We start from the raw sequence: 55,728 nt of genomic DNA, 5'->3' as shown, positions 1-55,728 counted from the left end.
CCGAACCAGGCGAGGTGGTGATCGCCGACTCCACCTCCGTGAACCTGTACAAACTCGCCGCGGCCGCGCTGGACGCCCGGCCGGGACGACGGACCATGCTCGTCGACACCGAGGATTTCCCAACCAACCGGTACATCCTCCAGGGCCTTGCCGATCAGCGGCGGCAACGCCTGGTGACGCTGCGCTCCGATCCGGAAGACGGACTCGCCCTCGACGTGTTGTGCGCGGCCTTGACCGAGGACGTCGCGCTCGTCGTGTTTGTCGTTGATCTCCTAAGCCACGAACACCTGTCCTCGGCAACGCCCAGAGTGACCTGAGAGGGATGACGGTGACCGCAAAGAGCCCTCTGACCAGTGACGGCCTGGTCGGCATCCTGTTCGGCGCAGGCGCGTTCCAACTGCTCAACGCGGGCTGCGAACTCGGTCTGTTCACGCTGCTGGCCCAACGGCCCGGCCTGTCCTCGGCGCGGATCATGGCCGAACTCGGACTTGCCGAGCGGCCGGTGCGGATCCTGCTGCTCGGCACGACCGCGGTCGGCCTCACCGTCCGGACCGATGGCCGCTACCGCAACAGCGACCTGGTCGACGGCCTGTGCCAGGAGGGCACCTGGGCGATCATCGAGGACCTCGTCGAATTCCAGCACCGGATCACCGGGCCGGCGAGCGTCGACTTCGTCGCGTCGCTGCGCGAGAACACCAACGTCGGGCTGAGCCATATTCCCGGCGACCAGCCCGACCTGTACCAGAGACTCGCCGGACATCCGGAGCTGGCGCGGTTGTTCTACCGCTGCATGAAGTCCTGGTCGGCACTGGCCAATCCGATCCTAATCAAGAACGCCGACCTCGCCGGCGTCCACAGTGTGCTCGATGTCGGCGGCGGCGACGCGGTGAACTCGATCGCGCTGGCCAAGCACAATCCCGATGTCCGGTTCACCGTCCTCGATCTGGCCGGCGCCGTGGCCATCGCCCGGGACAAGATCGCCGAGCACGGCCTGGCCGACCGGATCGGCGTCGCCGAGGGCGATATGTTCGCCGACCCGTTCCCCACCGGCCACGACTGCCTGCTGTTCGCCAACCAGCTCGTCATCTGGTCGCCGGAGGACAACCGCCGGCTGCTGCGCAAGGCGTACGAGGTGCTGCCGAACGGCGGGCAGGTGCTCATCTTCAACGCGATGTCGGACGAGGCCGGCGACGGCCCGCTCTACGCCGCGCTGGACAACGTCTACTTCGCGACACTGCCCACGTCGAGCAGCATGATCTACGACTGGGCACAGTACGAGGAATGGCTGTCCGAAGTCGGATTCGCCGGCATCTTCCGGCGGCCCGGTGACACGTGGACACCGCACGGCGTGATCGGAGCGGTGAAGCTTCCACATGCGGAGAGGTGACATGATCAACGTAGGTCTGGGTATCTTTCCCGACGTCGACGAGCGCGAGAAGGGCGCCGCCGAGTACTTCGCCCAGTGCCTCGACTTCGTCGAGCACGGCGACCGGCTCGGCTTTGACCACGTGCGCATCGTCGAGCACTACTTCCGCCGTTACGGCGGGTACTCGCCGAACCCGATCGTGTTCCTGGCCGCGGCTGCCCAGCGCACCCGGCGGATGCGGCTGATCACGGGCGCCGTGCTGCCCGCGTTCAACCATCCGCTCAAGCTCGCCGGCGAGATCGGCATGCTCGACGCGATCTCCGGCGGGCGCGCCGAGATCGGGTTCGCGCGCGCCTTTCTCCCGCACGAATTCCAGCGGTTCGGCGTGGCCATGGACGAGAGCAGGGCCCGGTTCAACGAGGGCGTCACCGTCGTCCGCGACCTGCTCGCGCAGGAAGAAGTGGCGCACGACGGCCGGTTCCACTCGTTCCCGGCGACCACCTCGCTGCCCCGGCCGACGCAGCGCCCGCACCCGCCGTGCTGGGTCGCCGCACTGTCGACCGAGGAGAGCTTCCGGCTCGCGGGCGAACTCGGGTTCGGCATCATGGCCCAGCCGGTCGTGCCCGGCTCGCTGCGCAACAACCTGGACACCTATCGGAAAGCGTGGAAGGACGCGGGCCATCCCGGCGACGGCCGGGTCATGCTCGCCTTCCACATGCTCTGCATGCGCGAGGGAAACGCCGCGCGCTCGCGCGCGCGGGAGCCGATCAACCGGTATCTGCGCATCCTCACCGAGGCCGCAAGCGAATGGACGACCGGTGCGCGGAGCGCCGACTACGTCGGCTACCGGGCGATGATCGAAAAACTGCGCCAGGACGATTTCGACCGGCTGTACGAACGCGGCTCCGCACTGGTCGGTACGCCGGACGAGATCGCCACGATGCTGCTCGACTACCACGAGGCCTGCGGTGGTTTCGACCTCGCCAGCGTGCAGTTCTGTTTCGCCGGCATCGAACCGGCACTCGCACGGGAATCGCTGGAGCTGTTCGCCACCGAGGTCATGCCGAGGCTGAGGAGTTGCTGACGCGATGACGTTCGATCATGGCTCGTCGCGAGCTGTCAGCGACTTCAGGTAGGGGTGTCATGCCAGAGATACGCAGTGACTTCATCACCGACTACGACGGGCTCGCCGACAAATGGTGGGATCCGCGCGGGTCGCTGGCGCCACTGGGCTGGATCGCCCGCGCCCGTGCCACGTTCGTGCCGGAGCCGCGCACCGAAGGGGCCACCCTGCTCGACGTCGCCTGCGGCGGTGGCCTGTTCGGTCCGCACCTTGCCGGCAAAGGGTATCGGGTGGTCGGCGTCGACCTGTCGATCATGTCGTTGAAGCAGGCCGGCCAGCATGGTTTCGACGCGGTCGCCAAGGCCGACATCACCCGGCTCCCGTTCGCGGACGAGTCGATCGAGGTGGTCACCGCGGGTCAGTGCCTTGAACACGTGCGCGACCCGTATGCGGTCGTCGACGAGCTGTGCCGGGTGTTGCGGCCCGGCGGCACGCTCATCGTCGACACGATCGCCGACACCAAGGCCGCCCGGCTGATGGCCATCACGGTCGTGGAGAACCTGCCACTGCCCGGCCGCCCGCCTAAAGGCACCCATGACCACCGGCTGTTCGTGAACCGGGAACGGCTGCTCGCGGTCGCCAGGTCGCACGGAGTCGAACTGAAGCTGCTCGGCCTGCGCCCCAGCTTCAGCGCCGGCCTCGGCTACCTCGCGCGCAAGCGCGACGAGGTGCCCATGGTCCCGACCAGGTCGACGGCCGTGCTGTTCGTCGGCGTGGGAACGAAGTCGTGACCGCCATCTCCCTGGTCAGGTGATTGGATCAATGGACCGTACCGTTGTCGAGTCCGGGTTGCGGGCCACCACGCGCAACTGGCTCGTCGGGGCCCGGCTGAAGACCATGCCGGCCACGTTCGCGCCGGTCGCGGTGGGTACGGCGGTCGCCTACTCGGAGGGCACCGTCATCGCCTGGCGGGCCGCGTTGACCCTGTTGTTCGCATTGTGCTTCGTGATCGGCACGAACTACTTCAACGACTACAGCGACGGCATCCGCGGCACCGACGCGCAACGCGTCGGCCCGGTGCGCCTGGTCGGCTCGGGCCGGGTGTCGTCGCGGCAGGTGCTGCGCGCCGGGATCGCCCTCTACGTGATCGCCGCGGTCACCGGCGTGATCCTCGCGGCGACGGTGTCCTGGTGGCTGCTCGCGCTGACCGTGTTCTGCGCGCTCGGCGGCTGGTTCTACACCGGAGGCTCCCGGCCCTACGGCTACCGCGCGCTCGGTGAGGTCGGCGTGTTCCTGTTCCACGGCATCGTCGCCGTGTGCGGCACCGTGTTCATCCAGCTGGAGCGAATTCCGATGCTCGCGCTCGCCGCGTCCATCCCGGTCGGCCTGATCGTGTGCGCGCTGCTCGTCACGAACAACCTGCGCGACATTCCGACCGACACCGGCGCCGGCAAACGGACCCTTGCGGTGGTCATCGGCGACCGATGGACGCGCGTGCTCTACCTGCTCTGCGTCGGCGTCGCGTTCGCCTCGGCGCTGGCTCTGATCCCGGCGCGGCCCTGGGTGCTGCTCGTGCTCGCCTCGCTGCCGTTCGCCGCCGCGCCGGTGCGCCGTGTCGTCATCGGGATGCACGGTGCCGACCTGGTCGCCGCGCTGGAACAGACCTGTGTGCTGATGCTCGCGTTCGGCGCCCTGCTCACGGTCGGGCTCGCGTGGTGACCGGCCGGGCGGAGGAACCCGATCACGAGGTGCTGGTGATCGGGGCCGGCTTCTCTGGTATCGGCGCCGCGATCGGCCTGCGCAAGGCGGGCATAGCCGACTTCGCGGTCATCGACGAACTCGACGACATCGGCGGATCCTGGCACGTCAACCGGTATCCCGGCATCGCGGTGGACATCGCCGCGTTCTCCTACTGCTACGCGTTCGAGCCGAACGCCTCCTGGTCGCGGGTGTTCCCGTCCGGAGCGGAGGTGAAGGCGTATGCGGACCGCTGCGTCGACAAGTACGGGCTCCGGCCGCACCTGCGGTTGAAGTCCACCGTCACCAGCGCCGAGTACGACGAGTCCGCACACCTGTGGCGGGTCTTCCTCGAAGACGAGAACACGATCACCGCGCGGTTCGTCATCTGCGCCACCGGCTGGCTCACCAAACCGAAGTGGCCCGACATCGAGGGCCTCGACGGGTTCGCCGGCATCGTCGTGCACACCGCCGACTGGGACCCGTCACTCAACCTGACCGGCCAACGCGTCGCCGTCATCGGCACCGGGGCCTCCGCCGTGCAGGTGGTCCCGGCGATCGCACCCCGGGTACGGCAACTGAGTGTCTACCAGCGCACCCCGATCTGGCTGTTTCCCAAACCCGACTTCGTGGTGCCCAAACCGGTGCACCGGTTGTTCCGGATCGCGCCCTGGCTGCAACGCGCGGTCCGCCTGTTCACCGACGCCGGCACCGAACTGAGCTTCGTCATCGCCATGGTGCACAACCGGCAGTTCCCGTTCCTGGTCAGGGCGGGCGAGGCCATTTCCCGGCTCTACCTGCGCCTACAGGTCAAGGGCGACCGCGAGCTGATCGACAAGCTCACGCCCGCCTACGGCCTCGGCTGCAAACGGCCCTCCTTCGCCAAGGGCTACTGGCGCGCCTTCACCCGCCGCAACGTCGACCTCGTCACCGAGCCCATCGAGCGGATGACCGAGACCGGCATCCACACCACGGACGGTGCCGAGCGCGCCTTCGACGTGCTCGTGCTCGCCACCGGCTTCCACGTGCTGGACAACCTGCCGCCGTTCCCGGTGCGGGGCGCCGGCGGCCGGGAGATCCTCGAGTTCTGGCGGACCGAACGGTTCCAGGTGTACGAGGGAAGCTCGGTCAAGGGCTACCCGAACCTGTGGTTCATCGTCGGCCCGTACTCGTTCACCGGCGGGTCCTGGTTCGGCACCATCGACCACCAGGTCACGCACGCGCTGCGGGTGATCACCGAGGCGCGGCGGCGCAACGCGACCGAAGCGGCCGTGCGGCCCGAGTCGCACGACCGCTCGTTCCGGCGGACGCTGCGCCGGCAACGCAACACCGTGTTCTTCAACAACAACTGCGGTGCCTCGAACAGCTACTACTTCGACGAGCGCGGCGACGCGCCCGCGGTTCGTCCGGCATCGACCTACGAGGCCGCGTGGCGGTCCCGCCACTTCGACCTCGACGACTACCGCTACGCGAACCGCGCCGACGAACGCGCAGGAGGCTGATGTGCCGCGATTCCGGGAAACCCAGGGGCGGGACCGGACATTGTGCCTGTGCTACGGGCTGTTCGCGATCGGCGATCTCGTCATCGTCTGCGCCATCGCGATCCGGTACGTGGTCGAGCACAGCAGTCTCGGCGTGCTTGGCGTCATCGGGCACTTCTTCCGCGACGCCCTAACGAACCCGGCCGCCTGGTTCGTCTACACCGACCTCACGCTCGTCTGGATCGTGCTCGCGGTGTACATGATCGTCGAGGCACGCCGGTTCGGTATCCGGTTCGTCTGGCTCTACGTCATCGCCGCTCCGCTGTCCGCGTTGAGCGTGAGTTTCCCGGCCTTCATGTTCGTCCGCCAGCTCAAGATCGCGACCGAGGCAACGCGCGTGGCGCGCTCGCGAGCAGAACTGCCCGCGGAATGACGAGAGGTACGCACTGATGACCACTGACACCACCGAGTTCGCCGCGACCGTCGAGGGGTCCCTTGACGCGGCGGTCGCCGCGCTGCGACGCCGCCAGGACCCGGCGGGCTACTGGAAGGGCGAGTTCGAGACGAGCGTGATCGGCGAGGCTGCCGAGGTCATGCTGCGCCACTTCCTCGGGTTGCCGTGGGAGGAGTCGGCGGCGTCGGCCAAGACGATCCTCAGCGAACAGTCGGCGGCGGGCGGCTGGGCGGCCTACCACAACGGTCCGGACGACCAACTGCTGTCCGTGTTCTGCTACGTCGCGCTGCGCCTGGTCGGCTACCCCCCGGAGGACCCGGTGATGCGCGCCGCCGCCGCCTCGATCCGGGCCAACGGCGGGGTGGAGGCGCTGAACACACCGACGATGCTCGCCTGGCTGGCCATCATCGGGCTGTGGCCGTGGCGTGACATCCCGCTCATCCCACCGGAGATCATCCTGTTGCCGCCCCGAGCGCCCGGCAACATCTACCAGATCGGCGCCGCGGCGCGGGGCATCGTCGTGGCGAGCAGCCTGTTCATGGCCAAGCGCCCGGTCGTGCCCGCCGGGTTCGGCATCGAGGAGCTGTACACCCGGGGCGGACCGGAAGCGCGGCGTTCGCGCGGGCCGGCCGCGCTGGCAACCGCGTTCACCCACTGGTATGCGCGGCATCCCATCGGTTTCCTGCGCAGGCGGGCCGTGACGAAGGCGACCGAGTGGCTGATCCGCACCCAGGAGCGGGACGGCAGTTGGGGCGGGAACTGGCCGCAGACCGCGAACGTCATCGTCGGCCTCGACTCGGTCGGGTACCGCCAGGACCATCCGGTGATCAAGGCGGCCATGGCCGGGCTCGAGAGGTGCGTGGTCACCAGGAACGGGCAGCGCAGACTGGAGATGTGGTCCTCGGTGGTGATGGACACCGCCCTCGGCGTGTCCGCCGCCGCCATGGCCGACCGTGCCGCCATCAGGTCCTCGGCGGATCGCGCGGTGGCGTGGCTGCTCGACCATCAGGTCACCGAACTCGGTGACTGGGCCGTGCTCACCAAGAACCCGGTCGCCGGCGGCTGGCCCTACGAGTTCGCCAACAATGTCAACCCGGACGCCGACGACACCGGCTTCGCGCTCGCCGCTCTCCGGCGGCTCCATCGTCCCGGCACCAACGCGGCCGTCGACTCCGCGTGCGCGAAGGCGAGCCGGTGGCTGGCGTCCCAGCAGTGCGACGACGGCGGCTGGGCAGCGTTCGAACCACTGCGCTGGCGGCTACCCGGACGCGACGCGCTCGCCACCATCGGATTCCTCGAAGCGCCCTCCGCGGACGTCACCGGCCACGTGCTGGAAGGCCTCGCCGGTAACGGCGAGGGCGAGGGACCCGTTGTGCGGCGCGGCATCCGTTGGTTACGCCGGCAACAGCACCAGGACGGTTCGTGGCCGGGCTGGTGGGCCTGCTACCACCTGCACGGCACGAGCGCGGCCGTCACCGGCCTCACCTCCTGCGGCGTGCCGGGCACCGATCCAGCGGTGGAGCGGGCCTGCGCGTGGATCCTCGCGCACCAGGGCGACGACGGCGGCTGGGGCGAGGACATCCGCGCCCTGCACGATCCCGCCTGGATTGGCACCGGCGACAGCACGCCATCGCAGACATCATGGGCGCTGCTGGCGTTGATCGCCGCGGGCCACGCCGACAGCGAACCGGTGCGCAGGGGCCTGGACTTCCTTGTCCGCTCCCAACAGGACGACGGGGACTGGGCCGAACCATGGCACACCTGGGTCGTGCACCACGACGGTCTGTACTGGCGGGACAGCATGTTGCGCCTGATCTATCCCGTCATGGCCATGGCCGGCTACCTGACCAGTGTCGGCGGAGTCGCGCAGCGATGACGAACGTGACAGTGGTCGGCGGCGGGCTCGCCGGAATGACGGCGGCCTGGACCATCCGCAAACTCGGGCTCGGGGTGCGCCTGTTGGAAGCGGCGCCGGAGTTGGGCGGGATGGCCGGGACCAGGGTGATCGACGGCAGGCCCGAGGACCACGGGGTGCACGTCTTCCCGGCCTGGTACCGCAACACGCTCGGGCTTGTCGGGGAACTGGGCCTGCTGGGGAACCTGCGCGAGTGTGACAACTTCTACCAGCTCATGCCTGGAGAGTTCCCGACCTTCCGCACGTTCCGCTCGCTGTTCACCATCGGCGACTTCATCAAGGACATCCGCTCCGGCGTGACCCCGGCCACCGACCGGCTGCTGTTCTACTACGGGCTGATCGACCTCCTTGCCCAGCGGTACGAGGGCCGGGACGAGTCGCTGCGCGACTTCCTGCGCAGCCGTTGGTACCTCACCGAAACCGCGATCGCCGACATCGAGCATCTGTTCGTCGCGTCCAGTGCGGCGGAGAGCTGCCTCGCCTCCGCGGCGAGCTTCCGGGGCAGCATCGTCGCGTTCTCCCGACACCCCGGTCGGGTGCGCATGCCCAAGAGCACCCTGCACGACTCGTTCATCGCCCCGTTCCGGCGACGGCTGGAGACCGACGGCGTCGACGTCCGCACCGGAGTGGAACTGCGCACCGTGTCGGTGACCGCCGGCCGGCTCGACACGATCACCGTCCACGAAACCGGCGCGGTGACCCAGCCCGTCACCGGCCATATCGTGTTTGCCGTCCCACACGGACAGCTCGCCCGCTTCGGCCCCGACGTCTCCGGTGCCCTCTACCCCCGCCACGGCATCGAGGAGCTGACTTCCCGCCCCCTCGGCGCACTGCACGTCTACCTGCGCCGCCGCCTACCCGGCCTGCCCGACGAACACGTGAGGCTGGTCTCGTCGCCGCATGCGATCACCCTCATCGACGTCGGCCAGGTCTGGGAAGGATACGAGAAGAGCCTGCTCAACTGTGTGGTCGGCCGCGTGTCCCTGCTGGCGGGCCTGTCCGAGAGCGAGGCGACCAAGGTCCTCGTCGAGGAGTTGATGACCTACCTGCCCACCATGACCTGGGACGACATCGAGGACGTCTGCTACCAACCACACTTCGCCGAGCCGTTCTTCGTGCCAGGGCCCGGTTCCGACCGCTACCGGCCACTCAGTTCGACTTCGCTGATGAACCTGCATGTCGCCGGCGACTTCTGCGCGGCCCCGGCAGGAGTCGCCGGTATGGAAGGCGCCATCCGCTCCGGCCTTGCCGCCGCTGAATCCGTCCGCCGGGTGCTGTGCCCGGCCACCCCGCCGGTGACGATTCACGACTTCCGTCCCATCAGTCCCGGCGCCGCCCTCGGCCTCCGCGCCACCCTCTCGCCACTCGCCGCGGCCATCCGACTGCTCAAGCGCGGGTCTGCCAAGAAAACGCGGTGAATTATGTTGTACGGCGGATGCGCCTGCCGGCCTTCCTCAACCGCATGGGCTACCTGGAATGTCAGCGATCACGAGAGATTCCGCAGGCCCGCGCTCACAGGTTTTCTCGCCGGGACGACGAGTGGGCGCTCGATGCCCCTGGGGGAACGAGGAGCGGCGCAGGACGACTCATCGTGTTCAGGCAGGTCGACCGTCGCGCACGCCGGAGCCGACGCCGCAGGTCGCACCGCCGGGACGACCGCTAACGCCGATTCTCGCGTAGTGAGTTCGGCCCTAGTTTGATCAGTGGTATTCGTCGCGGAGGCGTCGTCCGCCCCACCAGGGGACGTTGGTGGTGGGGAGGTTGGCTTGGCGGAGGACGGGTGAGCAGGCGCGTCGGTCGAGGCGGACGACGATCTTGTTGTCTCGGTTTTCGATGGTGCCGCCGGTGGTGAGGAATCGGCGTTGCAGGGTGTTGTGGTGGTGTAGCCGGGAATCCGTTGGCGGAGCGCGGCGCAGACGGTGCGGGTGAGTACGGAGAGCGCCACGTCGAGGTCGACGTTGAGTGGGACGGCTCCGGCCGATGGGCGAGGTAGTTTCCCCAGACCAGCCAGGGGTTGCCTGGATTGGCGTCGTTAGGTCGACCACGCCGACGGGTCGCTGGCGATGGAGACCCGGCAGGTGAGCCGTGACACGAGGCTGACCCTGCCGGTGGCCCGCTACGGGCGGGTTCACGCTCCGGCTGTGTCTGGCGACGCCCGGCGCGAACGCCTGTCCATGAGCGACCGGGCACGATCCATTGTGGACAGCGGGCGGCGCCGGTTCGCCAGTTCCGATGCGTGAACAGGGTGTCCGTCCTTTCTTGGGGATGCCGCTCAGCCGCCCGGCGTGACGATGCCGTAGTCGTGGATCTTGCGGTAGATGGTGGCGCGCGAGATGCCGAGGAGTTTCGCGGCGCGGGCCTTGTTGCCGTCGGCGTCTTCGAGGCTGCGCACGATGGCGTCGCGTTCGGCGGTCTCGACGCGGTTCAGGGAGCGGCGGGTGATCGCGCGGTATTCGGCCGGGAGGTCGGCCGGCTGGATCATGCCGGTCCGGCGGCGTTTGATGACGTGCTTCAGCACGCGGTGAAGCTGGGCGACGTTGCCCGGCCAGTCGGCGCGCATGAGCAGGTGCATCGCGGCGGGTGAGCAGGTGAGGTGCCCGCCGCCGGAGAGCCTGTTGAGCAGCAGCGGTACCAGGTCGGCCAGGTCGTCGGCGTGACGTCGCAGCGGTGGGACGGTGACGGTGCGCGGGAAGGGTTCCAGCAGCTGGGGGTCCGTTTCGGCGTCCGGTGACACGGTGATCGCGACCCACGGCGGTTCGGGGCGGGTGCGTGCCTCGCCCAGCATCGCGGTCAGGGTCCGCGTCCCGGCCGCGTCCAGCCGTTCGGCATGGCGGATCACGAGCGCGTCCACCGGATCGTCAAGCAGTTCGCGACGGAGGTCGTCGCGCCAGGTCGTGGGAGTGCGGGTCGCGTCGAGGGTGTGCAGCAGGCCCGCCGGGTTCCGGCGCTGGTGCACGCCCTTCACCAGGGTGTGTTTCCCGGCGCCGGGTTCGCCCGCGAGGACGAGCCATTCCCGGCGGGCGCAGCTGGCGTCGACCTCGTGACAGCATCGCAGCCAGAGCGGGGCCGAGCCGACCACGCCGGGCAGGACCATGGGCAGCATCGGTGCCGGCTTGGCGGTGCTCTCACTGTCGATCTCGAGGAGTTTCACCAACAGCACGCCGCCGACGACGTCGTCTTCGCGGTGCCCGGTGACGCGGCGGCAGTACATGAGCACCTTGCTGCCGCTGGACAACGTGACGGTCGCGGTGGCCCTTCGCGCGTCGGCGAGTTCCTGGTTGGCGCGGGCGAGTAGCACCGACTGGTCGCTGGGCCCGACCAACTGCTGCGCGCTGTCGTTCATCATCACGATGTCGGGGTTGAAGGCCATCACGATTCCGGTGGTGCGCCGGCAGGCCTGCAGGTACGACTGGAACAGCGCCAGTTCGCGCAGGTCGCTGTGGGTGAGCAGGGCTTGCCGCACCTGCTCGGCGGTGGTCCTGGCCAGCGCGATCAGCAGCCTGCCCGCGTCCTTGCGCCAGCAGGTGAGGTCGAGGGCGCCGATCGTCTTGCCGGAGACCGGGTGCCGGATGGGCACCCCCGCGCAGGCGAGGTTTTCCAGGTGCTCCGCGTAGTGCTCGTGGCCGAAGACGTAGGTCGGTCGCCCGTCTTCCAGTGCGGTGCCGATGCCGTTGGTGCCGACGAACCGTTCGTCGTAGCTGTATCCGGGAACCAACTGCACCCGCTCGAGATGCCGGTGCAGGTCGGTGTCGCCGGTGCGCTGGCTGAGCACGACGCCGGTCTGGTCGGTGAGGATCAGGCTGATCGGTTGCCCGGCGAGCTGGTCGCCGAGCCGTTCGAGCACCGGCGCCGCGCAGCGGATCAGCGGGGTGTCGAGGTTCGTTTCGCCCGCGTAGGGCAGGCTGATGCGGTCGGCGGGCACGCGGAATTCCCGGGATCGCCACCACGACGCGAGGATGGCGTCCCGCACCTGGTCGGGGTCGACGGGTTCGAGGGTGAGGAACCGCTCGCGGGTGCGGGCCAGCCCTTCGTCGTCGGGAAGGAGCGCGGCCCGGGCTACGCTGTTCACGCTGACCTCCCGCCACCTCGCCGTGCCGTCTGTGACAGCCTAGGCGCCAAGGTGTCCAGGCCGTGTCTCAAATTGAGACACGCCCACGCCGCAGATCGGGGTCTCATGGCGTTATGCCTGTTCAGGAGACCTACAACCCATGGACCGTGGTGAACCTGGTGTTCCACCATCTGGCCGATCAGGGCCTGCATCCGCGGCTTGGTGACGGCGGTGATCCCGGCGAACCGGCGGCCGCTCTGCTGCGCGCCCTCGGCATCACCCCGGCCGCGGAAGGCGACAACCGGGTGAACGAGGACATGCGGCGTCACCTCGCGGAACTACGGGCCACGCTGGTCGACGACTCCTGACGGAGCTGTCTCATATTGAGACCCGCGTCGCGGCGGCCGGCGCCTGTAATCGGCCATACAGGACGTGCCCAGTTCGCCCACGGGAGTCATCATGAGCCGCCAGAGTGTGGCGAAAGCCCACCAGAAGATCCAGGAACTTTCCTGGGAACCGGCGTATCACCAGCCGGTGTCGCAGTACGGAACCGACTACACCTTCCGCAAGGCCAAGAAGAAGGATCCGCTCAAGCAGGTGCTGCGGTCCTACTTCCCGATGCAGGAAGAAAAGGACCACCGCGTGTACGGGGCCGAGGACGGCGCGATTCGCGGCAACATGTTCCGCCAGGTCCAGGAACGCTGGCTGGAATGGCAGAAGCTGTTCTTGAGCATCATTCCGCTGCCCGAGATCTCGGCCGCACGTGCCATGCCGTTGCTGTTCCGCACGGTGCCCAATCCGGAGTTGCACAACGGCCAGGCGATCCAGATGATCGACGAGGTCCGGCACTCGACGATCCAGCAGAATCTCAAGCGCCTGTACATGAACAACTACATCGACCCGGCCGGGTTCAACTCGAGCCTGCGCAACTTCCACAACGACTACTGCGGCACGATCGGCCGCCAGTTCGCGGAAGGCTTCATCACCGGTGACGCGATCACCGCCGCGAGCATCTACCTGACCATCGTGGCCGAGACCGCGTTCACCAACACCCTGTTCGTGGCCATGCCCGCGGAGGCGGCGGCGAACGGCGACTACCTCCTGCCTACGGTGTTCCACTCGGTGCAGTCCGACGAGTCGCGGCACATCAGCAATGGTTACGCGACGCTGCTGATGGCGCTGTCCGACGAGACCAACCACCAGCTTCTCGAACGGGATCTGCGATACGCGTGGTGGAACAACCACGCGGTGGTGGACGCGGCGATCGGGACGTTCATCGAGTACGGCACGAAGGACCGCCGCAAGGACCGCGAGAGCTACGCGGAGATGTGGCGGCGGTGGATCTACGACGACTACTACCGCAGCTACCTGGTGCCGCTGGAGAAGTACGGCCTCGTCATCCCGCACGACCTCATCGAGGAGGCGTGGAACCGCATCTGGAACAAGGGTTACGTGCACGAGGTGGCCCAGTTCTTCGCGACCGGCTGGCTGGCCAACTACTGGCGCATCGACCCGATGACGGACGAGGATTTCGAGTGGTTCGAGTACAAGTACCCGGGCTGGTACGACAAGTACGGTAAGTGGTGGGAGAACTACGCGCGGCTGAGCAAGCCCAACGGGCACCACCCGATCGTCGCCGAGGACGTCGACTACGTGTACCCGCACCGGTGCTGGACCTGCATGGTGCCGTGCCTGATCCGCGCGGACATGGTCACGGACAAAGTGGACGGACAGTGGCGCACCTACTGCTCGGAAACCTGTCGCTGGACCGACGCCGAGGCCTTCCGGCCCGTCTACCAGGGCCGCAACACCCCGAACATGGGCCAGCTCATCGGCGCGCGCGAGTGGGAGACCCTCTACCACGGCTGGAACTGGGCGGATGTGGTCTCGGACATGGGTTTCGTGCGGGACGACGGCAAGACGATGGTCGCGCAGCCGCATCTGGACCTGGACCCGAAGAAGATGTGGACGCTGGACCACCTGCGCCGGATGCCGCCGGTGCAGAGCCCGAACGTGCTGCTCAACCAGATGACCGACGAGGAACGCGCGGCGTTCAAGGCCGACTACAACCGCCAGGGCCCCGCCGGCCGTCCCTCCCGGTGAGGGAGTCATGGGAGAAAAGCATCGGGTGCGGTTCGAGCCCGTGGGCATCGAGATCGAGGCGGACGAGGAGCAGACGATCCTTCGCGCCGCCGCCGAGCAGGGCGTCATGCTCATGCACGGCTGCAAGGAAGGGCAGTGCGCCTCCTGCAAGTCCTTCATCCTCGACGGCGATGATGTCGAGCACGACCGGTATTCCACGTTCGCGCTGCCCGAGTTCGAAAAGGACGAAGGCTACACGCTGTTGTGCCGGGCGCACGCCTACGAGGACCTGACGATCGAGTTGCTCAACTACGACGAGGAGATGATCCATTCCGGACTGCCGATCCAGCGGGCGGTGGTCGAGGTGGTCTCCAACGACAACGTCACCCACGATCTGCGGCATCTCGTGGTGCGGCTGGTGGAGCCGGAGACGATCAGGTTCTTTCCCGGCCAATACCTGGATTTCGCGGTGCCCGGCACGGGGGAGACGCGGTCGTTCTCGCTGGCCAACACCTCCAGCCGGGAAGGCGGCCGGCTCGAGTTCGTCATCAAGGTGTATCCCGACGGCCTGTTTTCGCGGTTTCTGGACGCCGAACTCGCCGTCGGGGACCGGCTGGAGGTGACCGGCCCGTTCGGGGTCTTCACCCTGCGGGACGCGCCGGAAAAGGATCTGGTCTTCGTCGGCGGCGGTGCCGGGATGGCGCCGATCCTGTCGCTGCTGCGCTCGATGGCCGAGCGCGGGATCGACCGGAAGGCGACCTTCTACTACGGCGCCCGCCGGCGGCGGGATCTGTGCTTCGAGGAGGAACTGCGCGCGCTCGAGGAAAAGCTCGCTGGTTTCCGTTATGTGCCGGCGCTTTCCGAGCCGGGTGACGACGACTGGGACGGCGAGACCGGCCTGATCACCGACGTGCTGCGGCGGTGCGAGCCGGACCTCGCCCGGGCCGACGCGTATGTGTGCGGGCCGCCACCGATGGTGGAGGCGGCCCTGGACCTGCTGCCCGCCCTTGGCGTGGCGGACAAACGCGTCTTCTACGACAAGTTCACAACGACGGGCGAAGGAACACACTGATGACCACGATCGAGCGCAGCGTGCCCAAGCCGGTGTTCACCGACGCCGAAGCGGGCACCAAGGAGTTCCCGGACTCGGGCTCGCGGCATTTCAACTATTTCGTTCCGCAGAAGCGGAAGCAGAGTCACTACGAGGACGTGACGGTCGAAGTCCAGCCCGACCCGCGGCACTACCTGAGCCAGGGCTGGTTGTACGGGTTCGCCGACGGCACAGGCGGCTACCCGCTGGAGTGGACGAGGCTCAAGGCGTGGGGCTCGGACCGGCCGGTGCCCGAACGCGGCCCGGGTTCGGGTGGCCGGGGCTATGACTGGCCGGCGCACGGCTGGCACGAGTTCCGTGACCCCAACGAGGAGTGGGAACTCACCCTCTACCGCTACAACGCCAACGTGGTCCGCCAGTTGAACCAGAACGTCGAGGCCGCCCGCCGGTCCAAGGCCTTCGAACAGTGGAACCGCAACTGGGTGCAGTTCGTGGCGCAGCACGTGGGCGCGTGGATGCACGTGGACCACGGCCTGGGCCTGTACCTGTTCGCCAACGCCAACCGCAGGGCGCCCACGAACATGCACAACACGGCGATCTCGGTGAACAGCATGCACCGCATCCGGGCGGCGCAGGATCTGGCGCTGTACAACCTCACGCTCACCGAGGAGGTCGAGGGTTTCGACGGCACGGCGCACCTGGCGACGTGGGACGAGGACCCGGCGTGGCAGGGCGTGCGCGAGGTCGCCGAGCAGCTGACCGGGGTCTGGGACTGGTGCGAGGCCGTGTTCGCGGCGAACGTGGTGTTCGAGCCGCTGGTGGGCGAGCTGTTCCGGAGCAACCTGGTGCAGCAGGCCGCGCCGGCCAACGGTGACTTCGTCACGCCCACGCTGATCGGCGCCGAGGAGTTCGACTTTTCCGAGCGCGATCTCCGCTACACCACGGCGTTGTTCCGGCCGCTGGTGGACGATCGCGAGTTCGCCGAGCACAACCGGGAGCTGATGCGGCAGTGGCTGGCCGACTGGGTCCCGAAGTGCGTCACCGCGGCGCGGACGCTGCAGCCGTTGTGGTCGCAGCCGGACGCGAAACCGCCGCGTTTCGAAGACGGTCTCGACCGCGCGAAGAGCCGTTTCAGCGGCATCCTGTCCGACCTGGGTCTGGCCGAACCGAAGGAGCTGGCGCAGTGACCGTGTTCAAGACGGCGGAAAGCCCGTTCAAATCAGACAACACCGCGTCCAACCGGTGCGGGTTCACGCTGATGAACAACCAGGTTGGCGCGATCGTGGCGGAGGTGATGGGTGGAAAGGAGAACGTGACCATCACCCCGCTGCCCTCGATGATCCGGGTCGACGCCACGGGCCGGATGGACGTGATCTACGCCGAAATTGACGAGGCCGCGGGTGAGGAGGAGGGTTGGTTCAACGCGGCGGAGTTCGAGGAGAGCATGTCGACCCACTACGGCCGCATGGTCCACCTCGACGACCGCACGATCATGTTCGCCAATCCCGAAGACGCGGCCGAATACCTCGACTTCGACCTCAAACCGGTCTCGTGAAAGGACAACAGCGCGGAGCGGTTCGCGACAGGGCAGGCGACACGTGAGTGCGCTCCGGGCTGAAGGCCGCTCGAACGCGGAGGCGGGCCGGAGCCGTCTCCACGTTCGAGCCAGCGCGTAGATCGCGAAAAAGAAAGGGACGAGGAATGTACACCAAGGACGGAGAAACCTACTTCGTCGTCGACAGCCACGTGCACGCCTGGGACGGCAGTCCCGCGAACCAGGCCAACCGCTACGGCAAGGGCTTCATCGAATGCTTTTACGACTACCACCGCAGCCTCAGCCCGGAAGGCTGGGTCTGGCCGCTGGAAAAGTTCGAGAAGTACTCCGACGAGACGCTGGTCCGGGACCTGTTCGACGAGGGCTATGTGGACAAGGCCATCTTCCAGCCCACGTATCTGACCGACTTCTACGTCAACGGCTTCAACACCACCGAGCAGGACGGCAGGGTGGCGGAGAAATACCCGGGCAAGTTCATCGTCAACGGGTCCTTCGACCCGCGTGACGGCGAGTCCGGGCTCGACGCCCTGGAGATGCTGGCGCACCGGTGGAACCTCAAGGGCGTCAAGCTCTACACCGCGGAATGGAAGGGCATTTCCAAGGGCTGGAAGCTGTCCGACCCGTGGGCATACCGGTACCTGGAGAAGTGCGAAGAACTGGGTATCCGCAACATCCACGTGCACAAGGGCCCGACCATCTATCCGCTCAACCGGGACGCCTTCGACGTGGCCGATGTGGACGACGCGGCGACGGCGTTTCCCGACCTGCGGTTCATCATCGAGCACTGCGGCCTGCCCCGGCTCGAGGACTTCTGCTGGATCGCGACCCAGGAGCCGAATGTCTACGGTGGACTGGCGGTGGCGATGCCGTTCATCCACACCCGGCCGCGCTACTTCGCACAGGTGCTGGGCGAGCTGCTGTACTGGCTGGACGAGAACCGGCTCACCTTCGCCAGCGACTACGCGATCTGGCATCCGAAGTGGCTGGTCGAGAAGTTCGTCGACTTCCAGATCCCCGAGGACATGCAGGCCGAGTACGGCGTGCTGACCCCGGAGATCAAGAAGAAGATCCTCGGGCTGAACGCGGCGAAGCTGTACGATCTCGACGTTCCGGACGCGGCCAAGGTGCGGGAGGAGCCCGCCGACAGCGGTGCCGCGGTCGGGTCGGCCCCGGCGGTTCCGGCATGAGTGGCTTTGCCGGAAGCAGCATGACGACCACCGCCGTCTCCGCGGAGGTCTGGGACGCCCTCGGCAGGGTCCGGGATCCGGAGCTCGACGAGCCGATCACCGACCTCGGGTTCGTGCACGAGCTGACCGTGGCAGGGTCCGAGGTCCGGGCCCGGCTGCGGTTGCCGACCTACTTCTGCGCGCCGAACTTCGCGTACCTGATGGTGGCCGACGCGGTGGACGCGATCCGCGCGGTGCCGGGCGTGGAGACGGTCGAGGTGCGGCTCGAAGACCACTTCGCGGCCGAGGAGATCAACGCCGGGGTGGCGGCCGGGGCCGGTTTCGCCGGATCCTTCCCCGCTGAGGCAGCCGGGGAGCTGGACGAACTGCGGCGCACCTTCCGCCGCAAGGCCCACACGGCCTGCCTCGCCCGGGTGTGCCGGCGGTTGCTGGCGGAGGGCTGGCAGGTGGATGCCCTGGCGGGCCTGCGGCTGGCCGATCTGCCCGAATCGGTGGAACGGGAAAGCCTGGTGCGCCGGCGGGAGGAACTCGGGCTGCCGGCCACTCCGGACGCTCCGCTGGTGGTCGATGACGACGGCAGGCCGGTGGTCCCTGGCAAGGTCGCCGAGCGGCTGCGGTTCGCGCAGGCGGTGCGGGTGAGCATCGACGGCAACGCGGGGTTCTGCCGGGGCCTGCTGAAGACGCGGTACGGAGCTTCGAACAACACGGAGGAGAGGGGATGAAGGCGGTCCGGCTGCATGCCTACCACAAGGACCCAGTCGTCGAGGAGGTGCCGGAGCCGACGGTCCAGGGTCCGTTCGACGTGGTGGTGAAGATCGGCGGCGCCGGGGTGTGCCGCACCGATCTGCACATCATCGAAGGGCAATGGGCCGAGAAGTCCGGCGTGACGCTGCCCTACACGATCGGGCACGAGAACGCGGGCTGGGTGCACGAGACCGGTTCCGCGGTGTCCAATGTGGAGGTCGGGGACACGGTGATCCTGCACCCGACACCCACGTGCGGGCTGTGCCACGCGTGCCGGGCGGGCAACGACATGCACTGCGCGAACGGGTCGTTCCCCGGCATCGACAGTGACGGCGGCATGGCCGAATACCTGCTCACGTCGGCGCGGGCGTGCATCAAACTCGACCCGGCGACCCGGCCCGAGAACGTGGCCGCGCTGGCCGACGCGGGCATCACCGCCTACCACGCGGTGCGCAAGGCGGTGCCGCTGCTGTATCCGGGCACCGTGTGCGTCGTCAACGGTGCGGGCGGCCTCGGCCACATCGGTATCCAGTCGCTGCGGGCGCTGACCGCGACGACGGTCGTGGTGGTGGACCGCAACGCCGAGGCGCTCGATCTTGCCGCGAAGCTGGGCGCGGACCACACCGTGCTCGCCGACGGCAAGCAGGTCGAGGCGGTGCTCGATCTCACCGGCGGGCAGGGCGCGGAGGTCGTGCTCGATTTCGTGGCCGAGCAGGGCGCGCAGCAGGACGCGTTCGCCATGACTCGCCGCAACGGTTCCCATTTCGTGATCGGGTACGGCGGCAACCTCGACATCCCGACGATCGACCTCATCTCCACCGAGCGCAACGTGGTCGGCAACCTGGTGGGCACCTACAACGACCTGGCCGAGCTGATGGTGCTGGCGCAGGCCGGCAAGGTCACCCTGCACACCAGGAAATACCCGCTCGACGCGGCGCCGGACGCGCTGGCCGATCTCGACGCCGGCCGGGTCCGGGGCCGAGCCATTCTCACGCCGTAAGGGAGTATCCACGATGGCCAAGGAACTGCGCTTCGGCGCGCAGGCGCGCGAGCTACTGCTGTCCGGAGTGGACAAGCTCGCGGACGCGGTGAAGTCCACGCTGGGCCCCAAGGGCCGCAACGTGATCATCGAGAAGATCACCGGGTCACCGGTGGTGACCAACGACGGGGTCACCATCGCGCGGGAGATCCATCTGAAGGACCAGTTCGAGAACATGGGCGCACAGCTGGTCAAGGAAGCGGCGATCAAGACCAACGACGTGGTGGGCGACGGCACGACCACCGCGACGGTGCTCGCGCAGGCCATCGTGCGTGAGGGTATGAAGGCCATCGGCGAGGGCGGGAACCCGGTGCTGGTCAAGCGCGGGATCGACCACGCGGTCGCCCGGCTGGTGGAGCATCTGGAGAAGTCGGCGCATCCGGTGCTGACCGAGCAGGACTACGCGCGGGTCGCCGCGATCTCCGCCAACGACGACGACGCGGTCGGCTCGGTGATCGCGAAGGCGCTGCACACGGTGGGCGAGGACGGGGTGGTCACCGTGGAGGAGTCGCCGCGGATCGGGATGTCCGTCGAGTTCGTGGAGGGGTTCGAATTCGACAACGGCTACCTTTCGCCTTACCTGGTCACCGATCCCGGGCGGCTGGAAGCGGTCCTCGACGACCCCTACATCCTGATGTGCGCGGAGAAGGTGACGTCGGTTCAGCAACTGATGCCCGTGCTGGACAAGATCATGCGCGCGCCGCGCCCGCTGGTGCTGATCGCGGAGACGGTGGAGGGTTCCGCGCTGAGCATGCTGGTGCACAACCAGGTCAACGGCACCTTCCAGTCGGTGGCGGTGCGGGCGCCGGGCTTCGGTGACCGGCGGCTGCACAAGCTGGAAGACCTCGCGGCGGTGGTCGGCGGCTCGGTGCTGTCCCGGCAATCCGGGTTCACGATGGAGACGATGACGCTGGAGCACCTCGGCCGGGCGAAGCAGGTCCGGGTCACCGAGAACACGACCACGATCGTCGGCGGTGGCGGGTCGTCCGCCGACGTGGAGTTCCGCGTCAACCAGCTTCGCGCCGAACTCGAACGCGCCCGGTTCGGCGTCGACGAGGACGTGCTGACCGAGCGGATCGGCGCGTTGACCGGGAAGGTGGCGATGATCCGGGTCGGCGCGGCGACTCCGGCGGAGCTGAAGGAGTTACAGCACCGCGTGGAGGACGCGCTTTCGGCGACCCGCGCGGCGATGGCCGAGGGCATCGTGGCGGGCGGCGGCGCCGCGCTGCTGCACGCCGAGAAGGTGCTGTTCGATCTCGACCTCGAGGGCGACTACGCGACGGGCGCCGACATCGTCCGCCGCGCCCTGAGCGAGCCCGCCCACCTGATCGCGGCCAACGCGGGATACCCGGCCCGTCAGGTCATCGAGCGGACCCGGGAACTCGGCGGCGACGACGGCTTCGACGCGTTGCTGGACCGGTACGGGAACATGATCGACATGGGCATCATCGACCCGCTCCGCGTGTGCCGGTCGGCGTTGCGGAACGGCGCCTCGGTGGCGGGGTTGCTGCTCACGACGAACTCCCTGATCGCCGAGGAACAGACGCCCTGGGGCGGCAGCCCGGCGTTGATGACCGAGTACGGCCCGCTCGACGAGGGCCTGCGCCAGCCATCGCCCGACGCCAGCACGCCCCAGTCGCTGGGCATGGGGCCGTCCGTAGGCTGAGCGGTATCCTCGCCGCGCTTACCGCTCGCGGGGATGTGAAAGAGGGAAACGATCGGATAGCCGGCCACGACGACCGGGGCGAGGACATTCGGCCCCGGTACCCGGCGGATCGCTGACCGACCTGCCTCAGGCCCGGATCGCGGCTGCGCAACGGCGAGCGAGGATTTCGACCGGGCGTGTACGCCACCCGCCCGCAGACACTCGCGCCAACGGGCGCCGACTCGCCCGCGGGCATGCTGGCGTGGGTCCTGGATGTGGTGAACACCTTCAAGGACCCCACCAAGGCCACGCCCTCCGACGCGATCGACCGCGACATGCTGCTCACCAACCTCTCGATCCTGTGGTTCACCAACACCGCCGGCTCGTCCATGCGGTTGGACAAGGAATCCCAGCAGTGGGGCGTGGAGCTCCGCGATTCCGGTGGGCACACCGGAATCGCGGTCTTCCCGGGAAACAACACGATTCGCGGCATCGCTGAGAAGCAGAACACCGTGGTGTACTGGTCGGAGTTCGACCGAGGTGGCCACTTCGCGCCGATGGAGGCCCCCGACCTCATGATCGGCGACCTGCGCGAATTCTTCCGCGAACTCCGCTGACCCCACCCGCCCTGCGGCGCCGCCGAAGCCAAACAGCGAACGGGCCCTGGCAGAGCCCGCAGGTCGGTTCCGGCGAGTCCGCGATAACACTGAGCACCTGATCATGCCCGGACAGTGATGTCTCGGATGCCGGAACCCGGCCAGGGCCCCTCTCGCCCAAGTGCGGTCGCGCGATATCGGTTTTTCTACCGATGGTGCGGTGGATGCGGCGCTCCTAGTGTCTGCGCTCTGCGCTCAATGCAAAAGGGAGTCCCATGACCATCACCATCTCCGGCACATCTTTCCGACACGAGATGTCCCACGTCATCGCCCGTGCGGAACTGGAGGTTTCCACTTCATGAACGACGAGCTCTGGTCATGGTCGGCCGGGCGGACCGCCGCCGCGATCCGCTCCGGTGAAATCAGCTCCGAAGAGGCTGTCAGGGCCTCGCTCAAACGCCTCGAAGCCACGAACGGCACGACCAACGCCTTCTGCGAGGTTTTCGAGGATGCCGTCGAGAAGGCCCGGGAGGCCGACCGCGCGCGCAGCCGCGGCGACGCGCTCGGCGCCCTGCATGGTGTCCCGATCGCCCTGAAGCCGAACACGGACCTGGAGGGGTACCCGACGCACGACGGCGTCGAGGAGTACCTCGCCCTGCCCGCCGGCGAGACGTCGCCGGCCATCTGGAACCTCCTCCATGCCGGGGCCGTGCCGGTCGGGCGGACGAATGTGCCCTCCTTCTCGACCCGGTGGTTCTCCGACAACGAACACTGGGGACGGACCCGCAACCCATGGGACCCCGAGGTGACCCCAGGCGGTTCGAGCGGCGGTGCAGCGTCCGCGGTGGCGTCCGGCGTAGTCGCGCTGGCGCAGGGGAACGACCTTGCCGGTTCTGTCCGGTACCCGGCCTCGGCGTGCGGTGTCGTCGGACTGCGCGTGACCTCGGGCCGGATCCCCTCCTGGCACGGCCGTCCCGGCGGCGGCACGCCGCTGACCGTGACCCAGTTCGGAGTCGAGGGACCGATTGCGCGGACCGTCGACGACTTGCGGCTCGGGCTCGCCGTGATGGAGCGGTTCGACCCGCGCGACCCGATCGCCGCACCCCAGGCGGTCAAGGGAAGGCCGGTCGACGACGCCCGACCGAGGATCGCCGTGATCACCGACCCCGGGTCGAGCCCCTACGCCGGACCGGGCCGCCCGGAGACGACGGACGCGACCAGGACGGTCGCGGCGGCGCTCGCCGAGGCGGGCTACGACGTCGAGGAGGTCTCGTTGCCCCTCCTCGCGGAGGCTTCCTCGCTCTGGTTCCAACTCGTCCTGACCGAGTTGCGGGCCATCGGCGCCGTCGGGGAGATGCAGCGCGTAAGCGAGAAACAGACCGAGCGTTCCATCAACCTGTGGTGCGAGATACACGACGACGTCTTCGGTGATGTCTCGCTGACCCAGTTCCTACAAGCCTTCGACCGGCGCCACTACCTTCGCCGGCAGCTCGCGGAGTTCATGGAGGACTTCCCTGTACTCTTGCTCCCGAATTCGGGTGAGCCACCCTTCCCGCATGGAGACGACCTCGTGTCCGTGGACCGCACCCGTGAGCTGCTCCGGCACCAGTGGCCGAGCACGGCGATCCCCGTGTTCGCCTTGCCCGGGATCGGCATGGGAGCGATCCGGCGGGAGAACAAGGCGCCCCTGGGCATCCAGCTCATCGGCCGGTCCTTCGACGAGGAACTCCTGCTGCGCACCGCGAAGGACATCGAGGCACGCTTCGACATGTCGCGGCCTGTCGATCCGTGGATGCCCGCCGAGTCCGTCCGGTGAGGCGCCGGAGCGCGTGGGCGTTATAGAGACGAAACGCGGGCTCCGTACCATTGGCGCGTGACGGACCCCGCACTATCTACGGAGGCCCTGCTGGGCGCCGCTGTCGCGCTGCGCGCGCTGAGCCGCAGCGGGGCCGGCGCTCCAGCGGTCCTCGCCCAGCTCGCCCGGATCGTTCCGTACGACGAGGCTCTGCTATCGGTGTGGGATCCCGTCACGCGCCAGCACCGGCACATCGCCGGTCACATGAACGACAGCCTCCTGTCCTTCCTCGCCACCGAGGGGCACAACGACCCGCTCTTCGAGGACGTCGCGGCGGGGCGCCCTGCACGCTGGCTGTCCGAGCTCACCGAGCGCGACCGCAGGCGGTCTACCACCGTGCGCGAGGTCCTCGAACCGAACGGCATCGTCGAGGGGCTGACACAAGGCCTTCATACCGCCGATGGTCAGTACCTCGGCGTGTTCCACCTAGCCCTGTACAGCCCCCGTCCGATACCGCGGGCGTGCAATGACGTGCTCACACTCACCCTCGACGCGATCACGGCGACGCTGGCGCCGCACCGGACGGAGCCGGACCATGCCGCGCGCCGGCGCGCGGACTCGCTGTCACGCCGAGAGCGCGAGGTACTCACCGAGGTCAGCCGCGGCCTCACCAACACCCAGATCGCGGCGGCCCTGTCGATCAGTACCCGGACCGTGACCACGCACATCGAACACGTCCTCGCGAAACTGGGTGCCCCCAACCGGGCAGCCGCCGTGAGGATCGCGTCACATGTGCTGCCGTGAATCAGTCATCACGCCATGAACTTCGACAGTTACGCGAGCGATGTCGTGTTGGCGGCCGTCGGTGCGATCAACCTGCTGACCCCCGGACACGCGCTCGGCCGCGAGTACCCCGCCGAAAATCCCGGTGACGAGCTGCGGAAGCTGTTGCGGCCACGCCGCGCGAAAAACGCGCCGGAAGTGTCCGAAAAGGACGTCGAGCGGCTCCGCGAGTACGCGATCCGGCTTCGCGAGGTGTTCGTGGCCGTCGACTCCGGACGGATCGACGACGCCTGCGACCAGACCAACGCCCTGCTGCGCGAAACCCACGCCGCGCCGGTGCTGAGCGGGCATGACGGTGAACCATGGCACCTGCACTTCCACGCCCCCGACACCGGATGGGCGCGCAGCTGGGCCGCGTCCATGGCGACCGCGCTCGCGGTCGTACTCGGCAACCCGATGTACGACCGGCTCGGCGTGTGCACGGCGCCGGCCTGCGACCGGGTGTTCGTCGACACCTCACGGAACGGCACCAGGAGGTTCTGCTCGACGCCCTGCCAGAACCGGGTCAAGGCCGCGGCCTTCCGCGCCCGCCGGCGGGTCGGTTTGAGCACGCGATAGCGGAGATTGCGAAGCTCGGCCAGATGCGAACACCAGTGCGGGCGGATGCCCCACTCACGGCCGCGGCAGCTGCCGCACCCGTGCGGCCTCGCGGGTGAGGTGGTCACGCTCCGGCACGCTGGTAGCGGCGCGGGATGCCTCGGCATACAGCTCGGCGGCGCGCTCGAGGTCACCGGCGCGTTCGAGCAGGTATGCCCTCACCGCGGTGTAACGGGGCAGTTCGGGGTCGACTTCAGCCAGCGCCGCCAGGCCGGCCTGCGGTCCGTCGGCCTCGCCGACCGCCACCGCGCGGTTGAGCCGCACCACCGGGCTGCCGGTGAGCAGCAGCAGTTCGTCGTACCACTCCACGATCTGCGCCCAGTCCGTCTCGCCAGCGCTCCGGGCGTCCGCGTGCAGGGCGGCAATCGCGGCCTGCGCCTGATACTCGCCCAGCCGGTCGCGGGCCAGCGCGGCCTGCAGAATCGTCACCCCCTCGCTGATCAGGCCGGTGTCCCAGCGCGATCGGTTCTGCTCGGCAAGCGGCACCAGGCGACCTCCCGCGCCGGTGCGGGACGCGCGGCGCGCATGGTGCAGCAACATGAGCGCGAGCAGCCCCGCGACCTCGGGCTCGGCGGTCAAAGCGACGAGCTGGCGGGTGAGGCGGATCGCCTCGGCCGCCAGGTCGACATCCCCGCCGTACCCCTCGTTGAACACGAGGTAGAGCACCCGTAGCACCGTCCCGAGATCGCCGGGCTGGTCGAACCGCTGCCCCACGATCCGCCGTTTGGCCCGGCTGATCCGCTGCGCCATGGTGGCCTCGGGAACGAGGTATGCCGTCGCGATCTGCCGCGTGGTCAGGCCACCGACCGCGCGCAGCGTCAGGGCGACGGCCGAACTCGGCGACAGGACGGGGTGCGCGCACAGGAAGTAGAGCCGCAACGTGTCGTCCGCGGCGAGCGCCGGACCGGCCGGGGGCTCGGCCTCCACGGCCAGTTCCCGTCCCCGCCGTGACGCCTCGGCGCGGGCGACATCGAGGAATTTGCGCCACGCGACCGCGACCAGCCATGCCTTCGGATCGCGCGGTGGATCGTCCGGCCAGGTCTCCAGCGCACGGATCAGGGCCTCCTGCACGGCGTCCTCGGCCGACGCGAAGTCGGCTCCGCGCCGGACGAGGACACCGATCACCGCGGGCACGAGCTCCCGCAGCAGCGACTCGTTCACTCGCTCACCGTGGGCTGCTCGGTCAGAAACGGTCGAACCTCGAGCCACTCGTGGATCGGCTCGCCGCCGGCCCCGGGAGCGGCGGACAGTTCCCCGGCCAGCTGGACCGCGCGATCCCACGACTCCACGTCGATGACCATCCAGCCGGCGATGAGGTCCTTGGTTTCGGCGAACGGACCATCGGTCACCGGCGGGCGCCCCTCGCCGTCATACCGCACGAACGCGCCCTCGGGCGCCAGTGCCTGGGCGTCGACGAACTCACCCGTCTCCTCCAAACGGGCTGCGAAGTCGCGCATGAACTGCACGTGCGCGTCGACCTCCTCCGGCGTCCATTGGTCCATCGGCGCGTCGTTGACCGAAGCCGGGGCGCCACGGTAGTGCTTCAGCAGCAGGTACTTCATGCCGGTTCTCCTCTTCGTCGCGCGGCCCGTCGTGGCCACTCGTACCCCTGGGACGGAGCCGGCGCCACATTCTCGACACCCGGAAGCGTGCTGAGTTCTGGGACCTGCTTCTGGCCGTTACCGCCCCGGGGATGCCCACACCACCGAACGAGAACCCGCTGGTCTAATGGAGACACGCTGACCCGGTACCGAGCATCCGCCTGGCAAGGCCCACCAGCGCGCGGGCGGCCGGGCTGCTCGGGCCGCCCGCGCGCCACGCGAACACGAGGCGCCCGCGTAGCCGGGGCCGGTTGATCGAGATGGGCCGCAGCCGGTCCGAGCGTGCTTCGACGAATTCGGCGGGGAGAACAGCGACGCCGAGTCCCCGCATGGCCAGCTGGGCGAGGACACCCGGATCACTGGCTTCGAACGCGATCGTGGGGGCGAACCCGGCCGCGGTGCACGCTTCGTCGAGACGGGCCCGCAGACCGGTGCCCGTCGGCAGGCTGATCAGCGGGCGGCCACGGAGCGTGTCGAGCGAGATCGTGGCGTGCACGGCCAGTTCGTGCTGATGGCTCACCGCGGCGACGATCGGCTGGTCGGTGACCGCCTCGAAGTCCAGGCCGGCCGGCGGGGCGCTGCCGATACTGACGATCACCGCGTCGAAACGGCCGGTGCGCAGGCCGTCGACGAGCTGGTCGGACCCGGCCTCGGCGAGAGTGATCTCCACAGCCGGATGATCGTCGTGGAACTGCGCCAGCAGGCCGGGAAGATCGACGTTGTGTGAGGTCACCATACCGATCGCGACGCGCCCACGGAGCAGGCCGGTGAACTCGTCGACAGCCAGCCGCGCATCATCGACGGCGGCGAGCGCGGCTCGCGCGTAGGGGAGAACCGCGGCGCCCACCTCGGTCACGCGCACCGAGCGGCCGGATCGGTCCAGCAGCTCCTGGCCGAGTTCGCGTTCCAGACGGCGAATCTGCGCGCTGACTCCGGGCTGAGCGACATGTACCCGCTCGGCCGCCCTGGTGAAGTTCCGCTCCTCGGCTACGGCCACGAAGTATTCGAGCTGGCGCAGTTCCATAACTGTTGATTCTAGCTTCTAAACAAACTAGTTGTTGGACTTCTAGGTGTGTCGGCGAGAGGCTTTGGTCATGACAGAGGAACGCGAACGGGCAGCTCAGCCCGAAGATCTGGCCCGCTTGTTCGTCGAACGGGCCAACGCCCGCGACGCGGAAGGACTCGCCGAGCTCTACACGCCCGACGCCGTGCTCGCCTACCCGCAGGGCGCGTCGACAGTCGGACGCGAGGCGATCCGAGCGGTGCTCGAAAGGATGCTGGAGCATGCGGCGCTGCCCTTCCCAGTCGAGGAGCCGCTACCCACCGTGCGCTACGGCGATCTCGCCCTCACCTCGACCCGCTCGGCCGACAACACCGGGGGCCGGGTCCAGGTCGCGCGCCGCCAGCCGGACGGGACCTGGCTGCGCGTCATCGACCGGCCCGAGATCCGGAACTGAAGGGAAGATTCATGACGACGTTCGTGCTCGTGCCCGGCGCCTGCCACGGCGCTTGGTGGTTCGAACCACTCGCCCGCGGCCTCCGCCACCACGGCCACGAGGCGCACGCGGTGCCCCTGACCGGCGTGGGGGAGCGGCGGCACATGCTGTCCACTTCGGTCAATCTCGACACGCACATCGAGGATGTGGTGAACCTGCTGACCGACGGGGACATCACCGAAGCCGTCCTGGTGGGACACAGCTACGCCGGGATGGTGATCAGCGGCGCCGCGGACCGGGTGCCCGAGCGGGTCGCCGGCCTTGTCTTCGTCGACGCCTTCCTGCCATACGACGGAGAGTCCTGCTGGACGCTGACTTCGGACGAGCAGCGGGCCTGGTATGTCGACGGCGCCGCCGAGAACGGCTACGCGACCCCACCACTACCGTTCTTCGACCCGCGATCCACTCCTCATCCGCTCGCCAGCCTTCTTCAGCGGCTGAAGCTGCAGGGCGGCTTCGACCGGTTCCGGCGCAAGGAATACGTGTACGCGACGGTGTGGGAGGGAGAGTCGCCCTTCAAATCCTCCTCCGAGCGGGCGCTCGGCGACCCGTCCTGGCGCACGCACCCGCCGCGTGGCCTCGCGCCGCCTTCCGCCGCTCCGAAAGCGCTCGTCAGCCAACGGAGACGGCAATGGAGACGGCAGTGGAGATCAGACGGGTCCGCCAAAGCGAGGGTGAGGCGTCGGCGATCTGTGGGATCGCATGTGCCGCGAACTGGAGGACGGCGGCCCGCTCACCGAGCAGGGCCGCCGGAATCTGTCGCGGATGCCGAACATTTCGGCGTGGCATTGGGACGCGTTCCGCTTGGTCGCCATGGACAACGGACAGATCATCGGTCTGCGACGGAATGCCGCCCTCGCAAGCCCCGCAACAGGTGCGTCCATAGCGAGTTGGCGTCGATGTGCACGGGCGCCGGCCGAAGTGTGGCTCAAGTGCTTGCTCCAGATGGGTCGCGAGTTCGACCCGCCCCCGTTGAAGTCGGCCTCGACGCTCGGATTGCGACCCGGCGATTGGTGTGGGCCGGGAGCGGGTCGGGGTGGAGCTGCTGGTCCGGCACGAGTTGGCCACGCTTGCTCGTCCGCACCATTTGGGGAATCGCGGGCAGGCCGGGCAGCCGGCTCGGCACCCATCGCAAGCAGGTGCGGATACCGGCCGCGGAAGAAGTCAAACCCTGGTCTTGACGGTTCGGCGGTGGCACGATCAGTAGCGGGAAGGGGACCAAAGTTGTCGGAGCGACCAGGAACCCTCGCTGACGATCCGTACAGCGGTCGGCACCCGACCAGCCACGAACGGCTGACGGGACTGCCCTGGGATGCGTCGTACCACGACGGCCCGGCGCCGTGGGATATCGGCAGGCCGCAGCCGGCGATTGCGCGTTTGGCATCCGAAGGCGGATTCGCCGGAGCGGTGCTCGATGCGGGCTGTGGGACCGGCGAGAACGCTCTTCACGTCGCTTCGCTGGGATTGTCGGTTCTGGGCGTTGACGTGGCGGAGACGGCATTGGCGATCGCCCGGGCGAAGGCCGACGACCGTGGGATCGAGGTTGAGTTCGCTGCGGCCGATGCGTTCCAGTTGGAGGGTTTGGGGCGCAGGTTTCAGACGGTGCTGGACTGCGGACTGTTCCACACCTTCGACGGCGACGAGCGACCGGGATACGTGGCGAGTCTGGCCTCGGTGACCGAGCACGACGGAACCCTGTATGTGTTGTGTTTCAGTGACGATGGTCCCGATACTGGCCCGCACCCGATCAGCGAGGAAGAGCTGAGAGCCGCGTTCGACTCCAGCACTGGATGGAGTGTCGTCACCATCGAACCAGACCGGATTCAGACGAGATACCACGACGACGGCGCACCGGCCTGGTTCGCGAAAATTGTCCGTTCTCAAACACCGTCGATTTGAGCCATGGCCGATCTGGCCCCCATGTCCCTACGGGTAGCCGCGACGCTCGGCCTGGTGGAGCGCGCGGAGAGGGCGGGACCTCCGCGCCGGCACTACGACGCCGCTTCTACTTAACATAATGTACATTATCGGCTCACGTGAGTCGGGCTCTCGTGACACCCGAGTCGGGCTTTGACGTCGCCCGAGTCGGGCCTTCGCGACACCCGAGTTCCTGTTCGCGTGAGGGGAACTCGGCGTGCGCCGTAGCCGGACTCGCGTGTCAGGAAGGCCCGACTCGGGCGTCACCCGAGCCCGACTCAGGTGTCACGAGAGCCCGACTCGCGTGTCAGCGAAGGCGCTCGAGGTCCCGGGCGGTGTGTGCCAGTTGCCGCGCCATGTGGCGTAACTCGTCGGCCTCGACGCCGTCCTCTGCGGCGGTGACCACATCCTCGGCGGCGCAGCGCAGTTGGAAGAGCCGGTCCAGCAGCGTGGCGATCTCGGTGTCGGACAGCACGACGGCGTCTTCCGGAAGACCTGTGCGCTGGAGGGCGCTTCGCCGCTCGTAGGCACGTTGGCGGCAGGACTGGCCGCAGTACCGCCGCCGCCGCCCCACTGTGGTCCCCTGCTCCAACCTCCGGCCACACCATCCACAGTGCCGTGCCGCCGTTTCCCGCCGCAACCCTGAAACGTCACGTGACGTTTCAGGGCATTCCACCACCGCATCGCTCACGGGCATGACCCTAACCGGCCACCGAACGCTCATGACGTGGCCACGCCGATGGCGCACACTGGAGCTCGTGCAGATCAACCACCCTTACCTCACCAGCGCCGGCCCCCGAGCGTTCGCGCACCGCGGGTGGCATCTGGACGACCTTGGTGACATGGAGAACTCGCTGTCGTCGTTCCGGCGCGCCGTGGCCGAGGGCTACGAGTACATCGAGACCGACGTGCACGCGACCGCCGACGGCGTTGTCGTGGTGCATCACGACATGCTGCTCGACCGCACGACCGACGGCTACGGCCTGATCGGGAAACAGCCCTGGTCGGCTGTGCGGCGGGCGAGGATCGGCGGGCGGGAGCCCGTCGCGCGGCTGGAGGACATACTCGAGGAGCTGCCGGACGCCAAGTTCAACGTCGATGTCAAGAGTGGCACGGCGGTGGAACCGTTCGTGCGGACGATCGAGCGCACCGGTTCCTACGAACGGGTCGCGGCCGCGTCGTTCTCCGACGCGCGGCTGGCGCGGCTGCGCAAACTCGCCGGACCGAAACTGCTCACCGCGATGGGCCCGCGTTCGGTCGCCACGTTGTGGGCCAACGGCTGGTGGCCGTGGCCCCGGCTGAACCTCCCGGCCCAGGGCTCGATGGCGCAGGTGCCGGTCCGGCAGGGTGTGTTGCGGGTGATCGACCGTTCGTTCCTGCGCGCCGCCGCCCGCGCCGGGATCGAGGTGCACGCATGGACGATCAACGACCCGGTCCAGATGCGTGCGCTGCTCGACCTGGGCGTGCACGGAATCGTCACCGACCGGCCCGACCTGCTGCGCGACATCCTCGTCGAGCGCGGCGTTTGGCCGGCCACGTCCCGGTGAGGCCGCTCCCCTGTGCCCGGCTCAGGCCCGCAGCGGTTCCTCGTGCGTTTCGCCGAAGGCTTCCCGCAGTCGCGTCTCCTGCTCGGCGGAGAGGTTGGTGGTGATCAGGGAGGCACCCGTCTCCTTGAACTGTTCGAGCACCCGGTCGACGACGGCCTCGGAGGAAACGACGAACAGGGCCGAGGTGCCCGGTGTGACCTGTTGCCGGATGGTGTGGATGAAGTCCTCGTCGATACCGGCATGTGCCATCGACCCGGCGAGCGCGCCGACCGCGGCGCCCACGGCCATGCCCAGCAGCGGCACGAAGAAGATCAGCCCGAACAGAAATCCCCAGAACGTGCCCCCGAGCACGCCCGCTCCGGTGAGTTTGCCCAGTTCCCTCGTCTTCGGCTTCTTCCGGTCGTCGGGCCAGTAGACGTAGGCGGCGTCGCTGATTTTGATCAGCTGTTCCTTCTGCAACTCCGACAGCAGGCCGAGCGCGTTCTCGGCGCCGTCCGCCGAATCGAATTTCCATACCGTCAAGGTGGCCATTTCTTCGCCTCCACTGGACTGGGAAATCACCCGTTACAGGGCATTGCCGCCGTATGGGCCCAAGATGGGCCATACGGCCATAAGGGCACTGTGGTCAAAGGCCACCCGGGCGGCATCACCCGTCACGCGTGAGCGGTCCGCTCGCGGGCGGCCCGGGCCGCAGAATCTCACCCGGCGTGGGCGAGGACCTTCCGCCGGTGCCCGTCCGACGATCGTTGGCGAGCCGGGAATCCGGCACAACCAGACAGGAGGGGCCATGAGCCAACACGCGCATCCAGGTACCGGTACCGCCGGCGGTGTCCGAACGGCACCGGCCGGCGAGCGCACCGAGGCCAGGTCGGCATGGCTGGGCTGGATCTGGTTCGCCGGCGCGATGATGATCCTGCTCGGTCTGTTCAACGCCATCGAAGGTGTCGTCGCGCTGTTCAACGACCGGTACTACGTGCTCGGACCGCAGGGTCTGCTGGTGTTCGACCTGACCGGCTGGGGCTGGGTCCACCTGATCATCGGCGCGCTGGCCGTGGTGACGGGGATCGCGCTGTTCAGCGGCGCCACCTGGGCACGTGTCGTGGCGGTCGTGCTCGCGGTCATCAACGCGATCGCGCAGCTGGCGTTCCTGTCCGCGCATCCGGTGTGGTGCACCATCGTGATCGCGCTGGATGTGATCGTCATCTGGGCGCTCGTCGTGCATGGCGCGGAGGCCAAGCGTGCGGCGTTCTGATCAGGGTGCCGCGCCCGCGACGGCGGCTCCCGCGCGGCGGCCGGAGAAGACGCAGTCGGCGATCGACAGGCCGCTCACGTAGGACTCCGAGCAGACGCCGACGGCGGTGCGCCCGGCGGCGTAGAGACCGGGGACGACGGAGCCGTCCGCGCGGCTGACCGCGCCCGACTCCTCGTCCACGGTCAGCCCGCCGAGGGTGATCATCGGGCAGGGGACGCCGCGTCGTGTCCGAAGTGAACAGTCGAACGCGTGGTAGGGGCCGGTCTCCAGCGCTTGGACGTACTCGGCGTCCTTGCCTGTCGCGTCCGGCCCGCCCGCTCCGGCCTCGGTGTTGTAGGTGTGGATGGTCCGGCGGAGCCGGACGGGGTCGATTCCGGTGCGCTCGGCCAGGGCTTCGATGGTGGTGGCCTTAACGTGCCCGGCGGTGAACAGGTAGGTTGCCTGCCACCGCTGGAACCACAGGGTCTGGCTGGAGAGTTGGCTCTTCGCCTCGTCGAGGATCCGCTGGTCGACGATCAGGTAGGCCTTCGCGTCGGGTTGCCGGATGATGTGGTCGCCGACCCGTGCGCCGTAGTAGAGCTCGTTGCACACGCGGTCGCCTTCGCGGTTGACCAGCACGCCTTTCACGAGCGCGAGCGGCGGGGTGAAGAACCGCCAAACCGACACCCGGTGCATCCGGGTGGTCGCCCCGCCCACCGACTCGCCCAGCCGGATGCCGCTGCCGTCGTCGCCGATCGTGCCCAGGGACCACCCGCGGCGGTATTCCGGGGCGTGTTCGGCGAGCATCTTGCGGTTGAACACGAAGCCTCCTGCGGCGAGAATCACTCCGCGCCGGGCACGGAAACGTCGGGTGACCCCGTGCTTGGCCTCCAGCCGCAGGATCGGGCCGTCCAGCAGCTTGCCCGCCGGGCGGAAGTAGATGTTGAGTTTCCGGTTGTACCGGGACAGCAACCGGTGCAGGCTCCGCTGAAGTGGCGCGGTACGGGGAATCTCCCGGCATTCGACCCCGGTCACGCGGCCGGTGGAGTCGGTGAGCAGCTTGGTCACCGCGGTCTGCCGCCGCACCCGGACCCGGCGGGTGAGCGCCGCTCGCTCGAGCGCTTTGAACAGCACCTTCCCCGAGGTTCCGCGGCCTTTGGCGCGGTGTCCCCGTGGCGCGGGCGGCGCGGCGTCGCGGAACGGCGACGCGAGTTCGCTGCCGGAGTAGTAGAGGTAGTAGTCGTTGGTGGGATAGGACGTCTTGATGGGCGACATGCTGCCCTGAAAGGGCACCCCGTGGCCGGCCAGCCAGTTCAGGTTCTCGACGCTTTGCGCGCAGAAGCGGCCCAGCGTGTCGTCCGAGACGGCATCCGCGGTCTCGAGACGGAGGTAGTCGAACATCGCCTGGACGCTGTCGTCGTAGCCGGCCTCCTTCTGGTGGACCGTGCCGCCGCCGGCGTAGACGATGCCCCCGCTGACGACCGTGGCGCCGCCGCCATTGAACCGGTCGACCACGAGCACGTCGGCGCCGTGGTCGGCGGCCTCGATCGCCGCGCACGCACCTGCCCCGCCGAAGCCCACGATGACCGCATCGGCCTCGCCATCCCAACCCTCGGGCATTGACCGCTCCTTAACCGGCTTGTCCGCCCCAGAGTGTAGAACGTGTTCTCTTTTGTGTCGATGTCGCTGCCCTACGTAGGACTTTCGGCCGGAGTCTTTCGCCTCTGGACGGGCCTTGTCATCGAGAGTGAGCTGGTTGTTTCGAGTATCGAGGAGGCGACATGAGCGCTCCCACCATCGAAGGGCTACGCGAGCTGGTACGCGGTGCCGTGATCACCAGAGACGACGAGGGCTACCAGGAGGCACGCCGGGTCTACAACGCGATGATCGACCGGTATCCCCTGGTCGTGATCCGGCCGGTCAACGTGGGGGACGTGATGACCGCCGTCGACTTCGCGCGGGGCAGGGGGGTCGATTTGGCCGTGCGAGGCGGGGCGCACAGCGTTCCCGGCTCCGGCACCTGCGATGACGGCGTGGTGATCGACCTGTCGGCGATGCGCGGGGTGCGCGTCGATCCCACCAGCCGCACGGCCCGCGCGGAGGCCGGGGCGACCTGGGGAGACTTCAACGCGGCCACGCACGCGTTCGGCCTGGCCACGACGGGCGGAATCATCTCCACCACCGGGATCGCCGGGCTCACCCTCGGCGGTGGCATCGGCTACCTCGACCGCGGCTTCGGGCTGTCCTGCGACAACCTCGTCTCCGCCGACGTCGTGACCGCGGACGGGCGGTTTTTGATCGCCAGTGAACGGGAGAACGAGGACCTGTTCTGGGCGCTGCGCGGAGGCGGCGGCAACTTCGGCGTCGTGGTGTCCTTCGAGTTCCGGCTGCATCCGGTCGCCGAGATCTACGGCGGGCCGATGTTCTTCGAACTGGCCGCGGCCGCCGATGTGATGCGTTTCTATCGCGAGTTCATCGCCGACGCCCCGGAGACGTTTGGTGGTTTCCCCGGGTTCCAGATCGCGCCGCCACTGCCGTTCATTCCGCCGGAGCGGCACGGTGAGCCGCTGGCGTTGTTCGTGTCCTGCTGGGCGGGCCGCCTCGACGAGGGTGAGCAGGTGCTCAAGCGGTTGCGGCAGGTCGCCCCGGTCGTGGCCGAGCTGGTGGGCCCGCTCCCCTACCCCGCGCTGAACACAGCGTTCGACGCGCTGGTGCCGCCCGGGCTCCAGCACTACTGGAAGGCCGCCTTCGCCGTCGACCTGACCGACGAGGCGATCACGGCCCACCTCGCGCACGGACCGAACCTGCCCGCGGTCAACTCCACGGTGCACATCTACCCGATCAACGGCGCGTGCCACCGTGTGGCGCCGGAGGACACCGCGTTCGCCTACCGGGACGCGAATTTCGCCACCGTCATCGCCGGGATGTGGCCCGATCCTGCCGTCAATGACGAGGGGATCCGGTGGGTCCGCGACTACTACGCCGCGATCGCGCCCCATTCCGAGGAAGGCGGCTACGTCAACTTCATGGCGGGCGACGAGCAGGACCGCGTCCGCCCCAGCTACAAGGGTAACTATGACCGGCTCCGCGAGATCAAGAGGCGGTACGACCCGGACAACCTGTTCCACCTGAACCAGAACATCAAGCCATAGCCGTCCACGCGATGGCGCCGGTCTCCGGCCCTGCCTGCGCCACCGCTGTGCCGTCGGGAGCCCAGATGCCGGACCGGCCGGCGGCCGGGGCGAAACCTCCGCCGGTCGAGCCGGCGAAGCTGGCCGTGGCGACCCACACGTTGTGGTCGGCCGTCACGCGGCGGGCGTTCTCGTCATGAAGGTTCGCCTCGTCCTCGCCGTGCACGATCCCGGCGACGTAGCCGTCGATGCCGAGCGCGGCGGTGTCGGCGGCGTGTTGCGGGATCCTGGTGTCCTTGCAGATGGCCAGGCCCAGCCTCCAGCCGTCGATGTCGAGCACGACGGGCTTGCCGCCCGGGGCTGAACCGTTCGGCCTCGGCCGTGCCCAGCCACATCTTGCGACAGGCCACCGTGACGCCCGTTCCGTCGACGGCCAGGACGGCGATGTGCTCGCCCACCACGGGGGGCGCCCACCAGCGCCACCGAGCCGGTCCGGGCGCACGCTTCGACGATGGGCGCCAACCGGACATCCCCTTCCGCGATCGGCGGGGCATTCAGCTCGTAGCCCGTCAGCGACAACTCGGGGAAGACGACGACCCGGGTGGCCACGGCGCGGACCACCTCCGCGTGCGTGACCGCGTTCGCCACCACATCGAAGGACACCAGCCGCGGCTGGGCGACGGCGAGGGAAAGTGGCCTTCGCATCCGAACTCCCCAGGTAGAAAAGCCAGAGCCCGATCGTATCGGCCCGGCGTGCGCACAGTGATCGCCCTACTGGATACACTCCCCACCACTGACACGGAGAGTGACCCTCAAGGATCGATCATGGTAGAGGCTTCCCCGAAGATCGTTGTCGTCGTCCCGACGTACAACGAACGGGAGAACCTGCCCATTCTCGTCGGCCGGCTCGCCGAGCTGCCGCCACCGAACCTGCACGTGCTCGTGGTGGACGACAACTCGCCGGATGGCACCGGCGAGGTCGCCGACAAGCTTGCGACCGAATCCCCGGATTCGGTCAGCGTGCTGCACCGCACCGAGAAGGACGGGCTGGGCCGCGCCTACGTCGCCGGGATGACCCGAGCGCTGGAGGACGGGGCGGACGTGGTGGTCCAGATGGACGCCGACCTGTCCCACCCGGCCGAGGTGATCCCGACCATGGTCGAGAGGCTGCTGACCAAGGACGCCGCCGTGGTGCTGGGCTCCCGCTACGTCGCGGGCGGCTCGACCGCCGACGAGTGGGCGTGGCACCGCAAGGCCCTGTCGGCGTGGGCGAATTTCTACGTCAACGCGATCCTGCGCCTGCGCGTGAAAGACGCCACCGCCGGGTTCAAGGCGTGGCGGGCCGAGACCCTCCGCGCGATCGACCTGCCGTCGATCCGCAGCAACGGCTACTCGTTCCAGGTCGAGATGAACTACCGGGTGGTGCGGCGCGGAGGAACCATCCTCGAGGTCCCGATCCGGTTCTCCGAGCGCGCCGAGGGGGCGTCGAAGATGAGCCTGGCCGTGCAGCTCGAGTCCGCGCTCACGCCGTGGAAACTGCTGTTCGGCAAGAAACCGAGCTGACTGTCTGGGGTTCAAGCGCCAGCCCCTTTCACCGTAAAAGGGACGAACAGTGCAGCTGCCACAAGTTCGCCGTGTGCCGCGGTCTATGTGCGCGGCGGCGGGTCCGGGCGAGTACGCTCCTGCCTAGGAGTGCTTTCCATGGCGACCGACGTGATCATCCACCTCGCCGACAACCCGGGCGAACTGGCCCGGGTGGGCGAGTTGCTCGGCGGTCACGGGGTGAACATCGAAGGTTTGTGCACGGTGACCCGCGGGGGCGGGCGGGCCGAGGTGCATCTGCTGGTCGAGGACATGGCGGGCACGTTCACCGCGCTGAACGAGGGCGGCATTCCGATCGTCTCCGAGCAGGAGGTCGTCCTCGTCCCGGTCAAGGATCGGCCGGGGGTGCTCGGCGACGTCAGCCGCCGGCTCGGCCGGGCCGGCGTGAACATCAACCTGGCCTACCTGGCCACCAACACCAGGCTCGTCCTCGGCGCCGATAATCTGGCCGCGGCCAAAGCAGCCATCACCTGACCCGCGAGTTGCGCGCGAGTCCCCCGTTCCCGTCGCGGCGCCGTGGGTCAGGGTGCCTCAGCCCATGGCTTTGCCGGTCGGGTTCGATGAGCGCGACGACCCGCTGCTCGCCGCGTGGGTAGGGGCCGCCGGTGTACTTCGCCGAGATCCGGTCGACGATCTCCCATGGCGGAGGTTGTCGGCGCGGCTTTGCCGGGGACGAGGGTCATCGCTCGACCTCGTAGTGGAGGTGGGTGACGCCGGGCGCGGGGACGGCTTCGACGAGACGGAGACGCACGTGCTCGGGCAGTGCCTGGAAGAAGGGCCGGCCGCCGCCGAGCAGGACCGGCACCTGGTGGAGGACCACCTCGTCGACCAGGGCGTGCTCGAGCGCCGACCCTACGACCAGCGACCGCGGCACGAGTACCACCTGACGGAAAAGGGCGCCGAACTGATAGACCTGCTCATGGTCATGACCGGTTGGGGGGACAAATGGCTCGCGGGCGAGGCCGGCCCGCCAGTGCTCTACCGCCATCACGCGTGCGGCGAGGTCAGCGGTGTCGACCTGCGCTGCGCCCACTGCGGCGACGCGATGCACGCAAATGACGTCGACCTGCTGCCAGGCCCCGGCACAGCCGGGTGACCGAGACAGGGGGCCCGCCGGGATACGCGCGAAGGGGCAATGAGTCGTCGTGCGGGCCGCGTGACCAGCGGGTATTCGCGGTGACCTCCGGCTGATCAGGTGCTGCTTGTCGCTGCGGCGAAGTCGGCGTGGGCCTGGTCGACGGCCTCAGGGTGGGCCTGCCGTTTCTCGTGTTCGGCCAGGGCCCGGTAGATGCTGGCGATGCTGGGGTTTTTCCCGCGGCGTTTGCCGGTGGGGATGTAGAGGTCCGGTCGGATGTCCTCGACGGACTCGCCGTTCGCGCGTCGGCGTAGCACGGTGTGGAGCATGTCGTCGGTGATCACCGGTGGTCGGCCGCCGTGGTTTCCCTTGCGCGCGGCGGCATTCAGGCCTTCCAGTGTGGATTCGCGGATGGTCTCGCGGTCGGTTTCGGCCATGGCGGCGAAGAACCCGAACAGCATCCGGCCGGTCCCGGACGGGTCGTAGATCCCGGCGATCGGCCCGGCGAGCATTTCCAGCAGGATGCCGTGCGCGGTGAGGTGATCCGCGAGGGCGGTCAGCTCGGCGGAGTCGCGGCCGAGGCGTTTCATCTCGTAGACGGTGAAGATGACGCGGCAGTGCGGGGCGTGGGCCTTGATCTGCCGGGCCGCCTCAAGCGCGGCCTCGAACTGGGGCCGGACCCGGATGCGGGTGGAGATCTTCTCGGAGAAGATCTTGTCGCGGCCGATGCCGTGCGCGGCGAGGGCGTCGAGCTGCGACTGGAGTTCCTGAGTGAGGTGCGAGCAGCGGGCGTAACCGATGCGGATGTCCGCGCTCGGGGTGTCCGGCGCGATCGGCGCCGGCGGCGGGGTGCCCGGCCGCCACGGCTGACCCGGCCCGCGGTCGGCCGGGGTCGGCACGCGCAGTTCCTTCGCCAGCCGAGCGACCTTGGTGAACCGGCCGGTGTGATACGTCCCGGCAGCCGCGCCGGAGCGGGACCGGACCGCGGGCGGGGAACCCGGCGCGGTCCGGTGATCACCTCGGCCGGACTGTCCGAAAATGGCCAGGCAGCCGAGGCTGGTCACGGCCTGTGGGTGAACTTCTCGAAGTAGGCCGGTTCGTTGTCGGGGGCGACCGTCAGGCCGAACACGTAGAACACCGTGTTGCCCTGAGCGTCGCGGCCGTCGGCCCAGCCGGGGCCGGTGGACCAGGCAAGCGGGCCGGGGTTGGCGGGGTGCTGAGCACGGAACCCGTCGAGATCCGCGATCGCCTTTTCGACGGACTCGTACGCCGTCGCGAGGATGCCGGGCTGGGCGGACGTGGTGCGGTCGTGCACCACGTACGCGGCTCGCTTGCTGCTCGTCATGGCCGCCATAGTGCCAGCCGCAACCGGCAGCCGACGATGTTGACGGCCTGTACTCCTCGGAAGGCCAGCACGGGGTCGCTCAACAGTGCCTTTCGTTGTCAGCTGGCCTTGATCTCCCTGGTCGCGACCCCGTTGTCACCGCAAGGTCCTTCCAGGCGAGCTGGTTGGGGCACCGGCCTCGCGGGGCTGGGCTTTTTGTGGGCATCGTGCTTCACTCAACCCATGCCCACAAAAAGCCCAGTTGAGGATGAGGTGGTCGCCGCGGTCGGGCGGCTGCTGCGCCGCGGCCTGCCGGTCACCCCGGCGGCCGCGGATCCGGTGCTGCTCGACCTGCGCGGCGTCGTCGCGCGGGCGGTCGATCCGGCCGACGAGGCCAGCCGCACTGCGGCGCTGGACGGCACGCTGCGCGGCCTGCTCGCCCGCTTTCCCGACCCCCGCTACGCGCCGGCGGCGCGGGCGCTGTTCGGTCTGCCGCCGGCTGAGCCCGGCCAGAACCTGACGGTGCGCCGCGACCTCGCGGCCGAGCAGGCCGGGCACGAGGTGCACCACTTCCGCAAGCGGGTCGAGCCGCGCCTGGTCGAGAAGGTCGCCTGGGAACTGCTCGCGGATGCAGACCGGTTCACTCGCTCGCCGATGATCGCGCCGCGGCTGGCGCCGGTGGCCGAGCGGCAGCCGGTGCAGGCGGACCCGTTCGCCTGGGAGGTCGCCGAGCACGAGGAACAGCTGTCCCGGCTGTGGTCGGCGATCTACGCCGCCCGCGCCGAACTGCTGGCCGTCGAGCGGCTGATCAGCCTGCACGCGGACCGGATGGACATCCTCCAGACCGCGGTCACCGCCGCGTGGAGGTGGGCCGCCGCTCGCGCCGAGGCGATCAGCTACACCACCGCGTTCGCCCCCGAGCCGGACGCCTCGGCAGAGGAGCTGGTCGCGCTCGCGGGCTGGACCCCTGTCTTGACCGAGGCGCAGGCGTCCCGGTTGACCGAGGCCGCCACCGGCGGCGCCAGCCGGGAGCAGTTCGTCACCGCCCTGCACGGCGAGACCGGCATGGGCAACACCTGGACCGAAGGCTTCCTGACCCGCACCCCATCCCCCGAGAACACCATCGAGCAGAACGGAACACAGTCTTGACCAGCACGAACCCCGCCCTGGCCGCCGTCCTGAAGGAGGCGGCCACCGGCGCCCCGCGCCGGTTTGTCATCACCGGCGGCCCCTCCTCCGGCAAGGACGACCTGATCGCCGCGGTGCACGCCGCCGGCATCCCGTGCATGGCCGAGGAACCCGGCCGGGAGATCTACCGTCGCCACCGCGAGCGCCTCGGCCGGCACCTGCTCAAGGAGGACCGCCGCGAGTACTCCCTGGAGGTGCTGGACGCGTTCGTCGCCGAGTACACCGCCCACCAGCACGGGATCCGCTTCTACAACCGCGGCATCCCCGACGGCTACGGCTGGGAAGGGTTCTTCGGCCTGAAACCGACCACCGAGCTGGAAGACGCCACCCGCACCTACCGCTACGACGCGATCTTCGTGCTGGACCCGCTGGACACCTTCGAGGACCCCGACGACATCGTGTGGGCCAAGGACCGCGAGATCCGCCGGGTGCACGAGCTGATCGTGCAGGGCTACTACGACGCCGGCTACGAGCCGGTGTTCGTCGCCCCCGACTCGCCGCCGGCGCGGCTGGACTTCATCTGCGCCAACCTCCGCCTGCCCAAACCCAGCCGAGGAGCGTGAATCGCGTTGCACGCCAACGGAAAGCCTCACCCTGAAATGGCGAGGGCGTTGTCTCGCAGCGGAAAGCCGTCACTGCTGATCTCTCCGAACAGCGTGCTGGCCAACGCGCTGCTGCGCTCGATCGACATCCTGCGCCCCCGCGTCCTGGCCGCCCGGCCGGCCCGGATCGAGTTCGTGGTCGGCACCCAGATCAACGGCGCCCCGCACCTGGGGACGAACCTGGTGCAGACCGCGGCGTTCCTGCTGGCCAAGATCGCCCGCCGCGAGTTCTCCATCGACACCACCGTGCGGTTCGGCGTGCTGGACAACGCCCCGCACGACGTCGTGCTCGACCCGGAAACACACCACGCCTACCAGCAGACCTACGTCCACGCCCTGGGCAAGGACGGCATCGGCGAGCTGATCGAACGCTACTACCGGGCGTTCTTCGACTCGCTGTCGGCGGCCACCGACACCGACTACGTGGTCGAGACCTACACCGACCAGCAGGCCACGCCCGGCTTCCGGGCCGAGTTTCTCCGCACCCTCGAACGGCTGGAGGACATCCGCTGGTGGATGGCGCCCAGCCACGGCGTCGTCCACGTCCGCATCCCCTGCCCGTCCTGCGGGTGGGCGGAGAAACGCGGCGATCGGACGAAACTGGCGCACCTGGACGAGGACGGCGCCACGTTCACCGCGGTCTGTTTCGACCACGGGCCCTACGAGGTGCACATCGACCCCGAGGACGACGCGCCCTACCTGGACCTGGCGACGCTGTACCGGAACCTGGTCAAGGAGCGTGCCCTCGGCCGCGACGAGCGCACGCTGCACGTGATGATGAAGGGCGGCGACTGGACCTTCGGCTGTCAGCTTGTCGACGGAGCCCTCGGCGCGCTGGCCACTCCGCCGGCGCAGATGCCGAGCCGGATCTTCACCCCGCAGGTTCTCGCTCCGACCGGGGCGAAACTGTCCAAATCGCTGCTGCGCGAGCGCGGCGCCGACGCGCTCCCGGCCGACGTCGAGCCGTGGATGCTCGACACCACCGCCTGGCCCGGTCCGGTCGACGACTACGTCGACGCGCTGGTCTGGCTGGTCGGCGAGCTGCTGACCGACCCGAAACACTTCTTCCGATCGTTCACCGTCAAGGAACTGGGCCGCCTGATGACCGTACGTCCCGCCGAACCCGCCGTCCGCGCCCACGAGATGGGCATCTACAAGCGCTACTTCGACCTGATCGCCACCGGCCGGAAAACCACCGAGATCCGGGTCAACGACTCCAGCCGCAAGAAGATCAAACCCGGGTCGCTGATCCGGTTTCGCTGCCAGGGCGACACCGTCCTCACCCGCGTCACCGCGGTCAACCGGTACGCCAGCTTCGAGGAGATGTTCGACCACCAGGACGTCGCCTCGGTCAACCCGCTGGCCACCCGCGCCGACCAGCTCGCGAACATCCGCCAGATCTACCCGCCCGAACGCGAAGCCCTCGGCGTCGTCGCGATCGGCATCGAGCTCGTCGACCCGCCCCGCCCCGCCTGACGGGCAGGTCCCCGGCGCTCGCCCGATGCGGCGACCGCCGAGGACACCCACCGCCCCGGGCCTGATGCCCTGGGGCACACGACATCCTGCCTGACCAGCAGGTCAGCGACGGAATCCGGCCCGTATCCCGGCCACCACGGCGGGGTACGGGCCGACGTGGTTGAGGGTGTACCAGCCGCAGATCCAGCGCAGCAGCGCGATCCGGGACAGCCGCCACTCGTCGGCGGCGTCGATCAGCACCTCGCGGCAGAGGTCTTCCCTCAGCCGGACCAGCACCTCGTCCTCGGCGGCGCGGCTCATCGTTCCCCACCACAGGTCGCGGGGCAGGTCGAGCACGTCGGCGAGGATCGCCGCGGCGGCGACGCTGGTGCCGTTGCCGTTGTAGCCCCAGCCGAAAGTGTGCCCCTCTATATTGCTGGTCTGCGGCCGCAGACGGCGCAGCACCGTCACCGACTCCCGCTAGCGCCAAGCCCTCTCCGGCGGATCAGCCGATGACAGGATTGGTGGCCTTTCGGGGTTGAGGGTGTTACCCGGATAACGGGCCATTATCCGGTGGCCCCGATCCACAATGAGACTGGAACTGGCCACCCCCAAATACGTCTCACCGGTCAGACCGCCAGCCGCCGCACCGATCCGGGCGGCGTCGCTTCGCCGAGCAGGCCGCGGCGCGCCAGTTCGGGCCGGACCCCTTCACCGAACCAGTAGGCCTCCTCCAGGTGCGGATAGCCGGACAGGACGAACTCCTCGATGCCGACCGAGTGGTACTCCTCGATCAGGTCGGCCACTTCGGTATGGCTTCCGACGAGGGCGGTGCCCGCCCCGCCGCGGACGAGACCGATCCCGGCCCACAGGTTCGGATGGATTTCCAGCCCGCGCAGACCGTTGCCGAGCCCACCACCGTGCAGCGCGACCATCCGCTGCTGGCCCACCGACTCGCTGGCCACGAGCTGTTGCTGCGCGCGCCGGACCTGTTCGGGGCTCAGCGCGTCCAGCAGCTTCTGTGCCTCCGCCCAGGCTTCGGCGGCGGTGTCCCGGGAAATTGTGTGCAGCCGGATACCGAACCGGACGCGGCGGCCTGCCTGCTCGGCGAGCCGCCGGACCCGGCCGATCTTTTCGGCCACCTGCTCCGGAGGTTCACCCCAGGTCAGGTAGACGTCGGCATGCCGCGCGGCGACGGGCAGCGCGGCCGGGGACGAGCCGCCGAAATACAGCGCCGGCACCGGATCGGGTCGCGCGAGCACCGTGGCGCCCGCGACACGGAGATGTTTGCCCTCGAAGTCGAACGGCGTGCCGCTCCACACTCCGCGCACGATGGTGAGGAATTCGTCGGTCCGCGCGTACCGCTCGTCGTGGTCGTGCCAGTCGCCGAACCGTTGCTGTTCGACGGCGTCTCCGCCCGTGACGATGTTGAGCAGCAACCTTCCCGAGGAGATCCGCTGGTAGGTGGACGCCATCTGCGCGGCGAGCGTCGGCGAGATCACGCCAGGCCGGAAAGCGACCAGGAACTTCAGCCGTTTCGTCTCGCGGATCAGCGCCGCGGTGACCAGCCAGGCATCCTCACACCAGGTCCCGGTCGGGGTGAGCACACCCTCGAACCCCAGTTGTTCGGCGGCCCGGGCGATCTGTGCGAGGTAGTCGATGTCGGCGGCGCGCTGCGCGGTGGGGCCTTGGGATCGGTTCCGGTGAAAGCGTTCGACGATCGTGCGGCCGTCGCCGGAGGTCGGCAGGAACCAGTGCAAGGTCAACGCCATCTTCTCATCCCCTGACGGCGGCGAGGTCGGGCGCGAACCGGTCGTCGACGACCGCGGCGAAGTCGGCCTTGCCGGTGAGCGCCTTGTCTTCGGTGAACGCGTCGGCGAGCTGCTGCTCGGAGTCGATCACTGTGGCGTCCAGCGCCACGGGTTTGTCGAACCTGTTCTGCACCGCGGCGGCGGTCACCTCCGGTTTCAGCCCGGTGTCGGCGGCCCAGGCCCGCGCCCACTCGTCGGGGTGTGCGGTGGCCCAAAGCTGGGCCTTCGCGACCCGCACGACGTAGTCGCGCATCGCGGTGTTCTTGCCCGCGTTGCCGAGCGCGGCCTTTCCGGCGATCTGGAAGGAATAGCCGTTGGCACTTCCGGTGCCGTCGACGAGCACTCGCGCGCCGGAATCCAGTTTCGCTTGCGAGGTATAAGGTTCCCAGATCGCCCACGCATCCACCTCGTGCTGGGTGAACGCGCTGTAGGCGTCGGCGGGTTGCAGGTAGGACAGCTTGACATCCTTTGTGGACAGACCGGCTTCGCGCAGGTTGTAGAGCAGCTGACCGTGCCCCGAACTGCCCTTCGCGACGGCGATTCGCTTGCCCTTCAACTCGCTCACGTCGTGCAGGAGCGAGTCCGCCGGCACGAGCAACGCGTCCCCGGCCACCCCACTGTGTGCCGCGGCCACAACCGAAATCTTCGCGGCGGCCGCGGCACCGAAGATCGGTGGCGTGTTGCCGACCCGGCCGATGTCGATGGCGCCCGCCGAGGCGGCTTCGACCAGCGGTGTGCCGGAGGTGAACGTGGACCATTCGATCCGGTACGGCAGGTTGTCCAACTGCCCCGCGGCCTTCAACATCGCCAGCGACCCGCCCTTCTGGTCGCCGACCTTGAGCGTGACCTTGGCCAGTTCGGCCGCGCTCACCGAAGGTGGAACGGCGGCGGTCCCGCCGGAGTGCCCGCCACCACACCCGCTCAGGCCGAGGGCCAGCAGGATCGCAAGGCTGATCAACCTGCGCGCCCGGTTCCGGATGGACTGCACGCGAAACTCCCCTGACAACAACAGATTTCCAGCAGACTTCCGACAGCCGTGATGGTGGCCAGGGTGGTCCAATCCGGTCAAATGCTCCCAGCTTCCGGGAAGGTCCAGATGGTGAGAAGCGAAATGGGAAGGGCTGCCGGCGCTTACCGTGATCGCCGTGCACCACTCGACCATCCGCAAGGTTCTCCCCGTCGGCGCGGCCGTCCTGCTCGCCACCGCCTGCTCGTCGGCCGCCACGACGGGCGCCGACGCTGGGCCGCCACGTTCCGGCGGCACGCTCACCCTCGCCGTCGGCTCGAACCCGGACTGCCTCGACCCGCAACAGGTCGGCACGAACGCCGCGCTCAACGTCGGCCGCCAGCTCGTCGACTCGCTCACCGACCAGGACTCGGCGACCGGCGAAATCAAGCCGTGGCTGGCCGAGTCCTGGGAGACCAACGCGACCTCGACCAGTTTCACCTTCCACCTGCGCAGTGGCGCGACCTTCTCCGACGGCACCCCGGTGGACGCGCCGGCGGTCAAGACCAGCTTCGACGGGATCAAGGCGCTGGGCGCGAAATCCTTGCTGGGTTCCGGCTATCTCGCCGCCTACACCGGCAGCACGGTGCTGGACCCCCGGACCGTGCGGCTCGACTTCTCCGCCCCCAGCGCGCAGTTCCTGCAAGCCAGCTCGACGATGTCGCTGGGTGTGCTGGCTCCCGCCGCCTACCGGAAGACGCCCGACCAGCGGTGCCAGGGCGACGGACTGATCGGCTCCGGGCCGTTCGTGTTCGAAAGCTTCAAGCAGAACTCCGAACTGGTCATCGCCAAGCGCAAGGGATACGCCTGGGGTTCCTCGCTGTGGAAACACCAGGGTGAAGCCTACCTGGACAAGATCGACTACAAGATCGTGCCGGAGCCCGGGGTGCGCACCGGAAGCCTGTTGTCGGGCCAGCTCGACGCCACCACCGAGGTGCAGCCCGTCGACGAGGCACAGTTCCAGGGCAACGGCTTCACGGAGTCGACTCGTCCGAATCCCGGCGTGGTGTTCAACCTGACCGCCAACGTGACCAGGGGCGTGCTGGCCGACGAGAAGGTCCGTCAGGCGGTCGGCAAGGGCGTCAACCGCCAGGAGGTGACCGAAACCGTGCTGAGCCCCAACTACAAGCCCGCCACCAGCATTCTCGCCTCCACCACTCCCCTCTACACCAACCTGTCCGCCCAGCTCGCCTACGACCCGGCAGGCGCGGCCGCGCTCCTGGACGGCGACGGCTGGGTGCCCGGGCCCGACGGGATCCGGACGAAGGGCGGCCAGCGCCTGGGCGCCAAGGTCGTCTTCGCGGCGGCGTTCAACCAGAGCCAGAGCGTGCTGGAACTGATCCAGCAGCAGCTTCGCAAGGTCGGCTTCGACCTGGCGATCGAACTGCACACGACGGCCGAAACCCTGCAGATCCAGCAGAGCGGCGCCTACGACTTCCTCTGGTACAACGTGACCAGGGCCGACCCGGACATCCTGCGCAACCAGTTCTCCGCCAAGGCGGGCAACCGCAGCCACCTGCCCGCCGGCACTCCCCTGGACACCGCGCTCGACCAGCAGGCGGCCACCGCGGATTCCGCCGCTCGCAAGCCCGGAGCCGAACAGGCGCAGCAGCTCATCGTGGACCACGCCTACGCCATCCCGGTCTTCGAGCTGACCCAAGTGGTCGCCTCCAGCTCGAGGGCGCACGGCGTGTCTTTCGAAGCCTCGTCGCGGCTGCAGCTGTTCGACGCATGGGTCTCATGAGAAACCACGTGATACGGCGGATCCTGCAGGCGCTGGTCGTCCTGTGGGCGGCGTTCACGCTGTCGTTCGTGATCCTTTACCTGCTGCCGGGCGACGCGGTCCTCGCGAAGCTCGGCGGCGGCGAAGGCGCGCAGACGGTGACGCGGGAACAGCTCCAGCAGGCACGCGAGGCCTACGGGCTCAACGACCCCTGGCCGGTGCAGTACGGCAAGCGCTTACTCGCCGCGCTGCACGGCGATTTCGGCACCTCGATCGCCACCGGTGACAGCGCGGCCCACCAGGTGCTGTCCGCGCTCCCACCCACGCTCGCGGTGACCGGGCTCGGCCTGGCACTCGCGGTGCTGTTCGGGGGCGGGGTCGCGCTGCTCGGCACCTACACGCGCTTCCGCTGGCTGAACAACCTCCTGCTGTCGCTGCCTTCGCTGGGCACCGCGCTACCGGTGTTCTGGGTCGGACTGGTGCTGATCCAGATCTTCTCGTTCCGGCTGCGCGTGCTGCCCGCGCTGGGCAACCACGGCGTGCAGTCGCTGGTCCTGCCCGCGATCACCCTCGCGCTGCCGACCGGCGCGGTGATCGGCCAGGTACTGGCGAAAAGCCTGCGAACCCAGCTCGCCGAGCCCTACATCGAGATCGTCATGGCGAAGGGGGCGAGCCGGGCCAGGGTCCACTTCGGACACGCGCTACGTAATGCGGCAATGCCCGCGCTGACCCTGGTCGGCGTGGTGAGCGGCCAGCTGCTGGCCGGCTCGGTGGTGACCGAGACGGTGTTCTCCCGGGAGGGCATCGGCCGCGTCACCGCGAGTGCGGTCAGCCTGCAGGACATCCCCGTGGTGCAGGCGGTGATCGTGCTCGCCGCGTTCTTCTTCGTCACCATCAACCTGCTGGTCGACCTGCTGTACCCGCTGCTCGACCCGCGAACCCGGAACCGGGAGGCGGCCCGTGGCTGACATCGCGACCCTGACCCGCTCCCGGTTCCTGCTCCGCAGTCCCGGGCTGGTGCTGTCGGTGCTCGTGGTCGCGCTCGTCCTCGGCTGGGCACTGGCGCCGAGCCTGTTCACCGGCTACGACCCACTCGCCGGGATTCCGCGCCAGAAACTGAAGGGCCCGTCGGCGGCGCATCTGTTCGGCACCGACGAAACCGGCCGCGACATCTTCGCGCGAGTGGTCCACGGCACGGGGCTGTCGTTGCGGGCCACGGTGCTCGCCGTGCTGATCGCGCTCGTAGCGGGATCGATCATCGGGCTGATCGCCGGTTCGCGCGGCGGCTGGCTGGACTCGCTGATCATGCGGATCGTCGACGTGTTGCTCGCCGTACCGTCGATCCTGCTGTCACTGGCCCTGGTGACCGCGCTGGGCTTCGGCACCACGAAGATCGCGGTCGCGGTCGGGGTGGCCAACGTGGCGCATTTCGCCCGGCTGATGCGCGCGGAGGTGCTGCGGGTACGCACCGGCGTCTACGTCGAAGCGGCCAGAGCCGGCGGAGTCCGGTGGCCCGGCGTGCTCACCCGGCATGTGCTGCCGAACGCCTCCGGCCCCGTGCTGGCGCTGGCCGTGCTCACCTTCGGCGTCGCCGTCCTGGAGATCTCCTCACTGAGCTTCCTCGGCTTCGGCGCCGCGCCACCGGCACCGGAATGGGGCTCGCTCGTCGCGGGTGGCCGCGCCTACCTGGCCGTCGCCTGGTGGATGACGACCCTGCCCGGACTGGTGATCGCGGCCGTCGTCCTGGCCGCGAACCGTATTTCCCGCGCGCTGGAGGGAGCGAACCGTGGCGAATAGCGAACTCCTGGCCATCCGGGGGCTGTCGGTGTCCTACCGCTCGGTGCCCGCGGTGCGGGACGTCGACCTGACCGTCCACTCCGGACAGATCGTGGCCGTCGTGGGTGAGTCTGGCTCGGGCAAGAGCACCACCGCGCACGCCGTGATCGGGCTCCTCCCCCGTGGCGGCCGGATCGACACCGGGTCGATCACCTACGCCGGACGGTCGCTGCCCGGCCTGTCCGAACGCGGCTGGCGGTCGGTGCGCGGACGGGAGATCGCGCTCGTGCCCCAGGACCCGACGGTTTCGCTGAACCCCGTGCAACGGGTCGGCAGACAGGTCGCCGAAGTGCTCCTCATCCACGGAACGGCGGACCGGAAAACGGCGCCCGCGCAAGCGGTGGAACTGCTCCGGCGGGCCGGGATCGACGAGCCGGAACTCCGCGCCCGGCAGTACCCACACGAACTGTCCGGTGGCCTGCGGCAACGGGTACTCATCGCCGCGGCGCTCGCCGGACGGCCGAAGCTGATCATCGCGGACGAACCGACCAGTGCGCTCGACGTCACCGTGCAGCGGCAGATCCTCGACCATCTCGAAGAACTCGCCGCCGAGTCGGGCACCGCGGTCCTGCTGATCACCCACGACCTCGGCGTGGCCGCGGACCGCGCCTCCCGGATCGCGGTGATGTCCGAAGGGCACGTGGTCGAGGAAGGTTCCGGCGGCGCGGTCCTGGCCGCACCCGCCGACCCCTACACCCGGCGTCTGCTGGCCGCCGCGCCAAGCCTCGCCGGCGAGCCGATCCGGCCACCGCGCGCGCCCGGCGAGACGCTGGTCTCGGCGCGTGGCCTGACCAAGGACTTCTCCGGCAGGACCGCGGTGGAGCAGGTCAGTTTCGACATCCCACGCGGCCGGACGCTCGCGCTGGTCGGCGAGTCGGGCTCGGGCAAGTCGACCACCGCACGCCTGCTGTTGCGGCTGGAAACCGCCACCGCCGGCACGGTTTCCTTCGACGGCGAGGACATCACGAGCCTGCGCGGCGAACGGCTGCGGCTGCTGCGGCGCCGGATGCAACTGGTCTACCAGAACCCGTACGCCTCGCTGAATCCGAAACTCACCATCGGCCGGATCGTCTCCGAACCACTGCGCGCGTTCGGAATCGGCGACCGGAAGCGGCGCGCGGCGGAGCTTCTCGACCAGGTCGCGCTGCCCGCGTCGATGCTGACCCGGAAACCGGCGGAACTTTCCGGCGGCCAGCGCCAGCGGGTCGCCATCGCGCGAGCGCTCGCCCTGCGGCCCGAGTTCGTCGTCTGCGACGAGCCCGTGTCCGCATTGGACGTTTCGGTGCAGGCCCAGATACTGCGCCTGCTGGCCGATCTCCAGGACGAACTGGGCCTGACCTACCTGTTCATCTCCCACGATCTCGCCGTCGTGCGGCAGATCGCCGACCAGGTCGGGGTCATGCGGGCAGGCCGGCTGCTGGAACTGGGCCCGGCCGACGAGGTCCTGCGCACACCACGGCACGAATACACCCAGGAATTGCTCACCGCGATTCCGGGAAGCAGAACACCGGAGGCCGCATGAAATTCGCGTTGTACTCGTTGGTGGCCAACTATTCCGGCGGCATGAGCCAGCGTGACCGGCTGCGCCGGGTCATCGACGAAGCGGTGTTCGCCGAGCAACTGGGGTTCGACGCCTACGGCGTGGGCGAACGCCACGGCGAGCCGTTCCTGTCTTCGTCTCCCCCGGTGATCCTGGCCGCCGTCGCGGAAAACACCGAACACGTCCGCCTGCTGACCACGCTGACCGTGATCAGCGTGCTCGATCCGGTCCGCGTGGCCGAGGACTACGCCACCCTGGACCAGCTCTCCGGCGGGCGGCTGGAACTGATGATCGGCAAGGGTAACGACCCCCGCCATTTCCCGCTGTTCGGGCTCGAGGAAAGCCGGCAGTGGGAATACCAGGCGGAGAAGTTCGAACTGCTGCGCCGGCTCTGGTACGAGGAGAAAGTGACCTGGTCCGGGCAGTTCCGGCCACCACTGGACGAGATCACCACCCAGCCACGACCGTTTCACGACCGGCCCCGGATCTGGCACGGCAGCGCGTCCAGCACCGAACCGACCGAGCTGGCGGCGAAATGGGGTGACCCGCTGTTCACCGCGAACGGCTTCCATCCCAAGAAGAAATACGCCGACCTGATCGACCACTACCGGCGACAGTGGGCCGACTACGGCCGCGACCCGGCCGACGCCCTCGTCGGCTCAGGTGCCGGCGGCCTATACGTGGCCAGCACCTCGCAGGCCGCCATCGCGGGCTACCGGCCCCATTTCGAGGCGCTCACCAAGACCGCCGCCTACCAGCACAACAGGTCCGAGTTCACCACCTTGGAAGAGAAGATCGCGAACGGTTCGGCGCTGGTCGGCAGCCCGCAGCAGGTGATCGACAAGATCGGGGACTACCACGCCTCCTTCGGCCACGAAGTCCAAGCCGTCTCCGTCGACGGGTTGGACACCGCCGAGGCCCGCGACGTCCTGGAGCTTTTCGCCGCGGAAATCATGCCCCAGGTACGCAAGGACCTGCCTTCGCGTGCGTGGGCCGAGCCTCAGGCGTGATCGGCGCAGCACGGGGTCGGATTCGGCACCTCGGGCGGCGCGTAGTGCCCCGGCCATAGCGGCGTGACACTCAGGACCAGCTCGCCGTCGCGCCATTCGGGACGGTCGTCTTCGCCGGGCTGACCGGTTCCGCCGACCACGGCCAGGCGTGTGATCGCCGAACGCGCCAGCACGGTGCCCGGTCAGCGTCCCGGTCAGCGCGGCATGACCCGGATAGATCACCGCCGGGCCCGCCGCGTGGGACACGCGCTCGACCACCGCGTCTTCCGCGGCCAGTTCGGGCCGGCCGGTACCGGACGCGACACCAGCCCGCGCCGCCTCGGCGAGTAGACGGGGTCGTTGTGGAAGCCGTTCGTGGTGAAGTCGGTGCCGGGGCCGCGCACCGAGGTGTCTGCGTGGACGTTGTGGGAGTCGGAGGTCGCGGTGATCCACCACGGCTTGCCTTCGGCGAGCAGGCTGTGCCAGAGCCCGCCCACTGTGGCGGCCATCCAGTCGAAGCCACCCCAGGTCCGGTAGCTCTCCAGCGGGTAGCCCGGGAAGGAGTCTGCGCTCGGGCTGTTGTCGTAACTGCCACGGGCGCCACCCGGTCCGTGCGGTGCGGGCGGCCCACCGGCCTGGTGCCCGTGGCGCGCCTTCGATGCCGACCGCGATGGTGGTCGCGCCAGGCGCGGATCTCATGCGGGGAGTCGATACCCTTGCGGGCCGGGTGGTTGGCCAGGAACAGCGCGCGGGCCACACGGCGCAGACGGACCGCGTCGGCGAGGAAGCTCACCCCGGCGATGGCCAGCGCCTCGTAGGCCGTCGTGCCTGCCGTGGTGCCCTTCGCCGCGCCGCTGTAGCCGGTTTCGAACGCCTTGAGCAGCGCGACCTCGTTGCGGCCCGGATGCACGAAGACGGTGCCATACCCGGCGGCCGGGATGTTCCACTCCAGTCCCTGGAAGACCAGGGTGCCAGGGATCCGCGCGCGGGCTGCCACGATGTCCGGGTTGACCTTCTCTCGACCCCGATCTTGGCGTGCATCTGGCTGCCGTGATCGGTGATCACCATCCAGTCGAGGCCATAGGCACCGGCGTGCCGCACCTGGTCGATCACCCGGTACTTGGCGTCGGAGCTGTACTGAGTGTGGATGTGGTGGACACCAGCCACCCGGGTGGGCCATCGCCGTGCCCGCGGTGAGTACGCTGCCCGCCGCCAGGCCAGCGCCCAGCAGTCCGGCCCGGCGGAACATCGACCGCCGGGGCACCTCGTCCGGGATCTCGGTGTCCATCGCGAAGGCAGCGAAACCTCGCCGTGATCGTGATGGCCCAACGGAAAACCTCACTCGTACCCCGACCGGTCATACCGGGCACAGCCTCACGGCTTCGGGAGACCTGGCATGAACACCAAGGGTGAGCCGGGTGTCACAGAAAACAACCCGGACTCTGGGCATTGTTGTTTTTTGGGTGGTTCGTGGTGACGATATGGGCGAGTGGCCCAACGACGTCATGCCGTATATGGCGTTATACACTTGCAGGCAGTGAAAGGCGCCCGCCCTGAGATCGGCAGCGGCAGGCGCCTTCCCACTCGGGCCGATCCGGCTCAACCGCCCAAGCGACGGCGCCCGCTCCGCCGAAAGTGTGTGCAACGCCGGCGCGGCGTACCCGTCTCCATGCACGTGATCGGTGAGCGCGACGATCACACAGCAGACGGCGGAAGGCCGGATTGTCGGTGTGCGAGATCTCCGCGGACAGGTCACCGAGGTAGGCCGCGCTGAGCCACAGCCTCCTCGTCGGTCAACTCGAGGTGCATCCGGATCCCCTCCTGACGCCGGTTACTCAGGATGCGTCTCCGTGTGCCACCGACAGGACCGGGCCGCTTCGAGAGCGGAAGGGACCACTCAGGCGATGGCCGCCTCCCGTGGCTTGGTGAGCTGGACGAAGATCTCCTGCACAACGCGGACGATGACGGCTTCCAGCAGCAGCATCCCGGCCTTGGCGAGAATGGTGGCGAACAGGTCGGGCATCAGGGGTCTCCTCCGTGCCAATGTCGGCGTTTCCGCAGGCCACGGTCATTCATCGGGGTGACCGCTCCACGGGTTCCAGGTGACCCGTAAGTGAACTGATTCAGAAGAGGTGGTGACAATGCGGACGCTCTGGCAGGTCATCACCGGTTTCGAGACAACAGCTCTGCCACGGCTGCCGCAACACTCGTCGCAGTAGCCCGCGAACGCCTTATCCACCACTCCCCCGCGCCCGCGCCTGACTGCTCTCCCGGCCGGCCCGAGCGATCATCGTGCCGAACGCCAACACGCCCGCGACCGGCCACTCGACCAGGCCGAACACCGCCATCAACCCGAGCCCGCCGTAGTAGGCGAGCTCACCGGGAGGCAGCAGAGCCGGGCGCACCGATTTCACCGCCGCGCCCACGTTGTTCTCTGTACTCACTCTCGGTGACGGCAACCGAACGTCAGGGCTGCGCAAACGTGGCATCCGGAACTGGAGCGTGACGAACGGAAGCGTGAGCGTCCGCGCCACAGGCTCCCGAACCTCCCTACCACGCTCTTCGCGCGGCCGCCCGGCCTGGCTTCGAGGAGAAGACGCTGCTGCCATCGCAGGCCCCTTGGACAGAGTTTCTGAGACCCAGGTCATACTACAAGCCCAAACAGGCCAACGTGAACCGCGCGGCAGGCCGCTGATTTTGGACGTTCGCCGACGTCTATCCACTTTGCACTTCTCGCGTTTGCGGCGCCTCCCCTGGGCCCAGCCTCGACGCCTCTACCTACCCCTCTCCCATCCCATCTATAACTCTAAGTAATCAATTGAAGGTTGTCACCCTGCGTCACCATGCGGCCTTATACCGCACCTGTCGATCTCGTCGTGCAACGGCCCCCCAATGCCGAAGCCCTCCCGCATCGGCTACCCTGTTGTCCAGCAAGTCCGAGTGGCGGAATGGCAGACGCGCTAGCTTGAGGTGCTAGTGCCCGTAAAGGGCGTGGGGGTTCAAGTCCCCCCTCGGACACCGGCACTATCCCTACGGGCCGGACGGATGGTTACATCCACGGCCCGTTCTTCTGCCTGGTACATCATCTCCAGGGCCAGTTCCTCGTAGAAGTCCTGCAACTTCTCCGGGCTCGCGCTGTTCAGCGCCCGGCCCCGGTCACTCAGTGAATCGATCCGTGCGTAGACCTCGGCGACGTCGGCCGTCGCGCGCTCCGGTGCCCGCTCCAGTTCGTTCCGCGCGGCGGCTCGCTGGGCTTGTGCGTCGTTGATCGCCTCGACGAGTGCGGCGGGCTCGACCCCGGCTTCGATCGCCGCGCGTAGCCGCCGTAGCTTCGCCTCAGCAGTGTCGAGCCGCTTCTTGGCCGCGTCGTGTGCGCTCGATGCGTTCGCGCCGCCCTGCGACTCGACCAACGCGGCCACCGTCTGGTCAACTTTCTCGTAGGCGAACAGTCCGCCG

At 68.6% G+C, this 55,728-nt stretch carries 57 protein-coding genes, 1 tRNA gene and 4 pseudogenes (1 of these 62 only partly in view); 42 read left to right on the top strand and 20 right to left on the bottom strand.

What is annotated here, in order from left to right:
- From VJT49_RS11860 to VJT49_RS11815, 10 genes are all read left to right on the top strand, one after another.
- Window positions 1–317: the 3' portion of a hypothetical protein gene (locus VJT49_RS11860; protein WP_324164812.1), read on the top strand. It extends 280 nt beyond the left edge of the window; the window shows 317 of its 597 coding nt (coding positions 281–597); the start codon falls outside the window, past its left edge; the stop codon is at window positions 315–317.
- Between the two features lie 5 nt (window positions 318–322).
- Window positions 323–1,387: a methyltransferase gene (locus tag VJT49_RS11855; protein ID WP_324164811.1), complete on the top strand. Its 1,065-nt coding sequence runs from the start codon at window positions 323–325 to the stop codon at window positions 1,385–1,387.
- Between the two features lies 1 nt (window position 1,388).
- A complete protein-coding gene (locus VJT49_RS11850) occupies window positions 1,389–2,450 on the top strand; it encodes an LLM class flavin-dependent oxidoreductase (protein WP_324164810.1) in 1,062 nt (353 codons plus the stop codon).
- 59 nt (window positions 2,451–2,509) lie between these two features.
- A complete protein-coding gene (locus tag VJT49_RS11845; RefSeq protein WP_324164809.1) occupies window positions 2,510–3,220 on the top strand; it encodes a methyltransferase domain-containing protein in 711 nt (236 codons plus the stop codon).
- Between the two features lie 31 nt (window positions 3,221–3,251).
- Window positions 3,252–4,148 (top strand): 1,4-dihydroxy-2-naphthoate polyprenyltransferase, encoded by an 897-nt coding sequence (locus tag VJT49_RS11840; protein ID WP_324164808.1) that lies wholly within the window; start codon window positions 3,252–3,254, stop codon window positions 4,146–4,148.
- Window positions 4,145–5,668, top strand: coding sequence for an NAD(P)/FAD-dependent oxidoreductase (locus VJT49_RS11835; RefSeq protein ID WP_324164807.1), 1,524 nt, complete (start codon window positions 4,145–4,147; stop codon window positions 5,666–5,668). The genes VJT49_RS11840 and VJT49_RS11835 overlap by 4 nt, the downstream gene beginning before the upstream one ends.
- A 1-nt stretch (window position 5,669) precedes the next feature.
- Window positions 5,670–6,080, top strand: coding sequence for a DUF2834 domain-containing protein (locus tag VJT49_RS11830; RefSeq protein ID WP_324164806.1), 411 nt, complete (start codon window positions 5,670–5,672; stop codon window positions 6,078–6,080).
- A 16-nt stretch (window positions 6,081–6,096) separates the two neighbouring features.
- A complete protein-coding gene (gene shc / locus VJT49_RS11825; protein ID WP_324164805.1) occupies window positions 6,097–7,977 on the top strand; it encodes a squalene--hopene cyclase in 1,881 nt (626 codons plus the stop codon).
- Entirely contained in the window at window positions 7,974–9,434 is a 1,461-nt protein-coding gene (locus VJT49_RS11820; protein ID WP_324164804.1) for an FAD-dependent oxidoreductase, read from the top strand. The genes shc and VJT49_RS11820 overlap by 4 nt, the downstream gene beginning before the upstream one ends.
- Before the next feature lie 660 nt (window positions 9,435–10,094).
- On the top strand, window positions 10,095–10,256 hold the full coding sequence (locus tag VJT49_RS11815; RefSeq protein WP_324164803.1) for a hypothetical protein: 162 nt from the start codon (window positions 10,095–10,097) through the stop codon (window positions 10,254–10,256).
- Between the two features lie 32 nt (window positions 10,257–10,288).
- Here the strand turns inward: VJT49_RS11815 and VJT49_RS11810 are convergent, their stop codons facing one another.
- Window positions 10,289–12,085, bottom strand: a complete 1,797-nt coding sequence (locus VJT49_RS11810) for a sigma-54-dependent Fis family transcriptional regulator (protein WP_324164802.1) — start codon at window positions 12,083–12,085, stop codon at window positions 10,289–10,291.
- A gap of 113 nt (window positions 12,086–12,198) precedes the next feature.
- Between VJT49_RS11810 and VJT49_RS11805 the strand changes: the two genes are divergently transcribed.
- The 13 genes from VJT49_RS11805 (at window position 12,199) to VJT49_RS11745 (ending at window position 25,159) form a co-directional block, all read left to right on the top strand.
- On the top strand, window positions 12,199–12,432 hold the full coding sequence (locus VJT49_RS11805; protein ID WP_324164801.1) for a hypothetical protein: 234 nt from the start codon (window positions 12,199–12,201) through the stop codon (window positions 12,430–12,432).
- A gap of 91 nt (window positions 12,433–12,523) precedes the next feature.
- Window positions 12,524–14,167, top strand: coding sequence for a methane monooxygenase (locus tag VJT49_RS11800; protein ID WP_324164800.1), 1,644 nt, complete (start codon window positions 12,524–12,526; stop codon window positions 14,165–14,167).
- Between the two features lie 7 nt (window positions 14,168–14,174).
- Window positions 14,175–15,218 carry a 2Fe-2S iron-sulfur cluster binding domain-containing protein gene (locus tag VJT49_RS11795; RefSeq protein ID WP_324164799.1) on the top strand — a complete coding sequence of 348 codons (1,044 nt, stop codon included), beginning with the start codon at window positions 14,175–14,177 and terminating at the stop codon, window positions 15,216–15,218.
- The gene (locus VJT49_RS11790; protein WP_324164830.1) at window positions 15,215–16,384 is read left to right on the top strand and encodes a toluene hydroxylase; all 1,170 of its coding nucleotides are present in this window, start codon (window positions 15,215–15,217) and stop codon (window positions 16,382–16,384) included. Before VJT49_RS11795 ends, VJT49_RS11790 begins: the two co-directional genes overlap by 4 nt.
- Window positions 16,381–16,752 (top strand): propane 2-monooxygenase effector subunit MimD, encoded by a 372-nt coding sequence (gene mimD, locus VJT49_RS11785; protein WP_324164798.1) that lies wholly within the window; start codon window positions 16,381–16,383, stop codon window positions 16,750–16,752. The genes VJT49_RS11790 and mimD overlap by 4 nt, the downstream gene beginning before the upstream one ends.
- 146 nt (window positions 16,753–16,898) lie before the next feature.
- Window positions 16,899–17,939 carry an amidohydrolase family protein gene (locus VJT49_RS11780; protein WP_324164797.1) on the top strand — a complete coding sequence of 347 codons (1,041 nt, stop codon included), beginning with the start codon at window positions 16,899–16,901 and terminating at the stop codon, window positions 17,937–17,939.
- A gap of 20 nt (window positions 17,940–17,959) precedes the next feature.
- On the top strand, window positions 17,960–18,661 hold the full coding sequence (locus tag VJT49_RS11775) for an iron-sulfur cluster assembly protein (protein WP_324164796.1): 702 nt from the start codon (window positions 17,960–17,962) through the stop codon (window positions 18,659–18,661).
- Window positions 18,658–19,683, top strand: coding sequence for an NAD(P)-dependent alcohol dehydrogenase (locus VJT49_RS11770; protein ID WP_324164795.1), 1,026 nt, complete (start codon window positions 18,658–18,660; stop codon window positions 19,681–19,683). The genes VJT49_RS11775 and VJT49_RS11770 overlap by 4 nt, the downstream gene beginning before the upstream one ends.
- A 13-nt stretch (window positions 19,684–19,696) precedes the next feature.
- A complete protein-coding gene (gene groL / locus VJT49_RS11765; protein ID WP_324164794.1) occupies window positions 19,697–21,388 on the top strand; it encodes a chaperonin GroEL in 1,692 nt (563 codons plus the stop codon).
- A gap of 176 nt (window positions 21,389–21,564) precedes the next feature.
- The gene (locus VJT49_RS11760; protein WP_324164793.1) at window positions 21,565–21,984 is read left to right on the top strand and encodes a hypothetical protein; all 420 of its coding nucleotides are present in this window, start codon (window positions 21,565–21,567) and stop codon (window positions 21,982–21,984) included.
- 337 nt (window positions 21,985–22,321) lie between these two features.
- Window positions 22,322–23,779, top strand: coding sequence for an amidase (locus VJT49_RS11755; RefSeq protein WP_324164792.1), 1,458 nt, complete (start codon window positions 22,322–22,324; stop codon window positions 23,777–23,779).
- A gap of 57 nt (window positions 23,780–23,836) precedes the next feature.
- Entirely contained in the window at window positions 23,837–24,562 is a 726-nt protein-coding gene (locus VJT49_RS11750) for a helix-turn-helix transcriptional regulator (RefSeq protein WP_324164791.1), read from the top strand.
- Between the two features lie 15 nt (window positions 24,563–24,577).
- Entirely contained in the window at window positions 24,578–25,159 is a 582-nt protein-coding gene (locus VJT49_RS11745) for a CGNR zinc finger domain-containing protein (RefSeq protein ID WP_324164790.1), read from the top strand.
- Between the two features lie 54 nt (window positions 25,160–25,213).
- Here the strand turns inward: VJT49_RS11745 and VJT49_RS11740 are convergent, their stop codons facing one another.
- The 3 genes from VJT49_RS11740 to VJT49_RS11730 form a co-directional block, all read right to left on the bottom strand.
- Complete coding sequence (locus VJT49_RS11740) at window positions 25,214–26,359, bottom strand: RNA polymerase sigma factor (RefSeq protein WP_324164789.1); 1,146 nt, start codon at window positions 26,357–26,359, stop codon at window positions 25,214–25,216.
- Entirely contained in the window at window positions 26,356–26,760 is a 405-nt protein-coding gene (locus VJT49_RS11735; protein WP_324164788.1) for a YciI family protein, read from the bottom strand. The genes VJT49_RS11740 and VJT49_RS11735 overlap by 4 nt, the downstream gene beginning before the upstream one ends.
- 163 nt (window positions 26,761–26,923) lie before the next feature.
- On the bottom strand, window positions 26,924–27,823 hold the full coding sequence (locus tag VJT49_RS11730; protein WP_324164787.1) for a LysR family transcriptional regulator: 900 nt from the start codon (window positions 27,821–27,823) through the stop codon (window positions 26,924–26,926).
- 70 nt (window positions 27,824–27,893) lie between these two features.
- On the opposite strand from VJT49_RS11730, the gene VJT49_RS11725 reads away from it, so the two are divergent.
- Genes VJT49_RS11725 through VJT49_RS11715 form a run of 3 tightly spaced genes read left to right on the top strand, consistent with a single transcriptional unit; the run spans window position 27,894 to window position 30,194 of the window.
- Window positions 27,894–28,256, top strand: a complete 363-nt coding sequence (locus VJT49_RS11725; protein ID WP_324164786.1) for a nuclear transport factor 2 family protein — start codon at window positions 27,894–27,896, stop codon at window positions 28,254–28,256.
- A gap of 11 nt (window positions 28,257–28,267) precedes the next feature.
- Window positions 28,268–29,476 carry an alpha/beta fold hydrolase gene (locus VJT49_RS11720; protein ID WP_324164785.1) on the top strand — a complete coding sequence of 403 codons (1,209 nt, stop codon included), beginning with the start codon at window positions 28,268–28,270 and terminating at the stop codon, window positions 29,474–29,476.
- Between the two features lie 43 nt (window positions 29,477–29,519).
- On the top strand, window positions 29,520–30,194 hold the full coding sequence (locus VJT49_RS11715) for a class I SAM-dependent methyltransferase (RefSeq protein WP_324164784.1): 675 nt from the start codon (window positions 29,520–29,522) through the stop codon (window positions 30,192–30,194).
- Window positions 30,195–30,519: 325 nt separating this feature from the next.
- On the opposite strand, the gene VJT49_RS11710 is transcribed toward VJT49_RS11715, so the two are convergent.
- Window positions 30,520–30,909: a hypothetical protein gene (locus VJT49_RS11710; protein WP_324164783.1), complete on the bottom strand. Its 390-nt coding sequence runs from the start codon at window positions 30,907–30,909 to the stop codon at window positions 30,520–30,522.
- A gap of 25 nt (window positions 30,910–30,934) precedes the next feature.
- Between VJT49_RS11710 and VJT49_RS11705 the strand changes: the two genes are divergently transcribed.
- Window positions 30,935–31,759 carry a glycerophosphodiester phosphodiesterase gene (locus VJT49_RS11705; RefSeq protein WP_414635915.1) on the top strand — a complete coding sequence of 275 codons (825 nt, stop codon included), beginning with the start codon at window positions 30,935–30,937 and terminating at the stop codon, window positions 31,757–31,759.
- Between the two features lie 21 nt (window positions 31,760–31,780).
- Here the strand turns inward: VJT49_RS11705 and VJT49_RS11700 are convergent, their stop codons facing one another.
- Window positions 31,781–32,290 (bottom strand): DUF1269 domain-containing protein, encoded by a 510-nt coding sequence (locus VJT49_RS11700; protein WP_324164781.1) that lies wholly within the window; start codon window positions 32,288–32,290, stop codon window positions 31,781–31,783.
- A 256-nt stretch (window positions 32,291–32,546) separates the two neighbouring features.
- On the opposite strand from VJT49_RS11700, the gene VJT49_RS11695 reads away from it, so the two are divergent.
- Complete coding sequence (locus VJT49_RS11695; RefSeq protein ID WP_324164780.1) at window positions 32,547–33,011, top strand: DUF7144 family membrane protein; 465 nt, start codon at window positions 32,547–32,549, stop codon at window positions 33,009–33,011.
- Here the strand turns inward: VJT49_RS11695 and VJT49_RS11690 are convergent, their stop codons facing one another.
- On the bottom strand, window positions 33,012–34,610 hold the full coding sequence (locus VJT49_RS11690; RefSeq protein ID WP_324164779.1) for an FAD-binding protein: 1,599 nt from the start codon (window positions 34,608–34,610) through the stop codon (window positions 33,012–33,014).
- Window positions 34,611–34,771: 161 nt separating this feature from the next.
- Here VJT49_RS11690 and VJT49_RS11685 point away from each other — a divergent pair, with 161 nt between their 5' ends.
- The gene (locus tag VJT49_RS11685) at window positions 34,772–36,142 is read left to right on the top strand and encodes an FAD-binding oxidoreductase (RefSeq protein ID WP_324164778.1); all 1,371 of its coding nucleotides are present in this window, start codon (window positions 34,772–34,774) and stop codon (window positions 36,140–36,142) included.
- Here VJT49_RS11685 and VJT49_RS11680 read toward each other — a convergent pair.
- Both VJT49_RS11680 and VJT49_RS35175 read right to left on the bottom strand, forming a co-directional pair.
- Window positions 36,132–36,623, bottom strand: coding sequence for a nitrilase-related carbon-nitrogen hydrolase (locus tag VJT49_RS11680; RefSeq protein ID WP_324164777.1), 492 nt, complete (start codon window positions 36,621–36,623; stop codon window positions 36,132–36,134). The two genes, VJT49_RS11685 and VJT49_RS11680, sit on opposite strands and share 11 nt — an antisense overlap.
- A pseudogene (locus VJT49_RS35175) lies at window positions 36,602–36,826 on the bottom strand (nitrilase-related carbon-nitrogen hydrolase); the annotation flags it as partial. The pseudogene VJT49_RS35175 and the gene VJT49_RS11680, both read right to left, overlap by 22 nt.
- Window positions 36,827–36,946: 120 nt before the next feature.
- On the opposite strand from VJT49_RS35175, the gene VJT49_RS11675 reads away from it, so the two are divergent.
- Together VJT49_RS11675 and VJT49_RS11670 are read left to right on the top strand one after the other, a co-directional pair.
- Entirely contained in the window at window positions 36,947–37,684 is a 738-nt protein-coding gene (locus tag VJT49_RS11675) for a polyprenol monophosphomannose synthase (RefSeq protein ID WP_324164776.1), read from the top strand.
- 138 nt (window positions 37,685–37,822) lie between these two features.
- Window positions 37,823–38,197, top strand: a complete 375-nt coding sequence (locus VJT49_RS11670; protein ID WP_324164775.1) for an ACT domain-containing protein — start codon at window positions 37,823–37,825, stop codon at window positions 38,195–38,197.
- 205 nt (window positions 38,198–38,402) lie between these two features.
- Here VJT49_RS11670 and VJT49_RS11665 read toward each other — a convergent pair.
- Window positions 38,403–38,582 (bottom strand): annotated as a pseudogene (locus VJT49_RS11665) (dihydrofolate reductase family protein); the annotation flags it as partial.
- Here VJT49_RS11665 and VJT49_RS11660 point away from each other — a divergent pair.
- Window positions 38,538–38,819: pseudogene (locus VJT49_RS11660) on the top strand (winged helix-turn-helix transcriptional regulator); the annotation flags it as partial. The pseudogenes VJT49_RS11665 and VJT49_RS11660 overlap by 45 nt on opposite strands.
- Before the next feature lie 95 nt (window positions 38,820–38,914).
- Here the strand turns inward: VJT49_RS11660 and VJT49_RS11655 are convergent.
- Together VJT49_RS11655 and VJT49_RS11650 are read right to left on the bottom strand one after the other, a co-directional pair.
- The gene (locus tag VJT49_RS11655; RefSeq protein ID WP_324164773.1) at window positions 38,915–39,862 is read right to left on the bottom strand and encodes a recombinase family protein; all 948 of its coding nucleotides are present in this window, start codon (window positions 39,860–39,862) and stop codon (window positions 38,915–38,917) included.
- A complete protein-coding gene (locus VJT49_RS11650; protein WP_324164772.1) occupies window positions 39,859–40,143 on the bottom strand; it encodes a hypothetical protein in 285 nt (94 codons plus the stop codon). Before VJT49_RS11650 ends, VJT49_RS11655 begins: the two co-directional genes overlap by 4 nt.
- A gap of 222 nt (window positions 40,144–40,365) precedes the next feature.
- Here VJT49_RS11650 and VJT49_RS11645 point away from each other — a divergent pair, with 222 nt between their 5' ends.
- From VJT49_RS11645 to VJT49_RS11635, 3 genes are read left to right on the top strand one after another with little or no spacing between them, the layout of a single operon-like run.
- Window positions 40,366–41,271 carry a hypothetical protein gene (locus tag VJT49_RS11645; RefSeq protein ID WP_324164771.1) on the top strand — a complete coding sequence of 302 codons (906 nt, stop codon included), beginning with the start codon at window positions 40,366–40,368 and terminating at the stop codon, window positions 41,269–41,271.
- On the top strand, window positions 41,268–41,873 hold the full coding sequence (locus VJT49_RS11640) for an ATP-binding protein (RefSeq protein WP_324164770.1): 606 nt from the start codon (window positions 41,268–41,270) through the stop codon (window positions 41,871–41,873). Before VJT49_RS11645 ends, VJT49_RS11640 begins: the two co-directional genes overlap by 4 nt.
- Window positions 41,874–41,909: 36 nt before the next feature.
- The gene (locus VJT49_RS11635; RefSeq protein WP_324164769.1) at window positions 41,910–43,388 is read left to right on the top strand and encodes an ASCH domain-containing protein; all 1,479 of its coding nucleotides are present in this window, start codon (window positions 41,910–41,912) and stop codon (window positions 43,386–43,388) included.
- Window positions 43,389–43,490: 102 nt separating this feature from the next.
- Here the strand turns inward: VJT49_RS11635 and VJT49_RS11630 are convergent, their stop codons facing one another.
- The 3 genes from VJT49_RS11630 to VJT49_RS11620 form a co-directional block, all read right to left on the bottom strand.
- A complete protein-coding gene (locus VJT49_RS11630) occupies window positions 43,491–43,838 on the bottom strand; it encodes a DUF6166 domain-containing protein (protein WP_324164768.1) in 348 nt (115 codons plus the stop codon).
- Between the two features lie 158 nt (window positions 43,839–43,996).
- Window positions 43,997–45,139: an LLM class flavin-dependent oxidoreductase gene (locus VJT49_RS11625; protein ID WP_324164767.1), complete on the bottom strand. Its 1,143-nt coding sequence runs from the start codon at window positions 45,137–45,139 to the stop codon at window positions 43,997–43,999.
- A gap of 4 nt (window positions 45,140–45,143) precedes the next feature.
- On the bottom strand, window positions 45,144–46,166 hold the full coding sequence (locus tag VJT49_RS11620; protein ID WP_422652935.1) for an ABC transporter substrate-binding protein: 1,023 nt from the start codon (window positions 46,164–46,166) through the stop codon (window positions 45,144–45,146).
- A 157-nt stretch (window positions 46,167–46,323) separates the two neighbouring features.
- Between VJT49_RS11620 and VJT49_RS11615 the strand changes: the two genes are divergently transcribed.
- The 5 genes from VJT49_RS11615 to VJT49_RS11595 are packed head-to-tail and all read left to right on the top strand — an operon-like array spanning window position 46,324 to window position 52,293.
- The gene (locus VJT49_RS11615) at window positions 46,324–47,928 is read left to right on the top strand and encodes an ABC transporter substrate-binding protein (protein WP_324164766.1); all 1,605 of its coding nucleotides are present in this window, start codon (window positions 46,324–46,326) and stop codon (window positions 47,926–47,928) included.
- A complete protein-coding gene (locus VJT49_RS11610) occupies window positions 47,925–48,875 on the top strand; it encodes an ABC transporter permease (RefSeq protein WP_324164765.1) in 951 nt (316 codons plus the stop codon). Before VJT49_RS11615 ends, VJT49_RS11610 begins: the two co-directional genes overlap by 4 nt.
- Window positions 48,868–49,704 (top strand): ABC transporter permease, encoded by an 837-nt coding sequence (locus VJT49_RS11605; RefSeq protein WP_324164764.1) that lies wholly within the window; start codon window positions 48,868–48,870, stop codon window positions 49,702–49,704. The genes VJT49_RS11610 and VJT49_RS11605 overlap by 8 nt, the downstream gene beginning before the upstream one ends.
- The gene (locus VJT49_RS11600; RefSeq protein WP_324164763.1) at window positions 49,694–51,265 is read left to right on the top strand and encodes an ABC transporter ATP-binding protein; all 1,572 of its coding nucleotides are present in this window, start codon (window positions 49,694–49,696) and stop codon (window positions 51,263–51,265) included. Before VJT49_RS11605 ends, VJT49_RS11600 begins: the two co-directional genes overlap by 11 nt.
- Window positions 51,262–52,293: an LLM class flavin-dependent oxidoreductase gene (locus VJT49_RS11595; protein ID WP_324164762.1), complete on the top strand. Its 1,032-nt coding sequence runs from the start codon at window positions 51,262–51,264 to the stop codon at window positions 52,291–52,293. The genes VJT49_RS11600 and VJT49_RS11595 overlap by 4 nt, the downstream gene beginning before the upstream one ends.
- Here the strand turns inward: VJT49_RS11595 and VJT49_RS11590 are convergent.
- Both VJT49_RS11590 and VJT49_RS11585 read right to left on the bottom strand, forming a co-directional pair.
- Window positions 52,284–52,466: a hypothetical protein gene (locus VJT49_RS11590; protein ID WP_324164761.1), complete on the bottom strand. Its 183-nt coding sequence runs from the start codon at window positions 52,464–52,466 to the stop codon at window positions 52,284–52,286. The two genes, VJT49_RS11595 and VJT49_RS11590, sit on opposite strands and share 10 nt — an antisense overlap.
- Before the next feature lie 45 nt (window positions 52,467–52,511).
- Window positions 52,512–52,781, bottom strand: coding sequence for a hypothetical protein (locus tag VJT49_RS11585; RefSeq protein WP_324164760.1), 270 nt, complete (start codon window positions 52,779–52,781; stop codon window positions 52,512–52,514).
- A 149-nt stretch (window positions 52,782–52,930) separates the two neighbouring features.
- On the opposite strand from VJT49_RS11585, the gene VJT49_RS11580 reads away from it, so the two are divergent.
- On the top strand, window positions 52,931–53,326 hold the full coding sequence (locus tag VJT49_RS11580; RefSeq protein WP_324164832.1) for a hypothetical protein: 396 nt from the start codon (window positions 52,931–52,933) through the stop codon (window positions 53,324–53,326).
- 843 nt (window positions 53,327–54,169) lie between these two features.
- Here the strand turns inward: VJT49_RS11580 and VJT49_RS11575 are convergent.
- On the bottom strand, window positions 54,170–54,295 hold the full coding sequence (locus tag VJT49_RS11575) for a hypothetical protein (RefSeq protein WP_324164759.1): 126 nt from the start codon (window positions 54,293–54,295) through the stop codon (window positions 54,170–54,172).
- Window positions 54,296–54,503: 208 nt separating this feature from the next.
- Window positions 54,504–54,716 carry a hypothetical protein gene (locus VJT49_RS11570; RefSeq protein ID WP_324164758.1) on the bottom strand — a complete coding sequence of 71 codons (213 nt, stop codon included), beginning with the start codon at window positions 54,714–54,716 and terminating at the stop codon, window positions 54,504–54,506.
- Window positions 54,717–55,206: 490 nt separating this feature from the next.
- Between VJT49_RS11570 and VJT49_RS11565 the strand changes: the two genes are divergently transcribed.
- Window positions 55,207–55,290: transfer RNA gene (locus tag VJT49_RS11565), tRNA-Leu, on the top strand.
- Here the strand turns inward: VJT49_RS11565 and VJT49_RS11560 are convergent.
- Window positions 55,272–55,728, bottom strand: a pseudogene (locus VJT49_RS11560) (recombinase family protein); the annotation flags it as partial. The gene VJT49_RS11565 and the pseudogene VJT49_RS11560 sit on opposite strands and share 19 nt — an antisense overlap.

This window comes from Amycolatopsis sp., from assembly GCF_035276945.1.
Lineage (GTDB): Bacteria > Actinomycetota > Actinomycetes > Mycobacteriales > Pseudonocardiaceae > Amycolatopsis_E.
This window is presented reverse-complemented; position numbering and strand designations above follow the sequence as displayed.

Bases quoted from the DNA above. Each gene is read 5' to 3' on its own strand.
- VJT49_RS11855 (WP_324164811.1), top strand. From the start codon at position 323: ATGACGGTGACCGCAAAGAGCCCTCTGACCAGTGACGGCCTGGTCGGC.
- VJT49_RS11850 (WP_324164810.1), top strand. From the start codon at position 1,389: ATGATCAACGTAGGTCTGGGTATCTTTCCCGACGTCGACGAGCGCGAG.
- VJT49_RS11845 (WP_324164809.1), top strand. From the start codon at position 2,510: ATGCCAGAGATACGCAGTGACTTCATCACCGACTACGACGGGCTCGCC.
- VJT49_RS11840 (WP_324164808.1), top strand. From the start codon at position 3,252: ATGGACCGTACCGTTGTCGAGTCCGGGTTGCGGGCCACCACGCGCAAC.
- shc (WP_324164805.1), top strand. From the start codon at position 6,097: ATGACCACTGACACCACCGAGTTCGCCGCGACCGTCGAGGGGTCCCTT.
- VJT49_RS11820 (WP_324164804.1), top strand. From the start codon at position 7,974: ATGACGAACGTGACAGTGGTCGGCGGCGGGCTCGCCGGAATGACGGCG.
- VJT49_RS11805 (WP_324164801.1), top strand. From the start codon at position 12,199: ATGCCTGTTCAGGAGACCTACAACCCATGGACCGTGGTGAACCTGGTG.
- VJT49_RS11800 (WP_324164800.1), top strand. From the start codon at position 12,524: ATGAGCCGCCAGAGTGTGGCGAAAGCCCACCAGAAGATCCAGGAACTT.
- VJT49_RS11795 (WP_324164799.1), top strand. From the start codon at position 14,175: ATGGGAGAAAAGCATCGGGTGCGGTTCGAGCCCGTGGGCATCGAGATC.
- VJT49_RS11780 (WP_324164797.1), top strand. From the start codon at position 16,899: ATGTACACCAAGGACGGAGAAACCTACTTCGTCGTCGACAGCCACGTG.
- VJT49_RS11775 (WP_324164796.1), top strand. From the start codon at position 17,960: ATGACGACCACCGCCGTCTCCGCGGAGGTCTGGGACGCCCTCGGCAGG.
- VJT49_RS11770 (WP_324164795.1), top strand. From the start codon at position 18,658: ATGAAGGCGGTCCGGCTGCATGCCTACCACAAGGACCCAGTCGTCGAG.
- groL (WP_324164794.1), top strand. From the start codon at position 19,697: ATGGCCAAGGAACTGCGCTTCGGCGCGCAGGCGCGCGAGCTACTGCTG.
- VJT49_RS11755 (WP_324164792.1), top strand. From the start codon at position 22,322: ATGAACGACGAGCTCTGGTCATGGTCGGCCGGGCGGACCGCCGCCGCG.
- VJT49_RS11745 (WP_324164790.1), top strand. From the start codon at position 24,578: ATGAACTTCGACAGTTACGCGAGCGATGTCGTGTTGGCGGCCGTCGGT.
- VJT49_RS11735 (WP_324164788.1), bottom strand. From the start codon at position 26,760: ATGAAGTACCTGCTGCTGAAGCACTACCGTGGCGCCCCGGCTTCGGTC.
- VJT49_RS11730 (WP_324164787.1), bottom strand. From the start codon at position 27,823: ATGGAACTGCGCCAGCTCGAATACTTCGTGGCCGTAGCCGAGGAGCGG.
- VJT49_RS11725 (WP_324164786.1), top strand. From the start codon at position 27,894: ATGACAGAGGAACGCGAACGGGCAGCTCAGCCCGAAGATCTGGCCCGC.
- VJT49_RS11720 (WP_324164785.1), top strand. From the start codon at position 28,268: ATGACGACGTTCGTGCTCGTGCCCGGCGCCTGCCACGGCGCTTGGTGG.
- VJT49_RS11710 (WP_324164783.1), bottom strand. From the start codon at position 30,909: ATGCCCGTGAGCGATGCGGTGGTGGAATGCCCTGAAACGTCACGTGAC.
- VJT49_RS11705 (WP_414635915.1), top strand. From the start codon at position 30,935: ATGACGTGGCCACGCCGATGGCGCACACTGGAGCTCGTGCAGATCAAC.
- VJT49_RS11700 (WP_324164781.1), bottom strand. From the start codon at position 32,290: ATGGCCACCTTGACGGTATGGAAATTCGATTCGGCGGACGGCGCCGAG.
- VJT49_RS11695 (WP_324164780.1), top strand. From the start codon at position 32,547: ATGAGCCAACACGCGCATCCAGGTACCGGTACCGCCGGCGGTGTCCGA.
- VJT49_RS11690 (WP_324164779.1), bottom strand. From the start codon at position 34,610: ATGCCCGAGGGTTGGGATGGCGAGGCCGATGCGGTCATCGTGGGCTTC.
- VJT49_RS11685 (WP_324164778.1), top strand. From the start codon at position 34,772: ATGAGCGCTCCCACCATCGAAGGGCTACGCGAGCTGGTACGCGGTGCC.
- VJT49_RS11675 (WP_324164776.1), top strand. From the start codon at position 36,947: ATGGTAGAGGCTTCCCCGAAGATCGTTGTCGTCGTCCCGACGTACAAC.
- VJT49_RS11670 (WP_324164775.1), top strand. From the start codon at position 37,823: ATGGCGACCGACGTGATCATCCACCTCGCCGACAACCCGGGCGAACTG.
- VJT49_RS11650 (WP_324164772.1), bottom strand. From the start codon at position 40,143: ATGACGAGCAGCAAGCGAGCCGCGTACGTGGTGCACGACCGCACCACG.
- VJT49_RS11645 (WP_324164771.1), top strand. From the start codon at position 40,366: ATGCCCACAAAAAGCCCAGTTGAGGATGAGGTGGTCGCCGCGGTCGGG.
- VJT49_RS11635 (WP_324164769.1), top strand. From the start codon at position 41,910: ATGGCGAGGGCGTTGTCTCGCAGCGGAAAGCCGTCACTGCTGATCTCT.
- VJT49_RS11625 (WP_324164767.1), bottom strand. From the start codon at position 45,139: ATGGCGTTGACCTTGCACTGGTTCCTGCCGACCTCCGGCGACGGCCGC.
- VJT49_RS11610 (WP_324164765.1), top strand. From the start codon at position 47,925: ATGAGAAACCACGTGATACGGCGGATCCTGCAGGCGCTGGTCGTCCTG.
- VJT49_RS11595 (WP_324164762.1), top strand. From the start codon at position 51,262: ATGAAATTCGCGTTGTACTCGTTGGTGGCCAACTATTCCGGCGGCATG.
- VJT49_RS11585 (WP_324164760.1), bottom strand. From the start codon at position 52,781: ATGGCCGCCACAGTGGGCGGGCTCTGGCACAGCCTGCTCGCCGAAGGC.
- VJT49_RS11580 (WP_324164832.1), top strand. From the start codon at position 52,931: ATGCCGACCGCGATGGTGGTCGCGCCAGGCGCGGATCTCATGCGGGGA.
- VJT49_RS11575 (WP_324164759.1), bottom strand. From the start codon at position 54,295: ATGCCCGACCTGTTCGCCACCATTCTCGCCAAGGCCGGGATGCTGCTG.